This is a genomic window from Bradyrhizobium sp. Ken51 (genome assembly GCF_055807435.1).
The window spans coordinates 1-47,458 of the sequence record NZ_JBVVPB010000041.1; the positions used below are offsets into that span (position 1 = coordinate 1).

Here is a 47,458-nt window from a genome sequence, read left to right on the forward strand (position 1 = left end):
ATTGGCGACCGCGCCACCCTGGATGCTGGCGCCGTCCTTGAGCTTGACGGTGTTGTCGAGCTCGATGCCGGCATTGTCCGTGATCGTGGAGCCCGACACCGTGATGCCGTCCAGCGTCAGCTTGGCATTGGCAGTAACTGTGGCGGTGCTCAGCGTGGAGCCGCCATCGATCGTGCTGGCGCCAGTGACGTCGATCGTGCCGAGACCGTCGATCGTACCGCCGCTGATCGTCGCGCCGTTCACCGTCAGCTTGCCGGTCGCATCGACCGTGACGTTGCCGCTGTTGGCGACTGTCGAGCCCTGGTCGATCGTCAGCCAGCCATTCGCCAGCACCTTGATCGTGCCGCCGGAGGCGTTGGAGACGGTCTCGTGGGCGAACTCCGCTGTGCCCTTGACGTTGACTGCCCCTGAATTGTTCAGCGTGCCGTTCTCGATCAGGCTGGTGCCGTCGAGCTCCAGCGTGCCCAGAATCGTCACGGTGCCACCGTCGACCGTCGCGCTGTCGACAATCAGCGTCGTGCCGGCATCGGCCTTCAGCGTGCCGCCGGCATTGTGGATCGTGGCGAGCGTCGTCAGCGTGCCGCCGAACAGCTCGATCGTGCCGGAATTAGTTATCGTGGTACCGCTGGCGAAATCGCCGCCGCCCTTGAGCGTCAGATAGCCGGCATTGGTGAGGACGCTACTGTCCAGGAACTCGGCCTTGCCACCAACCGAGATCGTACTTGCCGCGAAATTTGTGAGCTTCGAATCGGCCTTGAGGCTGACCTCGCCCGCAATCGTCAACGCACTCTTGTTGATGACTTCCGGCGCCGTGTGGCCGACCGTGGTGTCGTAGTCGTTCATCGTGATCGACTTGGCGTAGGCCGCGGTGTCGATCGTCACCGGATAGGACGGCGTCAGCCCGTGCAACTGATCGGTGATAACGATGACGTCGTCATTGATGGTCGGGACCGTGCCGGTTGCCCAGTTCGCGGCGTCCTTCCAGAAGCCGCCGGAGGGAGCGCCGGGCTTGTCGGTCGCGATCCACACCACGGCGGGAGCGTCGGTGCCGGTGATCGTGACGGTGATGGTCTGCTGCGAAGTGGCGCCTTGCGCATCCTTGAGCGTCACGGTGTAGACCAGCGTCAGCACCTCACCCTTGGGGATGAAGTCGGCGAGATAGACCGGCAGGTCAGCCAGCGACCAGTTGATGGTGCCGGTACCGTCTCCGGTGCTGTCGGCACCCGCCGCGATCGCGACTGACATCGCGCTCTGGAACGCCGCGAGCGGCCCCGGCGGAACGGTGCCATCCGGCAGGGTCGCGCTGGTCAACGCCACCGACACCGTATGCTTGTCGGTGAGATCGACATCGTCGAAACTCAGCGTGCCCGTCGTCGGAACATCGCTGGTGAGCGGGCCACCCGGCACGCTGGTGCCGCCTTCGAAGATGATGACCGGAACGCTGCTGGTGATCACCGGCTTGTCGTTGGTGCCGGTGATCGTGATGGTGATGTCGATGGTCGACGTTTCGGGATTGACCGAGAAATTATTGTTGACGCGGACCTTGTAGGTCAGCGTCAGCGTTTCACCCGCCGCGAGGAAGTCGAAGACGTGGTCGGGGATCCTGTAGGTCAGGTCCGCCGAACCGTTGTTGTTGTTACCGGCGGCTGCGGCGACGCTGATCTGGGCCTGCGTTGCCGCGATGTCCTGCTTCTGGAGTGCTGAGAGCGTCCCGGTGACATCCTGCTGGCCGGCGTTCTTGTAGACATAGTTCGGCGCGTCACCCAGGTCTATGCTTACCGTCGGCCGGTCGCCAAGGTTTTGGTCGACGAAAGTGATGCGGAAGATAATCTCGTCGGGCCCCACGGTGTCGCCGGACGCGTCCGCGCGGTCGCCGGTCGCGTTGGCGTGCTCGGTCAGCTCGAACGCCTTCTTCACATTGCCGTTGAGATCGAGGCTGCGCGCAAGGGGCGGGCCGGGAATGCGGGTGCTGGTCGACGGATCATGGCCGGACCCCTGCGATGTCGGCTCAGGGAGATGCGTGAAGGTCGCGGTCGCGGTGGCACCGGTGTCCGTCTTGATGAAGACAATGTTGCCGGTCTGCGTGATCGAGTCCGTGAAGTTCTGGGTCAGCTTGGTGTTGCTGTTGTTGTCCGTGAACTTCAGCGTGAACACGTCCGTGATCAGCTTCTGAATGTCCGGCGACATCAGGGCATTGGAGATCGAGACGTTGCCGCCGCTGATCTGGATCATCTGGCCGGCCTGGTTGACTGTCGCGATCGGCAGCAGCGTGACCTTGTCGAACAGGATGTAGGAGCCCGTGGTGCCGTTCGGCTCGACCAGCACCTGGAAGCTCGCCTGCGGCTGCGGATCGCCGCCGCCGGCGGGAACAACGAAGTTGATCTGGGTCAGCACCGCCGTGCCGCGGATGCCCATGGTGGCGACCGGCGTGTCGATCTTCATGTCGCCGTGCTTGGCGGTCTCGCCGGCGACGAAGGTGATGGTGCCGGCGACCAAGCTCAGCAGCGAGGAGTTGCTCGACCCGTTGGGGTCGTAGACCATCTCGTTCAGCACCATCCGCGCATTAGAGGACAGGCCGAACACCGTGCCGTCGATGAACGTGATGCCAAGCGTCGAGTCGCCACCGGTCGAGACCACGTCGCCCTTCTCGACGTTGTCGCCGTTGTTCAGGATGACGGAGACGCCGTTGCGGACCGCGGTCGCGCTGCCGGAGAGCTTCGTGACGTGGCCGATGACCTGGGCGGCGGCAATGCCGGAAGCGGTCTGCGCATATTGCACATGGCCGGTGAGTGCGTTGACGACGTCCCCGGTGAGGTGCGCGCCGTCGGGTGAGGCGATCGCCGCGCGCTTGTCGCCCCTGAAATAATCGTGAACGACGAAATCGTGCCCATCATGGGACAGCACAAGGTCGAGACCGGCGCGCTTGAAATCGCCGTTGAAGATCAGGTTCGGGTCGGGAACCACGAATGCGCCATCAGGCACGTGACCGTGTGCCTTCGCGATAAAGGAATCGACATGGCCATCGGCGGGCGATCGGGAACCCAAGCCGTCCAAGGAAATCGCGGCGTCAAATTTGCCAGCGTAATTCAATCCGGGCACCAAAAAAGGAGTTAAAATCTAAGTAAGTATCGCTCGCCTAAACTTGCATATCATTACCAAGTCCTTAGCGAAACCACCTATTGCTTGTGTGATTTCGCATCACCAAGCGGTCGATGCTCCCGCGCGGCGGGGCATCCGCAGAGAAGGCAAAGTAATTTTTGAAATATTCATAAGTAAAGCAGCGCTTATTTCCGCTCATTTCAAGTCACCCCGTGTACTCCATTGTAGAAATCCTACAATAGATACTTTTGTCATCTTTTGTTCGTGGTACCCCGCACCACCTTGCGGCAAATACCGAGCCAAATCCGTGATCCAACTAACAGAACTCGTGAAATAGCGAGCCGTTAGCCATAAGGCGCAGAATCAGTTCCAGGACAACTTGTGCCTGCAATTGGTCGCTCTTCGCGGCAACCGCCGCCCTGCTAGCCGGCGAATCGTAAAATTTTACGCAATTTGAGCAGACCCGTTTCAGCCTGTTGCCCGGTTTTGGGATCCCAGCCGGGCGCGTTAAGCAGAACAAAACCGCCTGCCTCGCACTATCTCCCCGAAAGCAACAAAGCCCGGCACGTACAGGTCGAGGGGGACCTGGCGAAGCTGGAAGGGGATGTCAGATGGAGACCGCTGCTCGTTCGCGCGCTTGGCGCGCAATCCTTGTGCTGTGCGGATTGATCCTGCTCGGATCGGCCGCCGAGCTTCGCGCTGGCACGCTGCTGTCGCCGGGGGCCAGCGTCCTCGTGCGCAAATCCGCCGAGCCGTTCGGCGTGTTCGCCTTCGCCATCTCCGCCGGTAGCCTGCAACAGAAATGGCTCGCGCTGAGGTCCAGGCTCGACGATGACATGGTGCAACTCGCGCTGTGCGACGGCGACCGGGAGAATTGCGCCTCGCCCGCTGCGCTGAAACTGCTCGCCATCGTCGACCAGGCCCGCAGCCGTGACGGCCGCGCTCTGCTGGGCGAAACCAATCGCGCCATCAACCTCGCCATTCGTGCCGCCGATGACGGTTCTGAGGACGTCTGGAGCTCGCCGCTCGCGACTTTTGCGCGCGGCGCCGGGGATTGTGAGGACTATGCCATTGCCAAGCTCGCCGCCCTTAAGCTCGCGGGCGTCGCCACCGAAGATCTCCGCATCGTCGTGGTGCGCGACGTCAGGGCCGGCGAAGAGCATGCGGTTGTTGCCGCACGGCTCGACGGTCACTGGCTGATGCTCGACAACCGCCGCATGGCAATGGTCGAGGACGACGCTGCACAGAGCTACCAGCCGCTGTTCGTGCTCTACCGGTCGGCCGTGATGAAATATGTCGACGAACCCGTGCAGTTCTCGATGGTCGCCGTCGACGCGCATTGATTTTCTTGAAGCCCGGATGGAGCCACCGGGTCGGCGCACAGCGCCGCCCGATGACAGGCTCCGCGAAATCCGGGGCCGCTGCCGCCTGTCGCACGAATCCCGAGTTTGCGCTGCGCTCCATCCAGGCTACCAGCACAAAGTACGCTTACCCACAAAGCCATTCCACAGTGCGATCCGGGACGCTAGCATGGCCGCGGCTATGCGGGGGCGACTGGAATGCGGTTCATCGTGCTGACTGTGCTTGCGCTGCTGGCCTCGCCGGCGGCTCCAGGCTTCGCGCAATCCGGCCCGTCCGATCGCGCCGTCGCCGACAGGCTGCCGCTGTTCGCCAGGAACAACTGCCAGCAGATCCGCGATCCCGGCAATCAATTGTTCTGCGGTGATACCGAGCTTGCCGCCGCCGCCGAGAAGCTGAGCACAGGAATCGAGGCGCGGCTTGCCCGCCTGCCCGATCGCCTGCCTGGGATCGAGGAGAACGCGATCTGGATCCGCCAGCGCAACCTCGGTTGCGGCATCGTCGGCCAGACCGCGATCCGCGCCGACGATTTCAACCGGGTGAAGGCGTGTCTTCTCAAGGTGACCGATGAGCGCGCAGCGATCGTACGCGATCCGGATTTCGACTGTCTCGCCGCCAACACCGCCGCGGGCGCGCTGATCTGTGCGGACCCGTCGCTGGCGCTTGCCGAGACCGAGTTGAACAGCCATGTCCTCGGCCTGATCGGCAAGCTTGATCCGACCGCGGCGCGGTTTGCCTTCGCCGAATATGGCCGGTGGACGCGGGAGCGCGATCGCAGATGCGATCTGGTCGGCAAGGAGAACGTGCCGCTTGGGGAGCTCGAGTCCGCGGAGGACTGTCTCGCCGGCTACCTGAAGCACAAGGCCGACGAGATTGGCGCGGCGAAAGGCGATCCGAAGAAGGTGTTTGGCCGGCAGGTCGCAGCCCGCGCGCCCGACACCGATGCCGTCGACTTCTGCGCCGCGCGAATCCACGCGGCCAATTCCTGCGGCAACTTCCTCCGCATCAACCGCGTCTACGCGCTCGACAGCCAGGTGGGCGAGCAGGAGGCGCAAGTCACGGGCGAAATCGAGATGGCCGTTCTGGCGCCCTTCGCCACCTGCAGCAAGGTCGCCACGACGTGCACGGGCACCTGCTGGGACGCCAGAACGGGTCGTCCGCAGCCTGGCGTCGGCAACAAGGAGCGCTCCGCAGACGCCTTCAACGTCACACGCCGCCTCAGGATCCAGCGCACATTTGCGTTTGTGAAAGCCGCCGATGGCTGGCGCTGCCGGGAAGATGAACTGGCTCCGGTGAATTCAGGCACCGCGGGCGGGGGATCGTAGGGCTCTGTCCTCTCCCTCTCCCCGTTCTTATGGGGAGAGGGTTGGGGTGAGGAGCTGCTTGAGCGAATCCGTTGACAGTTAGACGCGGAGAACCCCCTCACTCGGATCAAAACATCAGATTGTCCTTCACCAGAACCCAGCGGCCGCCCTTGACCTGCTGCACCTGGGTGATGGTGTTGGCGAGGTGGTCGGTCTTGGAGAATTTGGTCGGCGGCGAGTTGAAGATGTCGAGGAACTTGTCGCCCGATTCCAGCGCGTCCAGCATCTTCTGCCCGGTCAGATCCTTGCCCGCCTTGTTGGCGTAGAACGCAAACGTCGTCACCGCGTTGTAGCCGATGATGGCCTGGGTGTTGGCATCGGTGTTGAACATCTTCTTGTAGTTGACCAGCCAGTCCTTCACCTTGCCCTTTGCCGTGTCCTCGTAGGGAATCTCGAATCCGGACGCCGCATAGAGCCCTTCGACGGCCTCCTTGCCGAGCATGGGCACCTCCATCACGTTTGTTGGCGTCGCGCCGAGGAAGGTGACGTCCCAGCCGAGCTTCTTGGCTTCCGTCATCGCGCCGATGGGCTCACGGAGCACAGCGCCGAGCACGACGAGGTCGCAGCTGTCGGACTTCATCTTGGCGATCTGCGCGCTGAAGTCGGACGCACCGCGCTTGTAGCTCGTGATCGAGGCCGGCTGGACCTTCATGGCAGTGAGCTGCTGGTTGAAGCCGTCGAGCACGTTCTTCCCGTACTCGTCATCCTGATGCATGATGCAGGGCTTCTTGAAGTTCTTCCACTCCATCATGTATTTCAGCGCCGCCCGCGTGCTCTCGACATAGGGCAGCAGATTGTTGAACTTCAGCCGCTCCTGCGGCTTGGCGGGATCGAACTTGAACGTGAACTCCGCCGCCGTCAGCGGGAAGAGCTGAAGCACGCCGGCGTCGAGCAGGATATCCTGCGCCGCCAGGACAGTCGGCGAGCCCATTGCCCCCACCATTGCGAAGATCTTGTCGCGCTCGATCAGCTTCTGCGATGCGAGCACGGCCTTCTTCGGATCGTAGCCGCTGTCCTCGACGACAAGCCGAATCTTTCGTCCCTGGACGCCGCCGGCGGCGTTGATCTCCTCGACCGCCATCTTCATGCCATTCGAGACTGGCACGCCCCAGCCCTTGATCGGCCCCGACAGATCCTGATGGGTGCCGATGACGATCTCGGAGGCCGAGATGCCCTCATTGGTGACCTTGGTCTGCGCCGCGGCCGGCAAACAGGTGAGCACCACCGCGCCTGCCGCAAAGCCGAACGTTCTCAACGATCTCGACATTGACGTCTCCTCTCTTGGGGCCCTATGATGCGAAGGGTGGGGCCATCACTCCTTCGCTGTTATTCAAACAAGATTGTTCAAGCCACCGCCCGCGTCGGATACATCGCGTCGATCTCGGCGGCATAACGCTTGTTCACGAAGCCGCGCTTCAGCTTCATGGTCGGCGTCAGCTCCTCGTCCTCCGGAGTGAGCTGGCGTTCGATCAGATAGAACCTCTTGATGGTCTCGACGCGGGCGAAATTGGCATTCACCGATTCGATCTCGCGCCAGATCAGGTCCTGGATCTCCGTCGCGCGGCACAGGCTGGCATAATTGGTGAAGGGAATGTCGTGGTCCTGCGCGAATTTCTCGACATTCTCCTGGTCGATCATCACGAGGCAGGTGAGGTATGGCCGCTTGTCGCCGATCACCACGGAATCCGAGATGTAGGGCGAGAATTTCAGCTGGTTTTCGATCTCGGACGGCGTGACGTTCTTGCCGCCGGAGGTGATGATGATATCCTTCATCCGGTCGGTGATGCGGACGAAGCCTTCATTGTCGATGGTGCCGACGTCGCCGGTATGCAGCCAGCCGCGATGGTCGATGGTCTCAGCTGTCCTCTCCGGCTGGTTCAGATAACCCATGAACAAGAAGTCGCCCCTGATCAGGATCTCCCCGTCGGGCGACAGCGCCACTTCACCCCACGACACCGCCTTGCCGACCGAGCCGAGCTTGATCCGCTCCGCCGGCATCATGGTGGCGACCCCGCAATTTTCGGTCTGGCCGTAGACCTCGTGAATGTCGATGCCGAGCGCGAGAAACCAGCGGATCAGCTCCGGTGCGATCGGCGCTGCGCCGGTGAAGGCGATGCTGCAACGGTCGAGCCCAATCATGCGGCGAATGTTGCGGAATGTGAGCCGGTAAGCGATGCCGTTCGCGATACGCAATGACAGCGGCGGCGGTTTCCCTTCGATCCTGCAATCGACCATGCGATAGCCGATGTCGATGGCGCGCCGGTAGACCCATCGCTGCAGCGGGGTCGCGTCCTTCAGCGCGATGGTAATGGCGGAATAGAATTTTTCCCAGATGCGCGGCACCGCGAGGAAGATGGTCGGCTGCACCTCGCGCAGGTTGTCCGGCACGGTCTCCGGACTCTCGGCAAAGTTCATCACCGAGCCGAGCGCGACCGAGATGTAATAGCCGCCGATCCGTTCGGCGACATGGCAGAGCGGCAGGAAGATGAGCCGGTCCTCATCCTCGCGCGCCGGAATGAAATCGTTGGCGTGCCGCATCTGGTGCGTGACGCTGCGATTGGCGTGCATGGCGCCCTTGGGCGGGCCCGTGGTGCCGGATGTATAGACGAGGACCGCGAGATCGCTCGCGCCGCGACTGCCGACCATCTCCTGCCACAGCGCCTCGCGGCCGAGCATGTGGTTGCGCCCGAGCGCACGGAACTCGTCGAGCGACATCACCATGTCGTCGGAGAAGCCGCTGAGGCCCTCCATGTCGAACACGATGACCTTTCGCAGAGACGGACAGCGCGCGCGGCAGGCCAGGATCTTGTCGAGTTGCTCCTCGTCCTCGGCGAAGATCACTTTCGTCCGGGAATCGTTGACGAGATATTCGACCTGGGATGAGGCATCGGTCGGATAGATTCCGGAAGAGACGCCGCCGGCGCACAGAATGCCCATATCGACATAGACCCATTCCGGCACGGCGTTGGCGATGATGGAAGCGACATCGCCGGGCCTGAAGTCGATGGCGTGCAACGCGTAGGCGACCTCCTTCGAGATCTCCAGCCATTCGCGCCAGCTGGTCGGCTGCCAGATCCCGAATTTCTTCTCGCGTATAGCCGGCCTGTCACCCCGCGTCTCCGCGGCGCGCAAAAAGCTTTTCGCGATCGTGTCAGCGACCGTCAGCACCGCCGGTCGGGCCATGCACGTCTCCTCCTTGTCGCGTTCCCCTCCGCTGCCTGCCTTGCCGGCGGTCTATTTTGGCGGATGGACTCTGGTACTTAAGGCTTCCTCTGACGCCAAATCTTAACGCCAAATCTTAACGTCAAGTCTTCTAACGCCAAGTCTTCTTCTTTTTCCAGCGCCGCTCGCCTCGTGCGCCCGCTTCCTTGGCGCCAAGGTAGAATTCCTGGATGTCCTTCGAATGCATCAAGCGGTCGCAGCTGTCGTTCATCACGATCCGGCCGATCTCCAGCACATAGCCATAGTGGGCCGTCTCCAGCGCCACCTTGGCGTTCTGCTCGACCAGCAGAATCGACATGCCCTGCTCCTCATTGACGCGACGAATGATGGCGAAGATCTCCTTCACCAGGATCGGCGACAGCCCGAGCGAGGGCTCGTCGAGCAGCAACAGCGTCGGCCGGTTCATCAGCGCGCGGCCGATCGCAAGCATCTGCTGCTCGCCGCCGGAGAGCTGTCCGGCCGGCTGGTTGATGCGCTCCTTCAGCCGCGGGAAATAGCCGTAGACGCGCTCCAGATCTTCCGCGACGCCGTTACGATCCTTGCGCGGGTAGGCGCCCATCATCAGGTTCTCGCGCACGGAGAGGAACGGGAACACCTCGCGTCCCTCCGGCACATGGCTGAGGCCCAGCCGCACGATCCTGTCCGCCTCCATGCGCTGGATCGACTTGCCCATGAACTCGATGGCGCCCTTCTGCGGATCGAGAATGCCCGAGATCGTCTTCAGCACCGTGGTCTTGCCGGCGCCGTTGGCGCCCAGCAGCGTGACGATGCGGCCGCGCGGCACTTCGAGCGAGATGCCGCGGATCGCCATGATCGGCCCGTAATAGCTCTCGATATTGGAGAGTTTCAGGATGATGTCTGGTGTCGCCACGGCATCCATTGCGTCAGGCTCCCAGATAGGCGGCGACAACATCGGGATGCTCTTGCACTTCGGCGGGCGAGCCCATGGCCAGCACCCGGCCGTAGTTCAGGGCAATGACGCGGTCGGAGACGCGGTTGACCAGCGCCATGTCGTGCTCGACCATGAGCACGGTGACGCCGAGTTCGCTCTTCAGGTCGCGGATCCAGAAGGACATGTCGTCGGTCTCCTCCACGTTGAGGCCGGAGGACGGTTCGTCGAGCAGGATCAGCTTCGGCTCCGAGCATAGTGCGCGCGCCAGCTCGATCACCTTGCGCACGCCGTAAGGCAGCCCCGAGATCAGCTTGTCGCGGTAGGGCTCGAGATCGAGGAATTCGATGACCTGCTCGACCCTGCGGCGATGCACCTTCTCGTCGGCGCGTACGCCCGGCAGGAACAACAGCTCCTGCCAGAGCTGCGTGGTCGAATGCCGGTGGCGGCCGACCAACAGGTTCGACAACACCGTTGCATTCTCGAACAGCTCGATGTTCTGGAACGTGCGGGCGATGCCGAGCCTTGCGATGTCGTGGGGCGGCTGTTCCGTGATGTCCTGATCCTCGAAAAAGATGCGACCTGAGGTCGGCCGATAGATCCGCGAAATCAGGTTGAAAATCGAGCTCTTGCCGGCGCCGTTGGGCCCGATGATCGAGAGGATCTCGCCCTTCTCGACCGCGAACGACACCGCATCGACGGCCTTCAACCCGCCGAAATGCAGCGACAAACTCTCGGCGCGAAAATAGCTCATCGGTTGCGCTCCGACTTCACGTAGATCTTCTGCCGCTTGAAGGTGGCGCGCTTGTAGAGCGGGAACAGCTGAAAGAAGAGTTTGATCTTGAGCCAGCGGCCGTAAAGCCCGAGCGGCTCGAACAGCACGAACAATACGATGATGATGCCGTAGATCGCGCCTTTCAGGCCGTTGAGCGAGGCAAAGGCCGCGACCTTGGACTGGACGTTGGCGGCGGCTTGCGTGCCCGCTCCGAAGGTCGCTGCAATGCCGGCGATGATGCCGGGCATATCGTCCTTGAGGTAGGTCAGGAACGGATCGATCATCACGATGAAGATCGCCCCCAGCACCGCGCCGTGCAGGCTGAAGGTGCCGCCGATCAGGATCACGATGATGAACTCGATCGAAAGCTGCAGCGTGAACATCTCCGGCGAGATGAAGGAGAGCTTGTGCGCGAACAACACACCGGCGAAGCCGGTGATCGCCGCGGAGATCGCAAAGGACTTCACCTTGTACAGCGCGACATTGACGCCCATGCTGCGCGCCGCGGTCTCGCTGTCGCGGATCGCGACGAAGGCGCGCCCGGTCGGCGAACGCAACAGGTTGAGCGTACCGACGATGGTCAGCACCAGCACTGCGAGGCAGAGGAAATAGAAAGTGGGGCTGTCGCGTGAGACTGCAACCCCAAACAGCGACACCGCCTTGACGCGCATGCCCTCGTTGCCGTTGGTGACGCTCTCCCAGCGCGCCAGAATCTCCTCGACGATGAAGGCGAAGGAGATGGTGGCGATGACGAGATAAATGCCTTGCAGCCGCAGCGCGGGGAAGCCGACCAGCGCACCGATCAGCCCGGTCAGGAGCCCGGCGGCGAGAAAGTAGACCGGGAACGGCACACCATATTTCTGCAAATAGGCCGCCGTATACGCACCGATCGCGAGAAACGCCGCATGCCCGAGCGAGGCCTGCCCGGTGAAACCCGTCAAGATCAGCAGCGCCACGCCGACGGTCGCGTAGATGCAGACGAAGACGAGCTGGCTCATCAGATAGCTGGAGAGCACATAGGGCGCGATCAGCAGCACGGCCAGCAGAAGACCGTATGAGACGTAATAGCCCGAATGCGGAAACAGCCGGATGTCGTCCTCGTAGTCGGTCTTGAACAGGAAGCGCATGCGTTCAGACCTTCTTGCGGACGTGAAGGCCGAACAGGCCTTCGGGCTTGAGCAAGAGCACGGCGAGCAGCACGATGTAGGGCGCGACGTCCTTCCAGCCCTCGGCCAGATAGAAGCCGGCCATGCTCTCGATGACGCCGATCAGGACGCCGCCGACGACAGCACCGGGGATCGAGCCGAAGCCGCCGAGCACGGCGGCCGGGAACGCCTTCAGGCCGAGCACCAGACCGACATTGGAATGGATGAAGGTGATCGGCGCCAGCAGCACGCCGGCGCAGGTCGCAACCGCCGCGCTGATCGCCCAGACGATCGAGACCACGCGCTTGACCGGGATGCCCATGTAATAGGCCGCCAGCATGTTCTCGGAACTGGCGCGCATCGCGGTGCCGAGCGTGGTCTTGTTGAAGAACAGCCAGAGCAGCGCGCAGAGGATGACCGTCGCCGCAATCACCGAGAGCTTGTCATGGGCGAGCACCAGCGAACCGATCCGCAGCACGCCCTGGCTGAACGGCGTATCGATCTTGAAATCGTCGGTGCCCCAGATCATGCCGGAGACCGAGCGCAGGAAATAGCCGAGCCCGATGGTGGCCATGATGATGGAGAATTGCGGATAGCCGAGGATCGGCCGCACCACCACGCGCTCGGCCAGCATGCCGAACAGCGCCATCGCCGCCACCGCGCCGGCAAAGCCGACCCAGTAGTTCAGCCCCATCATGCCGATGAAGGTGAAGGCAAAGAAGCCGCCCAGCATCATCAAATCGCCCTGGGCGAAATTGACGACCTCGGTGGCCTTGTAGACGAGTACGAAGCCGAGCGCGATCAGGCCGTAGACGCAGCCGAGCGCAACACCGCTGACCAGCTGCTGAACGAAATCCAGCATCGTCGCGCATCCTCCCGATACAACCGGCGGTTCTTCCAGACCGCCTTGCCGCATCTTGTGTTCAGTCGCTACGCAGTCGTTTCGCTGCGTTCGCGCCATTCGTCCCTTCGCCAATTCAGCCTGAACCGCCCAGCGCTGTCAACAAACGGTGACTTGCCATTAGTCCAATCCGGATGACGGAATTTGCGGTAGCGCGATTCACGGTGCCGAAACATCTTCGGGGCATGGTCGCGAGCGATGCAAAACCGCAAGGTGTGGCCGTGATAAAGCGGGATGACTCGGCGCTCGAAGTCATGGGGTTAACGAAGCGTTTTGACCGTCTGGCGGTGGATAACCTCGATCTCACCATCCATGCCGGTGAATTCTATGCGCTGGTCGGCCCCAACGGCGCCGGCAAGACCACCACTTTGCGCATGGTTGCAGGCCTTTTGCGGCCCGATGCCGGCGCCGTCTCCATCTTCGGCATTGATGCGCTCGAAAACCCCGTCGCCGCCAAGCAGGTGATGGCGTGGGTCTCCGACGAGCCCATGATCTACGACAAGCTCACGCCGCTCGAATATCTCGAATTCGTGGCCGGTCTGTGGGGCATCGCACCATCGGGCTCGGAACCGGTCGCCGCCGAGCTCCTGAACTCGCTCGGGCTCGAGCCGCACCGGCACGAACGCTGCGAGGGTTTTTCCAAGGGCATGCGCCAGAAGGTCGCGCTCGCCGGCGCACTGGTGCACGATCCCCGCCTCATCATCCTCGACGAGCCGTTGACGGGACTGGACGCCGTCTCCGCCCGCCATGTCAAGGGACTCCTGAGCGAGCGCGTCCGCGCCGGCTGCACCGTCATCATGACCACGCATATCCTCGAGGTCGCCGAACGCATGGCCGACCGCATCGGCGTGATCGCAGCCGGCCGCCTGGTTGCCGAAGGCACGCTGACCGAGCTGCGCCAGCAAAACGGGCACGCCGATACCAGCCTGGAAGATCTGTTCATCGCGCTGGTGACGCTGCAGGAAGCCGCATGAGCTCGGCCACTGCGCTGTCCTGGTTCGCCCGCCACGAGCTCCGGCTCGCCTGGCGCGAATGGCTCGCCATGATGACCGGCGGGCGGCGCAAACGAACGCGTGCCGCGGTAATCGGCCTGCTGTGCTTCGCGGCGCTGCTGCACGTGCCGGCCTGGGCGGTGATCGGCCGCTTCGCCGACCTGCAATTGCCGCTCGACAAATCCTCGCTGATCGTGATCTCGGCGACGATTTTTCTCGCCTGGACGCTGATGCTGTCACAGGCGATCGAATCGGTGACGCGGGTGTTTTACGCACGCGCCGATCTCGACCTCATCATGTCCTCACCTGCGACGTTGGCCAATCTGTTCTCGGTGCGCATCGCCGCGATCGCGCTCACCGTCACGGTGATGGCGCTGCTGTTTTCGACGCCCTTCATCGACGTGCTGGTGTTCGGAGGCGGCGCGCGCTGGCTTGCAGCGTTCGGCGTCGTCGTCGCCATGGGCCTGTCGGCCGCAGCGATCGCGATCGCCGTCACGATCCTGCTGTTTCGCCTGATCGGTCCGGCGCGGACACGGTTCGTCGCACAGATCCTCGCTGCGATCATCGGCGCCGGCTTCGTGATCGCGCTCCAGGTCGCGGCGATCATGTCCTATGGGACGCTGTCGCGCTTCACCATCCTGACCTCGGGTAGCTTGGCCACTTATGCGCCCGATGCCGAGAGCATCTGGTGGTGGCCGGCGCGGGCGGCGATGGGGGACGCCGAAGCGCTTCTGCTGCTCCTGGCGCTCGGGCTCGTGCTGCTCGGAAGCGTCATGGCGATCTTCTCGGGCCGCTTTGCAGACACGGCGATCGATGCCGCCGCCTATGGCGCGGCCGGCCGTCGCAGCGCGAAGGAGCGCCCGTTCCGCGGCGGATCGCGGCAGCATGCCCTGCGGCGCAAGGAATTTTCGCTGCTCTGGCGCGATCCCTGGCTGATCTCGCAGACGCTGATGCAGCTGCTCTATCTGGTGCCGCCGGCGCTGCTGCTCTGGCGCAACTTTGCCGACAGCTCCGCGGCGCTGACGCTGATCACGCCGGTCATCGTCATGGCGGCGGGTCAACTCGCCGGCGGGCTTGCCTGGCTGACGATCTCGGGCGAGGACGCGCCCGACCTGGTTGCGACCGCGCCCCTGACGCCGTCCAGCGTCATTCGCGCCAAGATCGAGGTGGTGCTGATCGCGATCGCCATCATCTTCTGCCCGCTGGTCGCGGCACTCGCTTTCGCCTCGCCGTTCCAGGCCGCGGTCAGCGCCGGTGCGGTCATCGTCAGCGCGGCCTCCGCCACCGCCATCCAGCTCTGGTTCCGGGTGCAGGCCCGGCGCAGCCAATTCCGCCGCCGCCAGACCTCGTCGCGGCTTGCGACCGTCGCCGAGGCGTTCTCCTCGATCGGCTGGGCTGCCAGCGCCGCGCTGGTGCTCACGCTCCCCATCGTCGGTCTCGTCAGCGGCCTGATCACCGCGAGCCTCGTCACCCTCACCTGGAAGTTCAGCCCGCGGCGGGAGTAAGAATGGGCGGCGTGAGGGTGCGACACTGGCGCGCTGTTGATCGCGCGCTGTTGGCCACGCGCTGCATTGCACGCTAGACTTTCCCCTGAAATTCATCGGGGATGGATACATGCGGCGACTGGTTTCGGCGGTTCTGGCGCTGTTCGGCGCATCCCTCTCACCTGCTCTCGCCCAGCAGCCCCAGCGCAGCGAATGCCTGGCGATGGCGAATGCGGCACCCCGCGTGACGCCGGTGGCGTTCCGGCAGGCCGCAGCCCCGGCTGAAGTCCAGATTACCTATGCGGGCCATTCGACCTATTTCATCGACACGCCCGGCGGCTTGCGCATCGCCACCGACTATAGCGGGGCCTACCAGGTGGGACGGCTGCCCGATGTCGTCACCATGAACCGGGCCCATAGCACGCATTACTCTTTATATCCCGACAAGCGCATTCCTCGTGTGCTGCATGGCTGGGGCGAGGACGGCAAGCCGGCCATCGTGTCGGAGCGCATCGGCGACACCTTCATCCGAAACGTCACCACCGACATCCGCCGCTATTTCGGCGACGATTCCGGCTCCGACATGATCCGTGACGGCAACTCTATCTTCATCTTCGAGGTCGCGGGTCTCTGCATCGGCCATCTCGGCCATCTTCACCACAAGCTCGACGACAGCCACTTTGCCCAGATCGGGCGGCTCGACATCGTGATGGTACCGATCGACGGCGCCTACACCATGTCGCTCGATGGCGTCTCCGAGATCACCAAGCGGCTGCGCGCCTCGGTGGTGCTGCCGATGCACCGCTTCGCCACCCCGCTCGACGATTTCATGCAACGCATCGGTCAGCAGTTCGAGATCGACCGGCGCATGGAACGAAGTTTCCGGATGTCCCGGGAAGCGTTGCCGTCGAAGCCGACGGTGATCATCCTCGACGGGGTGTGACGCGCAATTTTCTCCAAGTCGGCTGCCGGCCGCTCGTGCTGATCTCCTGAGCATAGGAGATCGACATGACCGATTTTGCGAGATTATTGCACGCGGACGGACCGAACCCCGAGCACGCGGCGGCGCTCCAGCTTTATGGCCGCTTCGTCGGCGATTGGGACGCCGAGATCACCGCCCATGGCCCCGATGGAACGAAACACACCGCGCCCGGCGAAATCCATTTCGGCTGGGTGCTGGAGGGCCGCGCCGTGCAGGATGTCTGGATCATTCCGCGCCCCGCCGGCAGCCCGGCCTTGCCGATCGCTGGCAATTGGTACGGCACGACGCTGCGGGTCTACGATCCGACCATCGATGCATGGCGGATTTCCTGGTTCGATCCCGGCCGCTGCATATTCCGCCAGCAGATCGGCCGTCCACGCGATGCCGACATCGTGCAGGAAGGCACGACCGAAGCCGGCGACCTGACGCGCTGGAGTTTCACGGAGATCACCGAGGATTTCTTCCACTGGCTCGGCGAGGTCAAGCCGGCCACCGCAACCGATTGGCGGCTGGTGGTCGATGTGAGGGCGAAGCGGCGCAAGGGATGACGACGGCACCGCTGTGCCCACGATGACGGGTGCGGTTGCGCAACGCGCGCTGCTGCGTGCGAGGACGAGGTGCTAGGCTCCCAGAACAAGATGCATGCATAAGGGGAGCACACGTCGATGGCTGCAAGCGGTCTACCCGCCAACACGAGCGGGCTATTCGTCGAGCCGCGCGAGGACTGGCTCGCGCTGCATCGGGAGGAGATCACCGATCCCTCGCGGCCGATCGTCGATCCCCATCACCATCTCTGGGATCGCGGGCACCGCTATCTGATCGAGGAGATGGCGGCCGATATCGCCTCCGGCCACAATGTCACCGCCACCGTCTATGTCGACTGCCGCTCGATGTATCGTGCGCACGGGCCCGAGGCGTTCCGGGCGGTCGGCGAGGTCGAGTTCGCCAATGGCGTCGCCGCGATGAGCGCGAGCGGCGGTTACGGCAAGGCCGCGATCTGCGCCGGCATCGTCAGCCACGTCAATCTGCTGCTCGGCGATGCCGCAAAACCGGTGCTGGAGGCCGAGATCGCGGCAGGCAACGGTCGCTTCCGCGGCATCCGGCATTCCTCGGCCTGGGACCAGGATCCTGCTGTCGCCGGCATGTATGCGAGCCGACCGCAGGGATTGCTGCAGGACCCGACCTTCCGCAAAGGCTTCGCCTGTCTGGCGCCGCTGAACCTGAGCTTCGACGCCTGGCTGTTCCATCCGCAGATCGGGGAGCTGACCGAGCTCGCCCGCGCATTTCCCGGCACCAGGATCGTGCTCGATCATTGCGGCGGCCCGGCCGGAATCGGCCGCTTTGCCGGGCGACGCGAGGAGGTGTTTCCGCAATGGCGCGCCTCGATCCAGGAGATCGCCAAATGCGAGAACGTGGTGGTGAAGCTCGGCGGGCTCGCGATGTGCCTGCTCGGCTACGACTTCCATTTGCGCGAGAGGCCACCTTCATCCGAGGAGCTTGCCGCGGCCTGGCGGCCTTATGTCGAAACCTGCATCGAGGCGTTTGGACCCAAGCGCGCGATGTTCGAGAGCAATTTCCCGCCGGACAAGGGCCAGTGCAGCTACCAGGTGATCTTCAACGCCTTCAAGCGTATCGCGGCGCCGTTGAGCGAGACCGAGAAGACGGCGCTGTTCTCGCAGACCGCGACCGATGTCTACCGGCTCGAATTGCCGTCATGACGAGAACAGGGGCCGGGATGTTGATCCCGGCCCCTGTTCCGTCGTGACCGCTGGGAAGCGTCCTTGAAACTGATTAAACTCTAACCGGCCCCCATGAGCGAGGCCGGACGGCGCTCGCCGGTGGAGACGAAGATCTTCTTGAGCTTGTTGACGACCCGGATCAGGAAGCCGATCATCACGGGATTGGTCTTGCGGCAGAAGGCGATCTTCTTGACGTGGCCTTCGACATGCCATTTGGCATGCGCGCCTTCGCGGAAGAAGATGACGTCGCCCGGGCCGTAGCGCTTCGGCGGCATGCCGTCGCTTTCGAGCACGATCGATCCTTCCATGATCATGATCGTCTCGTCGATATCGTAGTACCAATTGAAGCGCCCTTCGGTGCAAGCCCAGATGATGGTCGAAGCGGTGCCGTCGGCGCTGGTGGACAGGATGTGCGAGCGCGACACCGGATTGCCTTCGATAATCCAGGACGGCTCGATCGGCCGCAGCTCAAGCTCTACATTGCAACTACTGATTTCAATCAATGTGCGCGACATCTGTTTCCTCAGGGGATAAAATATGACCTGCCCGGGTCTCGGCCCGGATTGTTCAAAGATGCCGGGAACGCTAGTAGCCGGTTTTTAATTCTTTCTTACGCGGGGCCAGACAATCAGCCGCAAGTTGCAGACGCGAAACGGTTAACGTCCCAATTTCCCTGCGATTTCGCGCACATGAACCCTTCTTTTCCGGGGTGCGACAAAGTGCGCGAAGCATCTGAAAGGAGTCATGCCGATGCCCCTCACCCCGGAGGTTCTCGCAACCCAAGGCGAGGTCGTCGCCTGGCTCGGCAGTCTCGATGTCTCCTTCGCAACCGACGAGGAGCCCTGGTTCACCGTCGACGGCATCGAGAGCCCCCGGCAGATCGGCAGTGACGGCTCCGGCGGCGCGTTCGTGCTGCTGCCTTCTCAGAATGTGCTCTACGTCTCATCGGAAGGCCGCGCGGGAATTATCGCGGAGAGTTTCGAGGCCTTCGTCAGGCTCGTCGTGGCGCGCCCCTACTGGCTCGACATCCTCAAATTTTCCGCCGGCGGTGACCTCCATGAGATGCGGCGGGCGGCCGACGCGCTGGAAGCGACACTCGAGGACGAGGACGACGTCAACGAGGCACGCGAGGAAATCCGCAAGGGGCTCGACCTGCCCGAGGCGAATGATCCGGTCGGTGCGCTCTACGACGCGGTGGCGGCTTCCGACGCCATTGTGCGAGCCACCGACGGCAGCCCGTTCACGACGCTGTTCAACCGCTTCAGCATCGACAACAGCCCGATGCTGCGCAACGCGGCGGCGTAGTTACTTCGCCCATTCGCCCTTGCGAAACACCGGCACTTTGCTGCCGTCGGCCAGAATGCCGTCGATGTCGGTCTCGGCCGAGCCGATCATCCAGTCGATATGGATCAGGCTCTGGTTGCCGCCTTGCGCCGCGATCTGCTGCGGCGTGAGCTGCGCGCCGTTGACGAAGCACTTCGAATAGCACTGGCCGAGCGCGATGTGCGAGGCCGCGTTCTCGTCGAACAGCGTGTTGTAGAACAACAGCCCGCTCTGCGAGATCGGCGAGGAATGCGGCACCAGCGCCACTTCGCCGAGACGCCGCGCGCCCTCGTCGGTGTCCAGCACCTTGTTCAGCACCTCCGCGCCGCGGGAGGCCTTGGCGTCGACGATCCTGCCGTCCTCGAAACGCACTGCGATGTTGTCGATCAGCGTGCCCTGATAGGACAGCGGCTTCGAGCTCACGACATGGCCGTAGACCCGCCGGCAATGCGGCGTGGTGAAGACTTCTTCGGTCGGGATATTGGCGTTGCAGCTGATGCCGTTCTTGGATAGCGAGGCGCCGCCCTCCCACTCGTGTCCGTCGGCGAGCCCGATGGTGAGGTCGGTGCCCGGTCCCGAGTACTGGAGCGCGCGGAAACGCTGGCCGTTGAGCCAATTGGTGCGTTCCCGCAGCACCGCATTGTGGCTCGCCCAATTGGCCGGCGCGTCGTCGCGATCGACGCGGGACGCCGCGAAGATCGCGTCCGCGAGCTTGCCGATCGCGACCTCTTCAGGATCGTTCGGAAAGACTTGCTTCGCCCAGGACGGGCTCGGATAGGCAATGATGTTCCAGTTGGTGTCGAAATTGACGATCTTTTCCAGCGCCGGCTGATAGGCCATGGAATTGGCCTTGCTGGCGCGTGCGACCTTGGAAGCATCTTCGCCCGACAGCAGCATCGGATTGTCGCCGACGATGGCAAGACGCGCGGTGTTGTTCGAGAACGCCTTGGCCATGCCCTCATAGAGCCAGTTGGCGGCACGATCGAAGCTGTCGTCGTGGCCGTGGCGATAGCGCGCCAGCGTCATCTCTTCGTCGGAGAGAATGGGCGTCACGATGCCGGCGCCGGCCTTGTAGGCATGCACGGCGATCCGCCGCACCAGCGGCAACGCGATCGCAGGTGCCGTCAAGAGCAGATCCTGGCCCGGCCGCAAGCCCAGGCCCACCTTCACCGCCACCTCGGCCAGCCGGTCGAGCTTCACGGGATCGATGGGAGTGGAGGTGATGCGTTGATCAGTCATGCCGGATCCTCTGCCGAACGTCTTTCGTTCAATTTAAGTCTAGCATCGCGAGACACAAGTGCGCGAGTGCCTTGCGACACCCCAAAGATACGCAGTTTCGCGCATTTTGGTTTTCAACGTGTTGCCGATTTCAGCACCCGGTCGACCATGGCGGGAGCAAGGCCGAGGTAATTTTTCGGTGATGTCAGCGCCTCGATCGTGGCACGGTCGATTCTGGCAGAGACGCGGGCGTCGGACGACAGCGCGTCCGCCAGTGTAAGACCATTCTCATTGGCGAGCCGGCAGGCGTCATAGACCACGTCATGGGCCTCCTGCCGCCCAATCTGCGGCGCGAGCCCCATCATGACGGCTTCAGCCACGATCAGACCGCGGCTGACGGCGAGATTCTCGTTCATCTTGCTTTCGTCGACGATGAGACCGGCGAGCGCGAACTTCGCCTGGTGCAACGCGCCGGCGGTCAGCACGAAGCTCTCGGGGATCGCCATCCATTCGGCGTGCCAGGGCCCGGTGGCGCGCTCGAAATCCTGCACCATGGCATCCAACATGAGGCCGGCGTGCTGGCGCACCGCCTTGGACGCCGCGAGCATCAGTTCCGAGGAGATCGGGTTGCGCTTCTGAGGCATGGTCGAGGAAGCGCCGCGTCCCTTGACGAAGGGCTCGTAGACCTCGGCGAATTCGGTCGAGGCCATGATCATGATGTCGAGCGCGATCTTGCCGAGCGAGCCGGTGACGAGCGCCAGGAAATTCACGGCCTCGGCAAAACCATCGCGTGCGACGTGCCAGGTCGAGGCGGGGACGCCGAGCCTCAGTTCGACGCAGAGCGCCTCCTGCACCTCGAACCCCTTGTCGCCGAGCGAGGCCAGCGTCCCGGCTGCGCCGGCGAACTGGCCGACCAGGACGCGCGGCTTCAACTCACTGATCCGCTCGGCGTGGCGGTCGAACATCGCGAGCCAGATCGCGGTCTTGTAGCCGAAGGTGACCGGCAGCGCCTGCTGGAGATGGGTGCGGCCCGCCATCGGGGTGTCGCGATAGCGCCTGGAGAGGTCGGCGAGAATCTTGCGCAGTGCGGCGATGTCCTGCTCGACGATCTCGAGCCCGGCGCGCAGTTGCAGCACCACGGCGGTGTCCATGATGTCCTGCGTGGTCGCACCCCAATGCACATAGCGGCCGGCATCGCCGCATTGCTTCACCATCTGATGCACCAGGGGCAGGATCGGATAGCCGACCACATCGGTCTCCTGCCGCAACAGGTCGAAATCCAGCGCGGCAAGATCAGTCCGCGCCGCGATCTGGTCGGCGGCATCCTGCGGGATCACCCCGCACTTCGCTTCCGCCTTCGCCAGTGCCACCTCGACCTCGGCATAGCGCGCGACCGTCGCGATATCAGAAAACACCTCCCGCATCTGCGGCGTGCCGAAGGCATCGCGGAACAGCATGGAATCGAGCACGGTGGTCGAGGCATGAAAAGCGGGCATGGGCGTTTCTTCGTGGTTGGTGTGTTGTGTGAAGGCAGCTTACGCACACGGAGCTGTTCGGCAAATGGACATTCACCGCTCGTCACACATTCGATGCCGTCGCGAAGGCCAGGACAACGTGGGAAGCTGCCGCACGCCATTGCCTCAACACCGTCATTGCGACGAGCCCTCGCGACGAAGCAATCCACGCTGTCTCCGCGGCGACAAGCTGGATTGCTTCGCTGCGCTCGCAATGACGTGCGACAATCCGGCCGAAACCGCCACATTCTAACCCAGGCTGCATTCCTCCCCGTAAATCGCATGGCTGCCATCACGCGATCGTGGTGAACCGGACAGGCCCCTTGGCGGACTTACAGACATCAGCCGAAATCCATTTTGATTTCATCATTGCCCGATGTCGTCTTGAGGCCTGAGTTTTCGACGTGCAGTTTCTGTTCCGGGATCACCTGCTCGATACCGACTTGCGCGAGCTGAGCCGCGAGCAGGTTCCCGTTGCCGTGGAGCCGCAGGTTTTCGATCTCGTCGTCCACCTCATGGAGAACCGCGACCGGGTGGTCAGCAAGGACGAGCTGATCGACAAGATCTGGCACGGGCGCAGCGTCTCCGAATCCACCCTGACCAGCCGGATCAATGCGGCACGCAAGGCGGTCGGAGATAGCGGCGCGAGCCAGGCGCTGATCCGCACCATCTCGCGCAAGGGTTTTCGTTTCGTCGGCGACGTCGAGACCAAGCGTGGGGCGACCGCGCCGGAATCCGGTTTTGGAGCGAAGCTTCTGCAGGCCCCGCTGCCGCTACCGGACCGGCCGGCCATCGCGGTGCTGCCCTTCACCAACATGAGCGGCGACCGCGAGCAGGATTATTTCTCCGACGGGATCAGCGAGGACATCATCACCGCGCTGTCGAAGCTGCGCTGGTTCTTCGTCGTCGCGCGCAACTCCTCCTTCGTCTACAAGGGCCGCGCTGTGCACATGAACGAGGTCGCGCGCGAGCTCGGCGTGCGCTACGTGCTCGAAGGCAGCGTGCGGCGGAGCGGCGATCGCGTGCGCATCTCCGCACAGCTCAACGACGTTTCGACCGGCAGCCATCTCTGGGCCGAACGCTACGACCGCGAGCTTGCCGACATCTTCGCCGTGCAGGATGAGATCACCGAGGCGATCGTCGCCGCGATCGAGCCGCAGCTCTATACCGCCGAGAGTTTTCGCGCCCAGCAGAAACCGCCGGGAAGCCTGGATGCCTGGGACCTCGTGATGCGCGCATTGTCGCATTACTGGCGCATCACTCGCGAGGACAATGCCGCCGCGCAGGGACTGCTCGAAAAGGCCGTCGCGCTCGATCCCGCCTATGGCAAGGCGCTCGGCCTGCTCGCGACCAGCCACATCTTCGGCGCGCATATGGGCTGGTCCGACATGGCCCCGACCGTGCCGGTCGCCGAACGCGCCGCGCTCGCGGCGGTGGAGGCGGATCGCGAGGATGCCTGGGCCCATCACGGCCTGGCTTATACTTATCTATTCCGCCGCCGCTTCGACGACGCGCTGGCGGAATTCGAGCTGGCGCTGAACCTCAATCCGAACTTCGCGATGGCGCATGCCTTCTACGGCGTGACGCTGTGCTACGCGGGACGATGGCAGAACGGCGATGTCGCCGCGCGCCGCGCGCTGCGGCTGAGCCCCCGCGACCCGCTCGCGGCGATCTATTGCGGCGTCGCGGCCTATGCCCGGTTCATCGGCCGCGATTACGAAGGAGCCGCACAGATGGCGCGCGAGTCGATGCGGCAGCGCGCCGATTTCGTCGGCGCGCATCGCGTGCTGACCGCCGCCGCCGGCATGTCGGGGGATCCCGCGCGCGCGGCTTCCGCCCTGGAAGGCTTGCGCCGCGCCCAACCGGGCATCTCGCTGGCCTGGATCACCCGCGAGCTGCCGATGCTGCGGGACGAGGATCGCGAGCATTACCTCGAGGGATTGCGGCGCGCGGGGATGAGATAGCGAATTTCTCCTCTCCCGCTTGCGGGAGAGGAGAAGAGGGTCGCTACTCCTGCATCATCTCGCCGCTGCCGCCGAACTCGGCCGGGAAATCCTTGAGCTTGGGCAGGCCGTCGCGCATCGGCAGCACCGTCTCGGCGTAATTGACGTGGACGCCGGGCGCGAAGGCGAGCGTGGGAATGGTGGCGGTGAAGACGTCGACCAGGCCAAGCGGCGGATGGTTCGTCATGAGGTGGCCGCCGCATTTCTTGCAGTATTTGCGCTGGCTGAGCGGCGTCTTGGTAAAGGTCTCGACATTCTCTGCACCTTCGGTGATGCGCACAGCCTCGGGCTTCCACAGGCTGAACGCGTTCACCGGACCGCCCGACCACGAGCGGCACGAGCGGCAATGGCAATAGCCCATCGCCTCCGGCGCGCCTGTGGCCTCGATCGTGACCGCGCCACAGAAGCAGTTTCCGACATGTTTCATTGGGTCGTCTCCGTTGATGAAGGTTTGAATTTCTCTCCCCGCGCCCGTTTGCCGATAGCTCGGCAAAAACGGATGCGGGGTCGCGACGAGCTTCGCTCGCGCAGGTAGCGTCGGGGTGAGGGGATTCACCCCGAGAAACGTTGAAGGCCGGGTCGGCAAGATCCGATACGCGCCTCGGCGCCGCCGCGCGTCCTCCTTTCGGCGGACGCGACGGAAAGACGCGCAAGCTATACCGACTTGCGCCAGGGAATAAGCATCGAGACCCGTTGTTTGTACTGCCGGTACTCGTCGCCGAAGAGATCGATGAGGTCGTGCTCCTCCAGCGCGATGCCGACGAAGATGTAGAGCGTGGTCACGGCGGCGAACAGCAGATGGCCCACGGTCATGACCGGCGCCGCCCAGAACGCAATGATGAAGCCGAGATAGATCGGATGACGGACGAACTTGTAGAGCAGCGGCGTCTTGAAGCGCGGCGGCGACGCCTCCTTGCCGACGAGATGATTGGTGACCTGATGCAATCCGAACAACTCGAAATGATTGATGATGAAGGTCGAGGTGAACACCAGGACCCAGCCCACCAACGACAGCGTGACGATCGTCACAGCAAGATCCGGGTTCGCGACCTCCCATATGACCGTGGGCAGCGGACGCCACTGCCAGAACAGGAGGAGCAATGACAGGCTCGCAAACAGCACATAAGTGCTGCGCTCGACCGGCTTGGGGACGTACTGCGTCCACCATGCCTTGAACTGCCGGCGCGCCATCACGCTGTGCTGGACCGCAAACAGGGCCATCAGGAGCAGATTGATGATGACGGCCTCGGCGACGGGTGTGTCGGTCCCGGTGTCGATGGTCTTCGGCACCACCAGCCCCATGACGAAGCCGATGGCGTAGAGAATGGTGACGAAAAACACGAGATACGCCGCAATTCCGTACAGAAATGCGATGAACTTGAAAATGCGTGAGCCCGCAACCGGGCCGATAGGATGAACCTGATGATCAATTTGGGTCATAAACAGCTCCGTTGTGCCAAAACGCCGGCACTTCATTGGTCGCTGCACCATGCCGCACCGGAGGTCCCAAGACTTTCGCGGACGGTTGATTTTCGCCTGAGACGACTTTGATTTTTGCTTGAGACGACAGAAACGTGCGATTTCGCTTTGAAAACAACGTGCTCGACGGCGACCTGCGGGAACTCACCTGCAGCGGGGCAGCCGTGCCGTTGCAGCCGCAGGTGTTCGATCTCCTGCTTTATCTGGTGGCGCAGCGCACCCGTGTGGTCAGCAAGGATGACCTGATCAGCGAAATTTGGAGCGATCGGATCATCTCGGATTCCGCCCTGAACAGCCGGATCAACGCCGCCCGCAAGGCGCTCGGCGACGACGGTGCGAGCCAGCGGCTGATCAAGACCATTCCGCGCAAGGGCTTTCGTTTCGTCGGCGAAGTACGGGAAGAAGTGGCAGCCGCGACGGCGTCCGCTGAACCCGTCGCTGCCCTGCCGCGCGCCTTAGCGGATCGTCCGGCGGTCGCGGTGCTTGCTTTCGAGAACATGAGCGGCAATCCCGCGCAGGACTATTTCGGCGACGGCATCAGCGAGGACATCCTCACCGCGCTGTCGAAGCAGCGCTGGTTCATGGTGATCGCCCGCAACTCGTCCTTCACTTACAAGGGACGCGCGGTCCACATCCGGCAGATCGCCGAGGAACTCGGCGTCCGCTACATCGTCGAAGGCAGCGTGCGCAAGTCGGACAACAGGGTGCGCATCACCGCACAGCTCAACGACGCCACAACCGGCAGCCATCTCTGGGCCGAGCGCTACGACCGCGAGCTGGTCGACGTGTTCGCCGTGCAGGACGAAATCACCAACGCGATCGCCGCGGCGATCGAGCCGCAAATTCATGCGGCGGAAAGTTTTCGCGCCCATCGCAAGCCCCCTGCGAGCCTGGATGCCTGGGATCTCCTGATGCGGGCGCTGTCACATTACTGGCGCGTGACGCGGCGGGATCACGAGACCGCGCGGGCGCTGCTGGAACGCGCGGTCGGGATCGACCCGAACTACGGCCAGGCGCTGTCGGTGCTCGCGGCGAACCACATGTTCGGCGTGCATCTCGGCTGGGCCGAGCTGGCCGTGGTGGCGCCGGTGGCGGAAGCCGCCGCGCTCGCCGCGGTGCGCTGCGACCACGAGGATGCCTGGGCGCACGCCGCGCTCGGCAGCGTCTACTTCTCGACGCGAAGGCTGGCGGATGCACTGTCCGAGTTCGAACAGGCGCTCGCGCTCAATCCGAACTTCTCACTGGCGCAGGGCTATTACGCACTGGCGCTGTCCTATGCCGGGCGGCCGAAAGATTCATTCGAGGCAGCACAGAGGGCAATGCGGCTCTCGCCGCGCGATCCATCCCTGGCGATCTATCACGGCATCGCCGGCTATGCCCGCTTCACCGAGCGGCGCTATGGCGAGGCCATCGCGCTCGCGCGCGAGGCGATCCGCCACCGTGGCGACCTCACCGGCGCCTACCGCGTGCTCGCGGTTTCTGCCGGCATGATTGGCGACGGCGTGCTTGCGGAGATGGCGCTGGGCGAGCTCCGCCGCACCCAACCCAACATCTCGCTGCACTGGATCGGGACGCAACTGCCATGGGCCAATGAGGCCGACCGCGAGCACTATCTGGAAGGATTCCGGCGAGCGGGCTTGCGCTAGACGATCGTCACGCCGGGTCTGCGTCGCGTTTGCGGCGCAGATGGACGACGACGTCGAGCCGCGCGTTCTCATGGCCCGGAAGCGCCTCGGGCATCCTGGTGAAGGTCAGGCCGTCGGTGACGTCGACCAGCACATCCTCGCCTTCGAGGTAGAAATGCGGATGCACGGACGTGTCGGTGTCGAAGAACGACTTGATGCCGTCGGCTGCGATCCGGCGCAACAGGCCGGCTTCGGTGAACTGGTTCAGCGTGTTGTAGACGGTCGCAAGCGACAGCCGCAGATTGGCAGCCGTCGCTTCTTCATAAAGCCCCTCCGCTGTCACATGACGATGGGGGCAGAGGAACAGCATTTTGCCGAGCGCCAGGCGGTGGCGCGTCAGCCTGAGGCCGGCATCGCCGAGCAATTGCGCGCAACGTGCTGACGCCTCGTCCGCGAAGGAGATGGCGATATCATCTGAATCCGCTTCGGGTGGGGTGGAATGGACGTTCATCGTCGATGCACTCGCAGTTGACCGGTCACGCGGAGCCTCACCGCGTCCTGCCATCAGATCGCAGAAGGGGCAGCCCGGCTTTGATCCCGATCAAATCCGGAACGAGCCCGCTCCTGACCTATCTCAAGGCGGCCGAGTTTATTCCCGGCCAGAATAGCCCCACACAAATGAGGCTCACATGTCCAAGCCGGTTCCCGACAAGGCAGAGATCGCGCTCGAATATCCCGACAAGTTCTATGTCGGCACCTTCGGGCATTCATCGCGGTTCGAGGCGCGACTCGACGGCAGCGGCGTTGCGCTGGTGCTGCAGCAGCCGGGCACGGCGGACGAACGCAAATCGGTGCACCTGCACCTCAATTTCGGCCTGCTCGCCGGAATCCTGCGCGAGCTCGCGGGCAGTGTCGCGGCCATCCCCAAGGACGACATCGCGCACCGGGAGCAACTCGCGGATGCGCTTGCCGAGTTGCAACGGGTGCTGCGGCCCTCCTGAAGCCGGGCGGCGCGGCGGCGCCGGCTTGGCCGTCAAATGCCGTAACAGGACGCGCTGTACATTTTTTGGGCGAACACTGTCGAGACTTTCATCTTGCGGCGCCGAACGAGACTGTGTGAGCCTCGATCCCGGATGGGGACTGGGATGGGCTGGCCATAGCTTTGCGCGCCACGACGTGCGAAGCGTCTGCGGCTGGTCTCGCTTGAGAAAGATACGACATGTCAAAACGAGTGTTGCTTGGCGTCCTCCTGGCTTGCGGCCTCACGGCCCCGGCGCTGGCGCAAGAGCCGAAAGCGGGTGGAGCGATCAATGCCGTGATTCAGCCCGAGCCGCCCGGCCTGATGCTGGCGATGGTCCAGAACGGCCCGGTGCAGATGGTGTCGGGCAACATTTTCGAAGGCCTGCTTCGCTACAGCCCCAAGCTCGAACCACAGCCGGAGCTCGCCGAGAGCTGGAGCGTCAGCGAGGACGCAAAAACCTACACATTCAAGCTCAGGAAGGGCGTGACCTGGCATGACGGCAAGCCCTTCACCGCCGCCGACGTGCTATTCTCGCTCGATATGTTGAAGCAGACGCATGCGCGCGCCCGCAACAATCTCGCGCAGGTCGACAAGGTCGAGGCTCCCGACGACTACACCGTGGTGTTCACGCTGAAGCAGCCGTTCGGCCCGTTCCTCGGCATCTTCGAGGTCGGCTCGATGCCGATGGTACCGAAGCATCTCTATGAAGGCACCGACTGGAAGACCAATCCCTACAACAACGCCCCGGTCGGCACCGGCCCCTTCATGTTCAAGGAATGGCAGAAGGGCTCTTTCATCCGCCTGGTCAAGAACCCGAACTATTACGAGAAGGGCAAGCCCTATCTCGACGAGATCTACTGGCAGATCATTCCCGATGCCGCGGCGCGATCGGTGGCATATGAGACCGGCAAGGTCGACGTGCTGCCCGGCGGCTCGGTCGAGAATTTCGACGTGCCCCGGCTCTCCAAGCTGAAGGACACCTGCGTCACCGGCGCCGGCTGGGAGTTCTTCTCGCCGCTGGCCTGGCTGTGGCTCAACAACCGCCAGGGTCCGCTCGCCGACAAGCGGGTGCGGCAGGCGGTTATGTTTGCGATCGACCGCGACTTCGCCAAGGACGTGATCTGGAACGGGCTCGGCAAGGTCGCGACCGGCCCGTCCGCCTCGACCATCAAGTACTACACCGCCGACGTGCCGAAATACCCTTACGATCCGGCCAAGGCCAAGGCGCTGTTGAAGGAAGCCGGCTACAAGGGCGAGAAGATCCGCCTTCTGCCGCTCGCCTATGGCGAGACCTGGCAGCGCTGGGGTGAAGCCGTGAAGCAGAACCTCCAGGACGTCGGCATGAACATCGAGACCATCGCCACCGACGTCGCGGGCGGCAACCAGAAGATCGGCGACTGGGACTACGACATCGCTTTCACCTATCTCTACCAGTACGGCGATCCCGCACTCGGCGTCGGCCGCAACTATGTCTCCAGCGCCATCGCCAAGGGCCAGGTGTTCAACAATGTCGAGGGTTACTCCAACCCGGAAATCGACAAGCTGTTCGCCGACGGCGCGGTGGCGACGCCCGACTCCAAGCGCAAGGAGATCTACGAGAAGGCGCAGAAGATCCTGGTCGAGGACGTGCCGGTGGCCTGGATGCTCGAGCTGCAATTCCCGACCATCATGCGCTGCAAGGTCAAGAACCTGATCACCACCGGGATCGGGGTCAATGACGGCTTCAAGGACGCATGGCTCGACAAGTGAGGGCAGGCGTTCCAGGCTCCCCTTACCTCTCCCGCTTGCGGGAGAGGTCGCTGCGCTCGAAGAGCGTAGCGGGTGAGGGGCCTCTCCACTTGGCAATCCCTCTGCGGAAATACCCTCTCCCTCTCCCGGGAGAGGGGGCGCATCGCGATTGCCGCTGCGTTCAACCTGATCTGATCGCCGTCTAATTATGCTCTCCTTCGTCGCTCAGCGTATCATGAAGGGCGTGATCGTCCTGCTTGCGATCGTCGTCCTCAATTTCTTCCTGATCCGGCTCGCGCCCGGCGATCCCGCGGTCGTGATGGCGGGCGAGGCCGGCGCCAGCGACCAGATATTCGTCCAGCAGCTCCGGGAGAAGTTCGGCCTGGACAAGCCGCTGCCCGAGCAGCTCTTCGTCTACGTCAAGGGCGTCGTGACGCTCGACCTCGGCTTCTCCTTCCGCCAGCAGGCGCCGGTGTCGAAGCTGATCCTGGAACGGCTTCCGGCGACGCTTCTACTCACGCTGACGGCGTTCGCGATCTCACTGGTGCTCGGCATCCTGTTCGGCACCTTTGCGGCGCGCTTCGCGGGGACCTGGCTCGACACCGCCATCACGATCTTCGCGCTGATCTTCTACGCCATGCCGATCTTCTGGGTGGCGCTGATGGGCATCCTGTTGTTCTCGGTCACTGTCGATTGGCTGCCGAGCTTCGGCTATGAGACGGTCGGCGCCAACCTCTCCGGCCCTGCCCATGCGGTCGACGTCGCAAGGCACCTGATCATGCCGGCGATGACGCTCGGCCTGTTCTTCATGGCGACTTACACCCGCATGACGCGCGCCTCGATGCTGGAGGTGAAGCGTCTCGACTTCGTCAAGACCGCGCGCGCCAAAGGCCTGTCCGATGCCGTGATCCAGCGCCGCCACGTCCTGCGCAACGCGCTCCTGCCAGTCGTGACGCTCGCCGGCGTCCACTCCGGCACCCTGATCGGCGGCGCCGTCATCACCGAGACCGTGTTCGCCTGGCCCGGCATCGGACGCCTGATGTACGACGCCCTGCTCCAGCGCGACTACAATCTGCTGCTCGGCGTCTTCGTGATCTGTTCCGCCATGGTCCTGACCTTCAACCTTATCACCGACCTGGTCTATCGCCTGGTCGACCCGCGCATCGAATTCACCACATGAAACAGTTTTGGAAATCGATGCTGAGGAGCCCGAGCGGCGTCATCGGGCTGATCATCCTGCTGCTTGCTATCTCGGTCGCCCTGTTCGGTCCGATGCTGTTCCCGAACTCGCCCTGGCGCATGGTGCAGCGGCCGTTCCTGCCGCCGTTCACGCTCGCGACCGTCCCGCTCGGCACCGACGCGCTCGGCCGCGACGTGTTCGCCGGCATGATCTTCGGCGCACGCGTCTCGCTGCTGGTCGGCATGGTCTCCACCCTGGTGGCGCTGGTCGTCGGCGTTCCCATAGGCGCCATGGCAGGCTATTTCGGCGGCAGGGTCGACGACGCCCTGATGCGCTTCACCGAGTTCTTCCAGACCATTCCGAGCTTTGCGCTCGCGATCGTGCTGGTCGCGATCCTGCAGCCCTCGATCTATTCGATCGTCGCCTCGATCGCGCTGGTAAGCTGGCCGCCGGTTGCGCGTCTCGTCCGCGGCGAGGTGCTGTCGCTGCGTACGCGGGAATACGTCCAGGCCGCCGTGGTCACGGGCCAGAGCAACACCTGGATCATCCTGCGCGAAATCCTGCCGAACACGCTATCGCCGGTCATCGTGCTGGCTTCGCTGATGGTGGCGACCGCGATCCTGCTGGAATCCTCGCTGGCGTTCCTCGGCCTCGGCGATCCCAATCTGATCTCCTGGGGCTACATGGTCGGCGCCGGCCGCACCGTGATCCGCCAGGCCTGGTGGATCACCGTGTTTCCCGGCGTCGCGATCCTGATTTCGGTGCTGGGGCTCAATTTGATCGGCGAAGGCCTCAACGACGCGCTCAATCCGCGCCTGTCGCGGGAGGGCCGCTGATCATGAACGCACCGCCCGCCGTCTCCATCAAGAATCTGCGGATCGCATTGCCCAAGGGCGCGGAACGGCCGTACGCGGTCGACGGCGTCTCGCTCGATTTGCGGCCCGGGAAGATTGTCTGCGTCGTCGGCGAATCCGGCTCCGGCAAATCGATGTGCGCGCACGCGCTGATGGGCCTGTTGCCTGACACGGTCACCGTCACCTCCGGCGAGATCCAGTTCGAAGGCCGCGACCTGCTCAAACTAGACGACGACGGCTGGCGCGATCTGCGCGGCCGCCGGTTCGCGATGATCTTTCAGGAGCCGATGACCGCGCTCAATCCGTTGATGCGGATCGGCGATCAGATGGCGGAGATGTTCGAGGCGCACGGCCTGCTCACGCCGAAGGAGCGGCGCCACAAGGCGCTGTCGCTGGCGCGCGAGGTCGGCCTCCCCGACCCCGAGCGCATCGTGCGCGCCTATCCGCACCAGCTCTCCGGCGGCCAGCGCCAGCGCGCCATGATCGCGATGGCGCTTGCGCTCGAACCGGCGGTGCTGGTCGCGGACGAGCCGACCACCGCGCTCGACGTCACCACGCAGGCGCAGATCCTGAAACTGATCCGCAACCTCCAGCGCAATCGAAACATGGCGGTGATGTTCATCACCCATGATTTCGGCGTGGTCGCCGACATCGCTGACCAGGTCGTGGTGTTGCGCCATGGCAAGGTGGTCGAGGAAGGCGCCGCCTCGGCCGTCTTCAACGCGCCGCAGCACGACTACACGAAGGCGCTGCTCGCCGCCGTGCCCTCGATGGATCCGCCCGCCCGCAGCCCCCTCGACGACCAGGCCAAGGCGGTCGAGGTGATCGGACTGGACAAGACCTACGTCACCTCGGGCGGCTGGTTTCGCGAGGACCGCCGCGTCGATGCCGCGCGCGAAGTCAACTTCACGATTCTCAAGGGCGAGACGCTCGGCCTGGTTGGCGAATCCGGTTCCGGCAAATCGTCGGTGGCCCGGCTGGTGATGCGGCTGATCGAGGCCGACCGCGGCACCGTGCGGATCGGCGAGACCGATCTCACAAAGCTCGCGGGCAAGGCACTGCGCGCTGAGCGCCACCGCATCCAGATGATCTTCCAGGATCCGTTCGCTTCGCTCAATCCGCGTCGCAAGGTCGGTCATATCATCGCCGACGGCCCGATCGCGGCCGGCACCGATCCGAAAGTCGCGTTGGACCGCGCTCGCGATCTCCTCAAGATGGTCGGGCTCGATGCCGGCGCGCTCGAGCGCTATCCGCATGAATTCTCCGGTGGCCAGCGCCAGCGCATCGGCATTGCGCGCGCGCTCGCGCTCGAGCCCGAGATCATCGTCGCGGACGAGGCTGTCTCCGCGCTCGACGTCTCCGTGCAGGCGCAGGTCCTGAGGTTGCTCGAAGACCTCAAGGCTCGTCTCGGCCTCTCGATGCTGTTCATCACCCACGATCTGCGGGTTGCGGCGCAAATCTGCGACCGCATCGCCGTGATGCAGCGCGGCGCCATCGTCGAGCTGAAGCCCACCGCGCAGCTGTTCGCCGCGCCCGAGCATGCCTATACACGCGAGCTTCTCGCGGCGGTGCCTGGGCAGAGAGAGCGCGCGCCGGCGGCGTAAGTCAGCCGGTCGCGGTTTCTACTTCGTCCGAGGATTCGTGTTGTTCCAGGTGGGGACTGAGTTTGTTACGCCGACGGAGGGCTGGTTGGAGGTCCCGACCGACGGCGCTGTCACGGTCCCGACAGTCTGCCCGGAACTTCCAATAGTCCCTTGCTGTACCGGTGCTCCGGAGCGTCCGCTCGTGCCGCTTGGTGTCTTTGTCCCCGACGTTTGAGCGTTTACAGCGAGTGGCGCTGCGGCCAATCCGAGAGCGATAAGTGCGGCAGTGGAGCGTTTCGTTGTTGTCATGGCTGATCCTTTCGGGCGCGGTCCTTCAATCGCAATGCCGCTTGTCAGGCGCCCGTGCACTGAGTGACCTTACAACTCGATGCGTGAGAAAATGTGCCGCAATGCCATCACGCCGCCGGGCTCAACACTTCATCACGATGCTGCGAAGCGGGTCTGGCCGACCACCGGATGCGCCGTAAGCCGGCGTATCGCTGAAGGTATCGCGCTCCACCTCAGGAACGGAATACTCACGGGCTTTTTATCCCTCGTGACCGCCCGCGGGGCTGCAAAGCCGAAGCCGGCACCCCACATCCGCATGGAATGATTCCCATCATGTGATGATGGACCGAGGATCTATTGGAGCCGACATGGGCCAGATTATTCAGTTTGTCTCGAAATCCGAGCGCGAGCGCATTCGCCTCATCCAGGAAGCGCGCGCGATCTACGACAGCATCTTCCCGCCGGCTGATCCGGTGAGCGAACGATCGGGCGGAGCCTCTGCGCATCGCAGCGACGGAGGCAACCTCGCGTGATCAAGATCATCGCCGTGCTCTGCAACCTCGCCTCTCCAGCGAACTGTCATGAGCAGACCGTCACCACATCCGACTTCGCCGACGTCTCGATGCAATCGTGCCTGGTGGGTGCGCCGCAGCTCGCCGAATGGATGAACCAGCATCCAGCCGAGCGCCTCGCCGGATGGCGCTGCGTGATCGGCCAACAGGCCGGCCGGGGAATTTAGGATCGCGCGCGCTGTCCCTGAACGATCCGAAATGCCTGGTCACCACCATGACCATTGCTGGTCGCGCTCTATCTTCTCTCCGGTCTTGCGACCGGCACAGCATTGGCACGCGGTACAGGCGCGCCTACCTGACGGGCGGGTTGGTGTTGCTCCAGGTCGGGACTGCGTTGGTCACGCCGACCGACGGCCAATTATACGCGCCTATCGATGGCGCCGTGACCGTCCCGACCGACTGTCCAGACGACCCGTAGGCTCTGGGCTGCGCTGCCAATGATCCTGCGCTTCCATAGCTCGGAGCCACCACGCCGGTGCTGTAAGATCGGTTTGACCGGTGCTTTTTGGCTTCAGCCGCGAACGGCGCGGCAAGCAGCCCGATGGTGACCAGGGCGGCAACGGCGGATTTGATGCTCATGACAGATCCCTTCATTCTGCGGCCCCCTTGGCATCTGTTCATTCAACGGCGGATTTCCATAGGCACCCGTTCATAACTCCGTGCGCGGGCGAAGGTGCCGCGGAGCGGTCGCACGGCATGATCAGCGCCGCCGCGGACGACAGGCTTTGCGGTTGTGGCGCTCCTTGACGGTCGCGACCGAGTGCATCAGCTCCTTGAAAGCCGCGATGGCCTTGTCGTCGCCGAGTGCGCTGTCACCGAGCGCTTCCAGATGCTCAATGACCACGAGCAGCGCATCCGCGACCTGGCCGATCTGCTTGCCGTAACTGCCGACATCCGACAGCAGGTCCTTCTCGACGTCGGGCGCCGAGGATTGGCCCACCGTGATGTTCACGAGACCGAACTGGCCGCCGGCCGGACTGAAGAACGACGTGATCGGGTTGATGGATTGCACGACGTCCCCCGACAGAGGCAGCTTGAACACCGGCATGCGGTTATCCTTTCCTGGCTGAGCCCGGCGGGCGCGAGACTAGCACGCCCGCCCGCTACGCGTGCCTCGCCTTCGGATGGACCCGAATCAGCTCTAATGCATTCACCTCATCGACTTCGCGTATTGAGGCGACATGACCGGTCCCGAACTGAAGCAACTCCGCAACGATCTCTCGGATGTCCTCGACCGCAAGCTCACCGCGGCCGACATGGCCCGGCTTTGCGGATTGCCGGAGAAGGGCGGCGCCGACACCATCCGGCGCTGGGAAGTGAGCGGCCCGACACCGTCCGCGACCAAGGTGCTGCGCGTGCTCGCGATGGCGAGCGAGCGCTATCCGATCCTGGAGAAGTTCGACGTCTTCGATCGTCATGACGTTCGCGAGGAAGACCGGCCCGCGAAGCGCGCTGCATTCCGCGAACAGATGCGCGATGAGGCGCGGCGCCGTCTTGGTTAATGGGATGCTCGCGCAAGTTACCCTGATAGCGCCGAGTTAAGTCTTCCTTCACCACTTCTTAAGCCGACATTAAGCACGAAAATCATTTACAGCCCAATAAGTTAGGTTGGCTGCCGCTGTGCCACGGATGTGACAGCATTTTCGTCAAAAGCGAGCTATCTGCAAAACCAACGACGGCGCGGAAAGCGCGCCTGCCGGGGACCTAAGTGCTGGAGTTTGGACGATGAAGAAGATTCTGTTTGCGACCGTCGCGCTGCTCGTGGTGGGCGCTGCCGCGCCGGCAGTCGGTGCCGATCTCGGTAACCGCAACTACTACAAGACGCCCGCGCCCGCCTATGCCGCGCCGATCTACAACTGGACCGGCTTCTATATCGGCGGCCATGTCGGCGGCGCGTTCTCCAGCGACAACAATTTCAGCGGCCTCTCCACCGGCAATAACGGCAACGGCCGTTTCCTCGGCGGCCTGCAGGCCGGTGCGGACTGGCAGTTCAACCCGAACTTCGTCGTCGGTGTCGAAGGCCAGTATTCCTGGCTCTCCGGCAGCGTCGGCGCGGTGTTCCCGGGCGGCGTCGCCTACACTAACGACCAGCGTGGTCTCGGCTCGATCACCGGCCGCGTCGGCTACACCTGGGGTCCGGGCCTGCTCTACGTGAAGGGCGGCTACGCCTATTCGGACAACAACGAGAGGGTGACCGTCGGCGGCGTGCCGACTGGCTTCATCATCAGCGGTGACCACCGCAACGGCTACACCGTCGGTGCCGGCCTCGAATACATGTTCGCGCCGAACTGGTCGGCCAAGGCCGAGTACCAGTACTACAATTTCGGCGACGCGCACTTCACCGCGGGCCCGCTGGCGGGAACCGGCAACTTCACCACCGACGACCACACCATCAAGGCGGGCGTCAACTACCGCTTCAACTGGGCCAACTCGGCGGTCGCGCGCTACTGAACGGTTACCAAGACCTTATCGTGATGGAAGGGCCGGCATCGTTGCCGGCCCTTCTTTTTTCGCTGTGCGGAACGCGCTCAACCGATTGAGCAACTTGCGATTTTTTAACCTGGCCCGAGGATACTGCGCGGCGAAAGCATAAAGATCACGCGTGGGGGAATTTCGATGGCGATCCGTCTGGGCCTTGGCCGTCTGCTTGGTCGTATCCGGCCTCGTTTCAAAATGCCGACATGGGGCGTGCGCGGCAGCCTGTTCACGGCCTTCGCGGTGATCGCGGGCATGGGCCTCGTGATTGCAGCCGGCGCCGGCTTCGTCTTCAACCATCTCGGCAGCACCATGATGGACCTGAGCGGCCGCGACATCCCGCGCCTTTCCGCCAGCCTTCAACTCGCATCGCAAAGCGCAACGCTCGCGGCACAGGGGCCGGGCCTCCTGGCGTCGCCGTCCGATGAGGCGCTGAACGAACGCACCAAGAAGGTGCAGGAGATCCAGCAGCTCGCCATGGCCAAGCTCGGCGAGATCATCGAGCTCGGCGCCGACAAGCAGATCGCAACCGCGTTGCGCGACACCGCCAAGAGCATCGACGAGGCGACCCAGAGCCTGGTGTCGGCCGCGCGCGAACGGCTCGATACCGGCGCGCTGCATGACAAGCAATATGAAGCACTCCGCAAGGCGCAGCTCACCTTCGTCGGTGCGGCCGGTCCTGCCATGCTGGATGCGCAAACGCGCCTGAACGCGATCCTCGGCGCGGCGGAAGTTTCCGCCGACGATGCCACCGAAGCCGCCCGCACCGTCTCACAGGTCGCGACCATCTCCGCCAACGGCAATCTGATGGCCGCCGACATGATGGCGGCGCTGTCGGCCAACAACAGCGATACGCTGGAGGCGATCGAGAAGGAGTTCAAGGCGACGCGCGACCGCGTCAAGTCTAACCTCGAGGACCTGCCGAACATGGCCTCGATGCAAGCGGTGCGCGACACCGTGCAAAAGCTGTTCGCCTTCGGTGAGGGCAAGACGGGCGTGTTCAAGATCCGCCAGAAGGAGCTCGACGCCATCGACTACGGCCAGACCATCCTGGACGAGACCCGCAAGCTCAATGTCGGCCTCGGCATCAGCGTGCAGCAGCTGGTCGAGGGTGTGCAGAAGGAGACCAACGCGTCGACCTTCCAGGCGCGGCATGAGATCTCGCTCGCGACCACCGCGATGCTGGCGCTCGGCGCACTGATGCTGGTCGGCTCGGCGCTGTTCGTCTGGCTCTATGTCGGCCGCAACATCCTGCGTCGCATTCGCGAGCTTCAACGCGCCATGCAGTTGCTCTCGGCAGGCGACCTCGACACCGAGATCGTCCGCTCCCGGCAGAACGACGAGATCGGCGCGATGAAGGAAACGCTGACGGTGTTCCGCGACAGCATGATCGAAGCCCGGGCGCTTGCGAGCGAGCAGGACAGGGATCGCGTTGCCAAGGCCGAGCGTGCGGCGCAGATGGAGGCGAAGATTGCAGACTTCGAGGGCGCGGTCCGCTCCGCACTCGACAATCTCGCGCAGTCAGCCAATTCGATGCAATCGACCGCGCAGAGCATGTCGAACACGGCAGACCAGTCCAATGCGCTGGTGAACGCAGTTGCATCCGCAGCCGAAGAGACCTCGGTCAACGTGCAGACCGTATCGTCAGGCACCGAGCAGCTCTCGTCCTCGATCGAGGAGATCAGCAAGCAGGTCGTCACCTCGGCCGCGATCGCCAGGAAGGCGGTCGACGAAGCCGGCGCGACCGACGCTACGGTGCAGAGCCTCGCCGACAGCGCGAGCCGCATCAGCGTGGTGGTCGACCTGATCCAGACCATTGCCTCGCAAACCAATCTGCTGGCGCTCAACGCCACCATCGAGGCGGCGCGCGCGGGCGAAGCCGGCCGCGGCTTCGCGGTGGTCGCCTCCGAGGTGAAGAGCCTCGCGAGCCAGACCGCCAAAGCGACGGAGGAGATCCGCAGCCAGATCGCCAGCATGCAGTCAGTGACGACTTCGGCGGTCGGCGCCATCCAGGGCATCGGCCGGATCATCGGCGAGATCAACGACGTCACCACGACGATCGCCGCCGCGGTCGAGGAACAGGGCGCGGCGACACGCGAGATCGCCCGCAACATCCAGCATGCAGCCGGCGGCACCAGCGAGGTCTCCAGCAACATCGTCGGCGTCTCCACGGCTTCGGCGGAAGCCGGCGCAGCGGCGAACGAAGTGCTCGGCGCCTCCGACGCGCTCCGCCGCGAGGCCGACATGCTGCGCGGAGAGATCGACGCATTCCTCAACAACATGCGGGCGGCGTAGGCGCCGTTCCGTAACCCGGAATGACCGCCATGCGGGCCGCGCCAGCGTTCTTTTTCGGCTGGCGCGGCGGGAGAGGTGGGTTTAAGCCGGTAGCATGAACGCAAAGACCGACACCGTGCAGTCCTCCGCCGACGCCCTGCGCTATCCCTGGGAACAGCATCCCGGCCCCGAAGAGGTCGTCGAGGTAAAGCCCGGCGTGTTGTGGGCGCGGCTGAAGCTGCCGTTCCGCCTCAACCATGTGAACATCTATCTGCTCGCCGACGGCGACGGCTATGCCATGATCGATGCCGGCTTCGGCAATGAGGAGACGATCGAAGCCTGGACGAAGCTGTTCGACGGGCCGCTGAAGGGTGTCAACATCACGCGCCTGATCGTGACCCATTCCCATCCCGATCATGTCGGTCTGGCCGGGTGGATCGTCGAGCGGTTCAACTGCCCGCTGGTGATGTCGCAGGTCGAATATCTGCAATCGGTCTATCACCAGAACCGCGGCACCGAGGAGCGGCAGGAGGCGCAGCGGCTGTTCTTCCGCCGCCACGGCATGGACGAGTCGCTCACCGAAAAACTGCTCGGCCGCGGCCAGGACTATCTCAAGCGCGTCTCGGTGCTGCCGCCGTCCTACCGCCGCATCTCGCATGGCGAGGACGTCGTGATTGGCACGCGCCGCTTCAAGGTGATCACCGGCGGCGGTCACGCGCTCGACCAGGTGATGCTGTATTGCGCCGACGACAAGCTGTTCCTCTCGGCCGACCAGGTACTGAGCAAGATCTCGCCGAACGTCAGCGTGTGGGCGGTCGAACCCGACCAGAACTCGCTCGGCGAATATCTGGCCTCGCTCGCCAGCCTCACCACGACTCTCCCCTATGACGTGCTGGTACTGCCGGGCCACGGCGTGCCGTTCTACGGGCTGAAGACCCGCATCAAGCAGCTCGCCGATCACCACGAGGAGCGCTGCCGCCTGATCGCGGAAGCCTGCCGCGAGGTACCGCAGACCTCGCGCGCATTGGTGCCCGTCGTGTTCAACAAGCACGTGCTGGACGAACATCAGATGGGTTTCGCCGCCGGCGAACTGGTCGCTCACGTCAACTACATGATCGTCGAGGGCCGGCTGACGGCGGAGATGAAAGACGGCGTGTTGCAGTTCAGGACGACCTGAGTTTCAGGCGCCGCCGATGACCCATGAGGCCATCCGCAACCTGCTAGCACGGGACGACGACGAAGCGCTGGGCGAGCTTCGGACACTGTCAACGGCGAGCGATGCCTTTGTGCGGCGAACCGCAATCGAGGTCATCGGACACCACAAGCGGGGGCATGAACTCCGCACGATTATTGCCGCTGCCTTTTCCGACACGTCAGATTACGTCAGGCGCACCGCCTGCGGCATCGTCGAGCAATGGAAGCTTGCCGAAGCTCACGATCTCGTGCTGCCCCTTCTGAGGGCGCCCGAAGCATCGACGCGGGAGTGCGCGCTTCGCGCTCTCGCGGAGATCTGGCATGAGGCGGATTTCCATTCGATCTTTGATCTCTACAGGCGCGATCCGGAAATCGGAGTTCGGAAGGAACCCTCGCGGACCTTGCGGCGAGGCGCCGCCGCGGGCAATTGGCGGCTGCTGTTCGATGCTTTTTCCAGGGATGAGTTTCCCCGGCATCGATTGTGGGCCTGCGAGATCGCCGAGACTTTCGGCGATCCGGACGTCCTACCCGCGCTGACCCCGCTGCTGAACGATGACGACGGACATGTGCGCAAGTCCGCCGCGCACGCACATCAGGCGATCGGGGCGCGCAGATAGCCCGGGCGCAATGGTGCAGAGCAACATCGCATCTCGCGCGAACTTGATCCGGATCAAGTTTCAAATCGCACGATAGGGCATTTTGCCCAAATGCCCCGCAGGTCCAAATGTGGGATAGCGCATAGACATTGGAGCTGGAATAGCTCTAAGGATATGCGGGTCTTTGGTCGGTTCCGCTGCAGGTTTGACGATGGATTACACCCAGTTCTTCAATTCCGCCCTTGATCGTCTCCACACCGAGCGGCGCTACCGCGTGTTCGCCGATCTCGAGCGCATTGCCGGCCGGTTCCCGCATGCGCTCTGGCACTCGCCCAAGGGCAAGCGCGACGTCGTGATCTGGTGCTCCAACGATTATCTCGGCATGGGCCAGCACCCGAAGGTGGTGGGCGCGATGGTCGAGACCGCGACCCGCGTCGGCACCGGCGCCGGCGGCACCCGCAACATCGCCGGCACGCATCATCCGCTCGTACAGCTCGAGGCCGAGCTCGCCGATCTCCACGGCAAAGAAGCCTCGCTGCTCTTCACGTCCGGTTACGTCTCGAACCAGACCGGCATCGCGACCATCGCGAAACTCATTCCGAACTGCCTGATCCTGTCCGACGAGCTCAACCACAATTCGATGATCGAGGGCATCCGCCAGTCCGGCTGCGAGCGGGTCGTGTTCCGCCACAACGACCTCGCCGATCTCGAAGCGCTGTTGAAGGCTGCGGGCCCGAGCCGGCCCAAGCTGATCGCCTGCGAGAGCCTTTATTCGATGGACGGCGACATCGCCCCGCTCGCCAAGATCTGCGACCTCGCCGAGAAGTACGGCGCGATGACCTATGTCGACGAGGTCCACGCCGTCGGCATGTACGGCCCGCGCGGCGGCGGCATCGCCGAGCGCGATGGCGTGATGCATCGCATCGACATTCTCGAAGGCACGCTCGCCAAGGCGTTCGGCTGCCTCGGCGGCTACATCGCCGCCAACGGCCAGATCATCGACGCCGTGCGCTCCTATGCGCCGGGCTTCATCTTCACCACCGCGCTGCCGCCGGCGATCTGCTCGGCCGCGACCGCCGCCATCAAGCATCTGAAGACCTCGAGCTGGGAGCGTGAGCGTCACCAGGACCGCGCCGCCCGGGTCAAGGCGATCCTCAACGCCGCCGGCCTGCCGGTGATGTCGAGCGACACCCACATCGTCCCGTTGTTCATCGGCGATGCCGAAAAGTGCAAGCAGGCCTCCGACCTCCTGCTCGAACAGCACGGCATCTACATCCAGCCGATCAACTATCCGACGGTCGCCAAGGGCTCCGAACGCCTGCGCATCACCCCCTCGCCCTATCACGACGACGGCCTGATCGATCAGCTCGCCGAAGCCCTGCTGCAAGTGTGGGACCGCCTCGGTCTGCCGCTCCGCGAGAAGTCGCTGGCGGCGGAGTAGCTCCGGGTCCTCCTGGCCTAGTGCGCAATTGCGCACGGGAGCCAGGACGACGTTGGGGTTTGCACCTTAACGACAACCCCAGTTCCCGCACCCGGACGGCATTTCGCTGTCGCCTGCGACGGTCCAACGCGCTAGATTTACAGGGAAAATGAGATCGGGCGCGGCCAGCGCGCGCCCCGGGAGAAGCACGCTCGCATGCTGCACGATTGGGGCGTGATCGCCGCCGCCTTCGGCTATATCGGCTTTCTGTTCCTGGTGGCGAGCCATGGCGACCGCCGCTCGCCGGCTGGGCGCGGCCGCGCCTCGGGGCTGATCTATCCGCTGTCTCTGGCGATCTACTGCACTTCCTGGACCTTCTTCGGCTCGGTCGGCTTCGCCACTCGCACCTCCACCGACTTCCTCGCGATCTATGTCGGCCCGATCCTGATGATCGGGTTAGGGGCCGGCGTTCTCCGCCGCGTGATCCAGCTCGCCAAGGCCCACAACATCACCTCGATCGCCGACTTCATCGGCGCGCGCTACGGCAAGAGCCAGGCGGTGGCGGCAACCGTCGCGCTGATCGCGATCATCGGCTCGGTGCCCTACATCGCGCTCCAGCTCAAGGCGGTCGCCTCCTCGCTCGAAACCATCCTGAGCGAAGACCAGGCCTTCTCCCACATCCCGATCGTCGGCGACGTGGCGCTAATGGTGACACTGGCGATGGCGGCCTTCGCGGTGCTGTTCGGCACGCGGCAGACGGACGCCACCGAACACCAGCACGGCCTGATGCTGGCGGTCGCGACCGAATCCATCATCAAGCTGGTCGCCTTCCTCGCCGCGGGCATCTTCGTCACGTTCTGGATGTTCTCGCCGCACGAGCTGATCGAGCGCGCGATGAAGACACCGGAGGCGGTCCGCGCCATCAACTATTCGCCCTCGATCGGTAACTTCCTGACCATGACGCTGCTGTCGCTGTGCGCGATCATGCTGCTGCCGCGCCAGTTCCACGTCAGCGTGGTGGAGAATTCCTCGGACGCCGAGGTCGGCCGCGCGCGCTGGCTGTTCCCGCTCTATCTCGTCGCCATCAATCTGTTCGTGATCCCGATCGCGCTCGCCGGCCTCGTCAGCTTCCCGTTCGGCGCCGCCGATCCGGATATGTACGTGCTGGCGCTGCCGATGGAGGGCGGCGCGGATCTGCTCAGCGTCGCCGTCTTCGTCGGTGGCCTGTCGGCGGCGACCGCGATGGTGATCGTCGAATGCGTCGCGCTCTCCATCATGGTCTCGAACGATCTCGTGGTGCCCCTGGTGCTGCAACGACGGCCCGAAGGGCGAACCGGCGGCGCCGATTTCAGCGACTTCCTGTTGCGCTCGCGCCGGCTCGCGATCTTCGCCATCATGGTGATGGCCTATTTCTACTACCGCGCGCTCGGCAACACCCAGCTCGCGGCGATCGGCCTGCTCTCTTTTGCCGCCATCGCCCAGCTTGCACCAAGCTTCTTCGGTGGACTGCTGTGGCGGCGCGCGACCGCGCGCGGCGCGATCGGCGGCATGCTGGTCGGGTTCGCGGTGTGGCTCTACACGTTGTTCATCCCGAGCTTCATGGACACTTCGACGGCGGGCATCCTGCTGCTCCAGCACGGCCCGTTCGGAATCGAGGCGCTGCGGCCGCAGGCGCTGTTCGGCGCCGATTTGCCGCCGCTGATGCACGGGGTCGTCTGGTCGCTGTCGCTCAACATTCTCACCTACGTGCTGCTGTCGCTGGCGCGCCGGCCGTCGTCGATCGAGCTGGTGCAGGCCGATCTGTTCGTCCCCAACACGCTGGCGCCGATCTCCCCGAACTTCCGCCGCTGGCGCACCACCGTCACGGTGCAGGACATCCAGACCACGGTGGCGCAATATCTCGGGCCTGACCGCGCGCGACATTCGTTCGAGGCATTCTCCGCGCGGCGCAATGTGCGGCTGGAGTCCGGGGCGCCCGCCGATTTCGAGCTGCTGCAGCACGCCGAGCACCTGATCGCCTCCTCGATCGGTGCGGCCTCTTCGCGTCTCGTGATGTCGCTGCTGCTGCGCAAACGAACGGTATCGGCGAAGGCTGCGCTCAAGCTGCTCGACGATTCCCATGCGGCGCTGCATTTCAACCGCGAGATTCTCCAGACCGCGCTCAACCATGTGCGCCAGGGCATCGCGGTGTTCGATGCCGATCTGCAACTGATCTGCTCCAACCGGCAGTTCGGCGATCTCCTCAACGTTCCCCCGCATTTCATCCAGTTCGGCACGCCGCTGCGTGAAATCCTGGAATTCATGGGCGTGAGCGAGCCGGCCGATCCGACCGAGCGCGAGGCCATGCTGGAGCGCCGGCTGGTGGCTTACACCACCGACGGCGAGCCTTATCTCGAGCGCCTGCCCGACCGCCACATGGTGATCGAGATCTTGACTAACCGCATGCCCGGCGGCGGATTCGTCATCACCTTCACCGACGTCACGCCCAGTTTCGAGGCGGCCGAAGCGCTGGAGCGCGCCAATGCGACGCTGGAAAAACGGGTGCGCGACCGCACCGAGGAGCTGACCCGGCTGAATTCCGAGCTGGCACTGGCCAAGAGCGCGGCCGAAGACGCCAGCATCTCCAAGACGCGCTTTCTCGCCGCCGCCAGCCACGACATTCTCCAGCCGCTGAACGCGGCCCGGCTCTATGTCACGAGCCTGGTCGAGCGCCAGCACAGCGGCGAGGAGACGCGACTGGTCGAGAACATCGACGAATCGCTTCAGGCGATCGAGGAGATCCTCGGCGCGCTGCTCGACATCTCCAGGCTCGACGCCGGCGCGATGACGACCTCGATCTCGAGCTTCAAGATGGCCGATCTGATGCGCTCGCTGGAGATCGAGTTCGCGCCGATCGCACGCGCCAAGAATCTGGCGCTCGTCTTCGTGCCGTGCTCGCTGCCCGTCGAATCGGATCGTCTCCTGCTGCGGCGGCTGCTGCAGAACCTGATCTCCAACGCGATCAAGTATACCCCGCGCGGACGCGTGCTGGTCGGTTGCCGCCGCCGCGGCGCCTCGCTCAAGATCTGCGTCTACGACACCGGCGTCGGCATCCCGACGGTCAAGCGCGGCGAGATCTTCAAGGAATTCCACCGCCTTGAGCAGGGCGCGCGGATCGCCCGCGGCCTCGGCCTTGGCCTGTCGATCGTCGAGCGGCTGGCGCGCGTGCTCAAGCACGGCATCGCCATCGATTCCAATGTCGGCGGCGGCTCGGTGTTTTCCGTGACGGTGCCGACGGCCAAGGCGATCACCCACACCGCGGCCGTGACCAGTGCGACGCCGCTCGCACGCACCTCGATCTCGGGGACCCTGATCGTCTGCATCGAGAACGATGCCGCGATCCTCGACGGCATGCGCACGCTGCTGAAGGCGTGGGACGCCGAAGTGATCGCGGTAGCCGATCCCGAGGGCGCGATCGCCGCGATCGAAACTGCCGGCCGCCGCGTGACCGGCCTGCTGGTCGACTACCATCTCGACCGCGGCAACGGCATCGCCGCGATCCGCGACATCCGCCGCCGCTTCGGTGACGGCATCCCCGCGATCCTGATCACTGCCGACCGCAGCCCCGCCGTGCAAATGGCTGCGCGCGACGAAAAGGTCGCGGTGCTCAACAAGCCGGTCAAGCCGGCTTCGCTCCGCGCCCTGCTCGGCCAGTGGCGCACGCAGCAGATGGTGGCGGCGGAGTAGCGGGTCAGGCGCCGCCGTCGGCGTCGATGACGGCCTTGGCAAAGGCTTGTGGTGCTTCCTGCGGCAGATTGTGGCCGATGCCACCGGTAATCAGGCGAAACTCGTAGCGGCCCGAGAACTTTTTGGCATAGGCGCTCGGGTCGGGATGCGGGGCGCCGTTGGCGTCGCCTTCCATCGTGATGGTCGGCACGTCGATGACCGGACCCGCGGCGAGCTTCTTTTCGAGATGTTCGTACTTCACTTCGCCCTGGGCAAGCCCGAGCCGCCAGCGGTAATTGTGAATGGTGATCGCGACGTGATCCTTGTTGTCCAGCGCCGCCGCGCTGCGGTCGAAGGTGGCGTCGTCGAACTTCCACTGCGGCGAGGCCAGCTTCCAGATCAGTTTTGCGAAATCATGCGTGTACTTCTCGTATCCGGCGCGGCCGCGCTCGGTCGAGAAATAGAACTGGTACCACCAGAGCAGCTCGGCCGACGGCGGCAGCGGTGCATTGCCCGCGGCCTGACTGGATATCAGATAGCCGCTGACCGACACCAGCGCGCGGCAGCGCTCCGGCCACAGCGCAGCGATGATGTCGGCGGTGCGCGCGCCCCAATCGAAACCGGCGACGACCGCCTTCTTGATGTCGAGCTTGTCCATCAGCGCGATGATGTCGGCGGCCATTGCTGCCGGCTCGCCGTTGCGCGGCGTTTCGTCGGAGAGGAAGTGCGTCGAGCCGTAGCCACGCAGGTAGGGGATGATGACGCGATAGCCGGCCTTCGCCAGGATCGGCGCGACGTCGACGAAGGCGTGAATGTCGTAGGGCCAGCCGTGCAGCAGGATCGCTACGGGACCGTTCGCAGGACCGGCTTCCGCGTAGCCGACGTTGAGGACGCCGGCATCGATCTGCTTGATCGCGCCGAATGAGGCGTTCGTTGCGGAATAGCGCGGCGCTTCCGATTCGGCGCGGGCGAGGCCGATCACGCCGAGGCCGGCGGCGACAGTTCCTGCGGCGACGCCAAAGAACTGGCGGCGGTGCTGGTCAATGCTCTGTGTCATGGTGCTGCTCCCTTGTTGATCGGCCATGCACTGACTAGCAGCGGCGACCGCGAGACACCCGTTTGGAGTTGTGAGAAGTTGTGAGGTTCCGGTTCCAGCATCTGCGGCCCGATCGCCGGGACACGAGAACGGAGTGTGGCGCACGTTCTCTCCACATCGTCATTGCGAGCGTAGCGAAGCAATCCAGAATCCCTCCGCGGCGGCAGACTGGATTGCTTCGCTGCGCTCGCAATGACGGAGTATGAGGCGATAGCGCCACTGTTCCTCGCATTTTGAATTGCGGACACACCTTCGCATCCTCGCGGCTGATTTCGCCCGAGCTTTGCTTCGTCATTCCACCCTCTTATCCAAGAGGGCGCAGGGAAGGCCGGGTGCCGGCTGGCACCCGCGGTCCGCTG

General features: G+C 64.0%; 41 protein-coding genes. 24 read left to right on the forward strand and 17 right to left on the reverse strand.

The window, feature by feature from the left end; translation table 11 throughout:
- Positions 1–3,090, reverse strand: a 3,090-nt coding sequence (locus tag AC0L27_RS36480; RefSeq protein ID WP_473322593.1) for a FecR domain-containing protein, incomplete at its 3' end; no start/stop codon positions are given.
- A 620-nt stretch (positions 3,091–3,710) separates the two neighbouring features.
- Here AC0L27_RS36480 and AC0L27_RS36485 point away from each other — a divergent pair.
- Positions 3,711–4,442, forward strand: coding sequence for a transglutaminase-like cysteine peptidase (locus tag AC0L27_RS36485; protein ID WP_473322596.1), 732 nt, complete (start codon positions 3,711–3,713; stop codon positions 4,440–4,442).
- 216 nt (positions 4,443–4,658) lie between these two features.
- Positions 4,659–5,783: a lysozyme inhibitor LprI family protein gene (locus AC0L27_RS36490; protein ID WP_354207678.1), complete on the forward strand. Its 1,125-nt coding sequence runs from the start codon at positions 4,659–4,661 to the stop codon at positions 5,781–5,783.
- Between the two features lie 106 nt (positions 5,784–5,889).
- Here the strand turns inward: AC0L27_RS36490 and AC0L27_RS36495 are convergent, their stop codons facing one another.
- The 6 genes from AC0L27_RS36495 to AC0L27_RS36520 all read right to left on the reverse strand — a co-directional run bounded on the left by AC0L27_RS36495 (position 5,890) and on the right by AC0L27_RS36520 (position 12,715).
- On the reverse strand, positions 5,890–7,089 hold the full coding sequence (locus tag AC0L27_RS36495) for an ABC transporter substrate-binding protein (protein WP_354207676.1): 1,200 nt from the start codon (positions 7,087–7,089) through the stop codon (positions 5,890–5,892).
- A gap of 77 nt (positions 7,090–7,166) precedes the next feature.
- On the reverse strand, positions 7,167–9,005 hold the full coding sequence (locus AC0L27_RS36500) for an AMP-dependent synthetase/ligase (RefSeq protein ID WP_473322599.1): 1,839 nt from the start codon (positions 9,003–9,005) through the stop codon (positions 7,167–7,169).
- Positions 9,006–9,135: 130 nt separating this feature from the next.
- Positions 9,136–9,924, reverse strand: coding sequence for an ABC transporter ATP-binding protein (locus AC0L27_RS36505; protein WP_354207933.1), 789 nt, complete (start codon positions 9,922–9,924; stop codon positions 9,136–9,138).
- A 4-nt stretch (positions 9,925–9,928) separates the two neighbouring features.
- The gene (locus tag AC0L27_RS36510) at positions 9,929–10,687 is read right to left on the reverse strand and encodes an ABC transporter ATP-binding protein (RefSeq protein ID WP_275170769.1); all 759 of its coding nucleotides are present in this window, start codon (positions 10,685–10,687) and stop codon (positions 9,929–9,931) included.
- The gene (locus AC0L27_RS36515) at positions 10,684–11,835 is read right to left on the reverse strand and encodes a branched-chain amino acid ABC transporter permease (RefSeq protein ID WP_275170767.1); all 1,152 of its coding nucleotides are present in this window, start codon (positions 11,833–11,835) and stop codon (positions 10,684–10,686) included. Before AC0L27_RS36515 ends, AC0L27_RS36510 begins: the two co-directional genes overlap by 4 nt.
- A 4-nt stretch (positions 11,836–11,839) precedes the next feature.
- Positions 11,840–12,715 carry a branched-chain amino acid ABC transporter permease gene (locus AC0L27_RS36520; protein ID WP_007605146.1) on the reverse strand — a complete coding sequence of 292 codons (876 nt, stop codon included), beginning with the start codon at positions 12,713–12,715 and terminating at the stop codon, positions 11,840–11,842.
- Positions 12,716–12,939: 224 nt separating this feature from the next.
- Between AC0L27_RS36520 and AC0L27_RS36525 the strand changes: the two genes are divergently transcribed.
- From AC0L27_RS36525 to AC0L27_RS36545, 5 genes are all read left to right on the forward strand, one after another.
- On the forward strand, positions 12,940–13,728 hold the full coding sequence (locus tag AC0L27_RS36525; protein ID WP_473322620.1) for an ABC transporter ATP-binding protein: 789 nt from the start codon (positions 12,940–12,942) through the stop codon (positions 13,726–13,728).
- Positions 13,725–15,251: a permease gene (locus AC0L27_RS36530; RefSeq protein ID WP_354255946.1), complete on the forward strand. Its 1,527-nt coding sequence runs from the start codon at positions 13,725–13,727 to the stop codon at positions 15,249–15,251. Before AC0L27_RS36525 ends, AC0L27_RS36530 begins: the two co-directional genes overlap by 4 nt.
- A 109-nt stretch (positions 15,252–15,360) precedes the next feature.
- Complete coding sequence (locus AC0L27_RS36535; protein ID WP_354207668.1) at positions 15,361–16,173, forward strand: MBL fold metallo-hydrolase; 813 nt, start codon at positions 15,361–15,363, stop codon at positions 16,171–16,173.
- A gap of 65 nt (positions 16,174–16,238) precedes the next feature.
- Positions 16,239–16,760, forward strand: coding sequence for a hypothetical protein (locus tag AC0L27_RS36540; protein ID WP_354207666.1), 522 nt, complete (start codon positions 16,239–16,241; stop codon positions 16,758–16,760).
- A 117-nt stretch (positions 16,761–16,877) separates the two neighbouring features.
- A complete protein-coding gene (locus tag AC0L27_RS36545) occupies positions 16,878–17,930 on the forward strand; it encodes an amidohydrolase family protein (RefSeq protein WP_354207664.1) in 1,053 nt (350 codons plus the stop codon).
- Positions 17,931–18,010: 80 nt separating this feature from the next.
- On the opposite strand, the gene AC0L27_RS36550 is transcribed toward AC0L27_RS36545, so the two are convergent.
- Complete coding sequence (locus tag AC0L27_RS36550; RefSeq protein WP_473322604.1) at positions 18,011–18,466, reverse strand: cupin domain-containing protein; 456 nt, start codon at positions 18,464–18,466, stop codon at positions 18,011–18,013.
- Positions 18,467–18,701: 235 nt separating this feature from the next.
- Here AC0L27_RS36550 and AC0L27_RS36555 point away from each other — a divergent pair, with 235 nt between their 5' ends.
- Positions 18,702–19,256, forward strand: a complete 555-nt coding sequence (locus AC0L27_RS36555) for a hypothetical protein (RefSeq protein ID WP_354207662.1) — start codon at positions 18,702–18,704, stop codon at positions 19,254–19,256.
- On the opposite strand, the gene AC0L27_RS36560 is transcribed toward AC0L27_RS36555, so the two are convergent.
- Both AC0L27_RS36560 and AC0L27_RS36565 read right to left on the reverse strand, forming a co-directional pair.
- Positions 19,257–20,513 (reverse strand): aminopeptidase, encoded by a 1,257-nt coding sequence (locus AC0L27_RS36560; RefSeq protein WP_354207660.1) that lies wholly within the window; start codon positions 20,511–20,513, stop codon positions 19,257–19,259.
- 113 nt (positions 20,514–20,626) lie between these two features.
- Positions 20,627–21,988, reverse strand: a complete 1,362-nt coding sequence (locus AC0L27_RS36565) for a class-II fumarase/aspartase family protein (RefSeq protein ID WP_354207658.1) — start codon at positions 21,986–21,988, stop codon at positions 20,627–20,629.
- 422 nt (positions 21,989–22,410) lie between these two features.
- On the opposite strand from AC0L27_RS36565, the gene AC0L27_RS36570 reads away from it, so the two are divergent.
- A complete protein-coding gene (locus AC0L27_RS36570; RefSeq protein ID WP_354207656.1) occupies positions 22,411–23,970 on the forward strand; it encodes a winged helix-turn-helix domain-containing tetratricopeptide repeat protein in 1,560 nt (519 codons plus the stop codon).
- Positions 23,971–24,013: 43 nt separating this feature from the next.
- Here the strand turns inward: AC0L27_RS36570 and AC0L27_RS36575 are convergent, their stop codons facing one another.
- The gene (locus tag AC0L27_RS36575) at positions 24,014–24,436 is read right to left on the reverse strand and encodes a GFA family protein (protein ID WP_275170742.1); all 423 of its coding nucleotides are present in this window, start codon (positions 24,434–24,436) and stop codon (positions 24,014–24,016) included.
- Positions 24,437–24,663: 227 nt separating this feature from the next.
- A complete protein-coding gene (mddA, locus tag AC0L27_RS36580) occupies positions 24,664–25,449 on the reverse strand; it encodes a methanethiol S-methyltransferase (RefSeq protein WP_354207653.1) in 786 nt (261 codons plus the stop codon).
- 134 nt (positions 25,450–25,583) lie between these two features.
- On the opposite strand from mddA, the gene AC0L27_RS36585 reads away from it, so the two are divergent.
- Positions 25,584–27,134 carry a winged helix-turn-helix domain-containing tetratricopeptide repeat protein gene (locus AC0L27_RS36585; RefSeq protein WP_354207651.1) on the forward strand — a complete coding sequence of 517 codons (1,551 nt, stop codon included), beginning with the start codon at positions 25,584–25,586 and terminating at the stop codon, positions 27,132–27,134.
- Positions 27,135–27,141: 7 nt separating this feature from the next.
- Here AC0L27_RS36585 and irrA read toward each other — a convergent pair whose 3' ends face one another.
- The gene (gene irrA, locus AC0L27_RS36590) at positions 27,142–27,624 is read right to left on the reverse strand and encodes an iron response transcriptional regulator IrrA (protein ID WP_473322606.1); all 483 of its coding nucleotides are present in this window, start codon (positions 27,622–27,624) and stop codon (positions 27,142–27,144) included.
- Positions 27,625–27,802: 178 nt separating this feature from the next.
- Here irrA and AC0L27_RS36595 point away from each other — a divergent pair, with 178 nt between their 5' ends.
- The 5 genes from AC0L27_RS36595 to AC0L27_RS36615 all read left to right on the forward strand — a co-directional run bounded on the left by AC0L27_RS36595 (position 27,803) and on the right by AC0L27_RS36615 (position 33,500).
- Positions 27,803–28,114 carry a hypothetical protein gene (locus tag AC0L27_RS36595; RefSeq protein WP_007605124.1) on the forward strand — a complete coding sequence of 104 codons (312 nt, stop codon included), beginning with the start codon at positions 27,803–27,805 and terminating at the stop codon, positions 28,112–28,114.
- Positions 28,115–28,332: 218 nt separating this feature from the next.
- Positions 28,333–29,883, forward strand: a complete 1,551-nt coding sequence (locus AC0L27_RS36600; RefSeq protein WP_354207647.1) for an ABC transporter substrate-binding protein — start codon at positions 28,333–28,335, stop codon at positions 29,881–29,883.
- A gap of 187 nt (positions 29,884–30,070) precedes the next feature.
- Positions 30,071–31,042, forward strand: coding sequence for an ABC transporter permease (locus tag AC0L27_RS36605; protein WP_354207645.1), 972 nt, complete (start codon positions 30,071–30,073; stop codon positions 31,040–31,042).
- Entirely contained in the window at positions 31,039–31,878 is an 840-nt protein-coding gene (locus AC0L27_RS36610; protein ID WP_018458168.1) for an ABC transporter permease, read from the forward strand. The genes AC0L27_RS36605 and AC0L27_RS36610 overlap by 4 nt, the downstream gene beginning before the upstream one ends.
- 2 nt (positions 31,879–31,880) lie before the next feature.
- Positions 31,881–33,500, forward strand: a complete 1,620-nt coding sequence (locus AC0L27_RS36615; RefSeq protein ID WP_354207643.1) for an ABC transporter ATP-binding protein — start codon at positions 31,881–31,883, stop codon at positions 33,498–33,500.
- 18 nt (positions 33,501–33,518) lie between these two features.
- Here the strand turns inward: AC0L27_RS36615 and AC0L27_RS36620 are convergent, their stop codons facing one another.
- Complete coding sequence (locus AC0L27_RS36620) at positions 33,519–33,788, reverse strand: hypothetical protein (RefSeq protein WP_354063643.1); 270 nt, start codon at positions 33,786–33,788, stop codon at positions 33,519–33,521.
- Between the two features lie 347 nt (positions 33,789–34,135).
- Between AC0L27_RS36620 and AC0L27_RS36625 the strand changes: the two genes are divergently transcribed.
- Together AC0L27_RS36625 and AC0L27_RS36630 are read left to right on the forward strand one after the other, a co-directional pair.
- Positions 34,136–34,300, forward strand: a complete 165-nt coding sequence (locus tag AC0L27_RS36625; RefSeq protein ID WP_275170726.1) for a hypothetical protein — start codon at positions 34,136–34,138, stop codon at positions 34,298–34,300.
- Positions 34,297–34,506, forward strand: a complete 210-nt coding sequence (locus AC0L27_RS36630; protein ID WP_354207640.1) for a hypothetical protein — start codon at positions 34,297–34,299, stop codon at positions 34,504–34,506. The genes AC0L27_RS36625 and AC0L27_RS36630 overlap by 4 nt, the downstream gene beginning before the upstream one ends.
- Before the next feature lie 124 nt (positions 34,507–34,630).
- On the opposite strand, the gene AC0L27_RS36635 is transcribed toward AC0L27_RS36630, so the two are convergent.
- Both AC0L27_RS36635 and AC0L27_RS36640 read right to left on the reverse strand, forming a co-directional pair.
- A complete protein-coding gene (locus AC0L27_RS36635) occupies positions 34,631–34,918 on the reverse strand; it encodes a hypothetical protein (RefSeq protein WP_275170725.1) in 288 nt (95 codons plus the stop codon).
- A 121-nt stretch (positions 34,919–35,039) separates the two neighbouring features.
- Positions 35,040–35,387 carry a hypothetical protein gene (locus AC0L27_RS36640; protein WP_354063639.1) on the reverse strand — a complete coding sequence of 116 codons (348 nt, stop codon included), beginning with the start codon at positions 35,385–35,387 and terminating at the stop codon, positions 35,040–35,042.
- A gap of 133 nt (positions 35,388–35,520) precedes the next feature.
- On the opposite strand from AC0L27_RS36640, the gene AC0L27_RS36645 reads away from it, so the two are divergent.
- From AC0L27_RS36645 to AC0L27_RS36675, 7 genes are all read left to right on the forward strand, one after another.
- A complete protein-coding gene (locus AC0L27_RS36645) occupies positions 35,521–35,841 on the forward strand; it encodes a hypothetical protein (RefSeq protein WP_275170721.1) in 321 nt (106 codons plus the stop codon).
- 223 nt (positions 35,842–36,064) lie between these two features.
- Complete coding sequence (locus tag AC0L27_RS36650; RefSeq protein WP_354207637.1) at positions 36,065–36,790, forward strand: outer membrane protein; 726 nt, start codon at positions 36,065–36,067, stop codon at positions 36,788–36,790.
- 165 nt (positions 36,791–36,955) lie between these two features.
- Entirely contained in the window at positions 36,956–39,109 is a 2,154-nt protein-coding gene (locus tag AC0L27_RS36655; protein WP_275170718.1) for a methyl-accepting chemotaxis protein, read from the forward strand.
- Between the two features lie 94 nt (positions 39,110–39,203).
- A complete protein-coding gene (locus AC0L27_RS36660) occupies positions 39,204–40,265 on the forward strand; it encodes an MBL fold metallo-hydrolase (RefSeq protein ID WP_354207633.1) in 1,062 nt (353 codons plus the stop codon).
- Positions 40,266–40,281: 16 nt separating this feature from the next.
- Positions 40,282–40,899: a HEAT repeat domain-containing protein gene (locus AC0L27_RS36665; protein ID WP_354207631.1), complete on the forward strand. Its 618-nt coding sequence runs from the start codon at positions 40,282–40,284 to the stop codon at positions 40,897–40,899.
- Positions 40,900–41,089: 190 nt separating this feature from the next.
- A complete protein-coding gene (gene hemA / locus AC0L27_RS36670) occupies positions 41,090–42,319 on the forward strand; it encodes a 5-aminolevulinate synthase (protein ID WP_354207629.1) in 1,230 nt (409 codons plus the stop codon).
- Between the two features lie 195 nt (positions 42,320–42,514).
- Positions 42,515–46,024, forward strand: coding sequence for a PAS domain-containing hybrid sensor histidine kinase/response regulator (locus tag AC0L27_RS36675; protein WP_473306291.1), 3,510 nt, complete (start codon positions 42,515–42,517; stop codon positions 46,022–46,024).
- Positions 46,025–46,028: 4 nt separating this feature from the next.
- Here AC0L27_RS36675 and AC0L27_RS36680 read toward each other — a convergent pair whose 3' ends face one another.
- Complete coding sequence (locus tag AC0L27_RS36680) at positions 46,029–47,060, reverse strand: alpha/beta fold hydrolase (RefSeq protein WP_275174501.1); 1,032 nt, start codon at positions 47,058–47,060, stop codon at positions 46,029–46,031.
- Positions 47,061–47,458: the final 398 nt, after the last annotated feature.

Coding starts and splice junctions, on each gene's coding strand:
- AC0L27_RS36485 (WP_473322596.1), top strand. CDS start 3,711: ATGGAGACCGCTGCTCGTTCGCGCGCTTGGCGCGCAATCCTTGTGCTG.
- AC0L27_RS36490 (WP_354207678.1), top strand. CDS start 4,659: ATGCGGTTCATCGTGCTGACTGTGCTTGCGCTGCTGGCCTCGCCGGCG.
- AC0L27_RS36495 (WP_354207676.1), bottom strand. CDS start 7,089: ATGTCGAGATCGTTGAGAACGTTCGGCTTTGCGGCAGGCGCGGTGGTG.
- AC0L27_RS36500 (WP_473322599.1), bottom strand. CDS start 9,005: ATGGCCCGACCGGCGGTGCTGACGGTCGCTGACACGATCGCGAAAAGC.
- AC0L27_RS36505 (WP_354207933.1), bottom strand. CDS start 9,924: ATGGATGCCGTGGCGACACCAGACATCATCCTGAAACTCTCCAATATC.
- AC0L27_RS36510 (WP_275170769.1), bottom strand. CDS start 10,687: ATGAGCTATTTTCGCGCCGAGAGTTTGTCGCTGCATTTCGGCGGGTTG.
- AC0L27_RS36515 (WP_275170767.1), bottom strand. CDS start 11,835: ATGCGCTTCCTGTTCAAGACCGACTACGAGGACGACATCCGGCTGTTT.
- AC0L27_RS36520 (WP_007605146.1), bottom strand. CDS start 12,715: ATGCTGGATTTCGTTCAGCAGCTGGTCAGCGGTGTTGCGCTCGGCTGC.
- AC0L27_RS36525 (WP_473322620.1), top strand. CDS start 12,940: ATGGTCGCGAGCGATGCAAAACCGCAAGGTGTGGCCGTGATAAAGCGG.
- AC0L27_RS36530 (WP_354255946.1), top strand. CDS start 13,725: ATGAGCTCGGCCACTGCGCTGTCCTGGTTCGCCCGCCACGAGCTCCGG.
- AC0L27_RS36535 (WP_354207668.1), top strand. CDS start 15,361: ATGCGGCGACTGGTTTCGGCGGTTCTGGCGCTGTTCGGCGCATCCCTC.
- AC0L27_RS36540 (WP_354207666.1), top strand. CDS start 16,239: ATGACCGATTTTGCGAGATTATTGCACGCGGACGGACCGAACCCCGAG.
- AC0L27_RS36545 (WP_354207664.1), top strand. CDS start 16,878: ATGGCTGCAAGCGGTCTACCCGCCAACACGAGCGGGCTATTCGTCGAG.
- AC0L27_RS36550 (WP_473322604.1), bottom strand. CDS start 18,466: ATGTCGCGCACATTGATTGAAATCAGTAGTTGCAATGTAGAGCTTGAG.
- AC0L27_RS36555 (WP_354207662.1), top strand. CDS start 18,702: ATGCCCCTCACCCCGGAGGTTCTCGCAACCCAAGGCGAGGTCGTCGCC.
- AC0L27_RS36560 (WP_354207660.1), bottom strand. CDS start 20,513: ATGACTGATCAACGCATCACCTCCACTCCCATCGATCCCGTGAAGCTC.
- AC0L27_RS36565 (WP_354207658.1), bottom strand. CDS start 21,988: ATGCCCGCTTTTCATGCCTCGACCACCGTGCTCGATTCCATGCTGTTC.
- AC0L27_RS36575 (WP_275170742.1), bottom strand. CDS start 24,436: ATGAAACATGTCGGAAACTGCTTCTGTGGCGCGGTCACGATCGAGGCC.
- mddA (WP_354207653.1), bottom strand. CDS start 25,449: ATGACCCAAATTGATCATCAGGTTCATCCTATCGGCCCGGTTGCGGGC.
- irrA (WP_473322606.1), bottom strand. CDS start 27,624: ATGAACGTCCATTCCACCCCACCCGAAGCGGATTCAGATGATATCGCC.
- AC0L27_RS36595 (WP_007605124.1), top strand. CDS start 27,803: ATGTCCAAGCCGGTTCCCGACAAGGCAGAGATCGCGCTCGAATATCCC.
- AC0L27_RS36600 (WP_354207647.1), top strand. CDS start 28,333: ATGTCAAAACGAGTGTTGCTTGGCGTCCTCCTGGCTTGCGGCCTCACG.
- AC0L27_RS36605 (WP_354207645.1), top strand. CDS start 30,071: ATGCTCTCCTTCGTCGCTCAGCGTATCATGAAGGGCGTGATCGTCCTG.
- AC0L27_RS36610 (WP_018458168.1), top strand. CDS start 31,039: ATGAAACAGTTTTGGAAATCGATGCTGAGGAGCCCGAGCGGCGTCATC.
- AC0L27_RS36615 (WP_354207643.1), top strand. CDS start 31,881: ATGAACGCACCGCCCGCCGTCTCCATCAAGAATCTGCGGATCGCATTG.
- AC0L27_RS36620 (WP_354063643.1), bottom strand. CDS start 33,788: ATGACAACAACGAAACGCTCCACTGCCGCACTTATCGCTCTCGGATTG.
- AC0L27_RS36625 (WP_275170726.1), top strand. CDS start 34,136: ATGGGCCAGATTATTCAGTTTGTCTCGAAATCCGAGCGCGAGCGCATT.
- AC0L27_RS36635 (WP_275170725.1), bottom strand. CDS start 34,918: ATGAGCATCAAATCCGCCGTTGCCGCCCTGGTCACCATCGGGCTGCTT.
- AC0L27_RS36640 (WP_354063639.1), bottom strand. CDS start 35,387: ATGCCGGTGTTCAAGCTGCCTCTGTCGGGGGACGTCGTGCAATCCATC.
- AC0L27_RS36645 (WP_275170721.1), top strand. CDS start 35,521: ATGACCGGTCCCGAACTGAAGCAACTCCGCAACGATCTCTCGGATGTC.
- AC0L27_RS36650 (WP_354207637.1), top strand. CDS start 36,065: ATGAAGAAGATTCTGTTTGCGACCGTCGCGCTGCTCGTGGTGGGCGCT.
- AC0L27_RS36655 (WP_275170718.1), top strand. CDS start 36,956: ATGGCGATCCGTCTGGGCCTTGGCCGTCTGCTTGGTCGTATCCGGCCT.
- AC0L27_RS36660 (WP_354207633.1), top strand. CDS start 39,204: ATGAACGCAAAGACCGACACCGTGCAGTCCTCCGCCGACGCCCTGCGC.
- AC0L27_RS36665 (WP_354207631.1), top strand. CDS start 40,282: ATGACCCATGAGGCCATCCGCAACCTGCTAGCACGGGACGACGACGAA.
- hemA (WP_354207629.1), top strand. CDS start 41,090: ATGGATTACACCCAGTTCTTCAATTCCGCCCTTGATCGTCTCCACACC.
- AC0L27_RS36675 (WP_473306291.1), top strand. CDS start 42,515: ATGCTGCACGATTGGGGCGTGATCGCCGCCGCCTTCGGCTATATCGGC.
- AC0L27_RS36680 (WP_275174501.1), bottom strand. CDS start 47,060: ATGACACAGAGCATTGACCAGCACCGCCGCCAGTTCTTTGGCGTCGCC.